The following is a 53,930-nucleotide window of genomic DNA, read 5'->3' as shown; positions in this document are numbered from 1 at the left end:
ATTGACGGAATCAATTTTATTCAGCGTATTAGTTTTGATAATTTTAATGAAGGAACACAGTTTAAAAACACTATTTATAAAGCACAAGGGCTCACAAAAACAAAAGTAAAAACTGTTGGAGCAGATGCCATTTATGCTACAAATAAAAACAGAGTTTTTGCAACATCCAATAAAATACAAACCGATTTTAAACCAAAAGGAAGACCTTCAAAACACAGAAAACAGCAACTACAAATAGCTAGATTGATAACCAAAGAACGAGCCACTAGATTGGAAGGGAGTTTTGGCAAAGAGAAAGAGCACTACCATTTAAAGAAGATAAAAGCTAAAACAAAAAAAACAGAAATACTCTGGATATTCTTTGGAATCCACACTGCAAATTGTTTAGAAATTGGAAGAAGAATGCAGCAACAAATTTTAGAAAAAGTAGCCTAAATTTTTAATAAGAACATTAAAAACATAGGGAATCTATGTCTTATAACTATCAAAAATTTAAAAAAACTCTAAAAACCATAAAAAGGACACAAAAAATGTGATTTTTGTGTCCTTTTTTAATCTTGAAAGTAATTTAATGTACTACTTCTGAAAGTGCCTAAAAATTCAATCAACAAAAAAGTAATTATTGAGTAATCATTTAAGAAAAGCTAAAAACTACTTAAAAACAGTTTTAATTTTCTGAATAAAATCGGCTTTTGTATAAGGTTTAGAAATTACACCAGAAAAACCTAACGCTAAATATCGTTCAACATCTTCTTTAGCTGTATTTGCTGTAACAGCTAAAAATGGTGTATTAGCATTTAATGAACTAAAATCTTGTTTTTGTTGCATCAACTCCTCACCTGTCATATTTGGCATATTAATATCTAAAAGCACAACATCAAAAGTTGCTGCTTTTAATTTAGCAAACGCTTCTAATCCATTATAAATAATAGTGGTGGTTACCTCTTCTTCTTTTAAAATATGAGCAACTATTGTTTGGTTTAGAACATCATCATCAGCAACTAAAATATTTTTACCTTTTAAATTAACTTCTTTTTCTTTAATGACTTTTTGCTTAAAAGAAGTCACTATTTTTGATGTTTTAGCGAAAGAAATTTCTACAAAAAAAGAAGTACCAACATGTAACTTACTCTTTACATACACTTTACCATGCATCGCTTTTACCAAACGATTTACAATTGCCAAACCTAAACCTGCACCTCCATGAATTCTATTATCATTCAATTCGTTTTGCTGATATTCTTCAAATATTTTTAAGCCCTGTTCTTTAGACATTCCTCTACCTGTATCTGCAACTTCAAAAATAAGTTTTATTTCAGTTTCAGTTTCAGAAAGTACTTTAACACTTGTCTTTACACTCCCTTTGTTAGTAAATTTTATAGCATTGCTAATTAAATTTGCTAAAATTTGATGAATTCTAACTGCATCTCCTAAAACAAATTTGGGTATTTTTTTTGAAGTTGAAAAAACAAGAGCTACATCTTCATTTGTTTTTAGGTGTTTAAAATCATTTTTACAATTCTTTACAATTTTTTTAATAGAAATTTGTTCAGAAACCAATGCCAATTTACCAGCTTCAATTCTAGATAAATCTAAAATATCATCTACAATAACTTTTAGGTTTTTTCCTGCAGATGCTAAGGTTTTTGTATACTTAGCTACTTTTGTGTTTAGTTTTTCTGATGAAATCATTTCTGCATATCCTAGAATTGCATTTAGTGGGTTTCTAATTTCATGACTCATCATTGCTAAAAAACGACTCTTTTCTTCATTTGCTTTGTCAGCAATTTTTCGCAGTTTTTCTAATTCAATATTTTTCTCAGCAATTTCTCTTTTTATAAAAAAAATATCGTTTCTATTTTGATTGAGCTTGTCTACAATTTTATAAACATTTGTTCTATTATGTATTAAAACATCTATCGATTTTTCGTGTTTAAAGAGTTCAATATCAACATTAAACTCTTTCTCATCAGAAAAAATAACCATCCCTTCTAAAAGAAAAGTTTCATTTAAAGATAAAGCATCTAAAGTACCTTCTAAAAAAGGGCAAGAATCGTAAATAAGTTCTTGTAATATAAATTCATTTATAGCAAATTTTCCTGCAATAATGTTTGTGATAACTCCTGTATAATCAGTAGTTACTTGTATAAAAACATTTTCTATTTTTGCAGGTATCAATAGATTTTATTTTAAAGTCTGAGCAGTTAATTCCATAAAAGCATCTTCTACATTTTCATCTTCTTTTGCACTTGTAAGTAAATCAATTTGTAAAGAAACTTTATCAACTACAACCTCTAATTCTTCTTTAGAAAGTAAGTCTTTTTTATTACCAACAATTGTAATTTTTTCTAAGCCAGATAATTCTTTTACCATCTTTAAATTATCCTCTAAAGTTACATAAGTTTCTTCTCTACTCACATCAAAAACAAACATGGCTGCACTAGCACCTAAAAAATAAGCTTTGGGTATTTTTTCATCAGCATTTGTACCAGCAACATCCCAAATCATTAATTTAATGGCTTCATTTTTATAAGTAACCACTTTTTTACTGACTCTTACTCCAATTGTACTTATGTAATCTTCTGAAAATTCATTTAAAACAAACCTTCTAATTAATGAAGTTTTACCAACACCAAAATTACCAACAAGCAATACTTTTTTTGCAATCATTAATTCTAATTGATTTTTAAGATTCAATTAACTCTCGAATTATAATTTCATTTAATCGATATTCTTCAGATAAATAAGTACGATCTCTTAAAATAATTTCTGCAAGATTACTAATATCATCCGATAATTTTTCTTTAATCTCTTGAGTTAAAACACCTGTAGTTGCAATTGCAATATAAATTGTTTTAAAATTTCTGATAGACAATTGAAAAGTTTCAAATTTAATGTTTTCTAAATCTTGTCCTTCTTTAGAAAAGGCATCTTCAGCAAAAGATTTAATTGCTGTTAACATACCAGAAACCATATCTTTATCTACATTACTACCCCTAGAATAGCTTCCAGAAAGTAAACCAGACTCTTTTTCAATAACAAATACTTCTTCTATAACAAATTCAAAAACTTCTTCTAAAACAGCTCCTGCATCGTTTCTTTTCCCTTTAAAAAATCTTTTAAGAATTTCTTGAACAGAAAATTTTTCTTTAATGGTTTTATTAATTGAATCTGAAAGTTTGGTTATTTCTGCAACGATAAATTTCTTTACCATCTTTCCCATAATTGGGTATAAAGCTTCTACAACTTCATCTTGAGATTCTCGTATTTGAATTTTAATTGCATCTGTTACTTTATCTCCAAAATATTTTGGGAAGTTTTCTCGAAGGTCCAGTATTTTTTCATCTACAAATGGGCTAACTTTTTCTTGTAGCTTTTCATTAAGAATAAATTCTTTACGAAGCGAATCAAACTTTTCTCTGTCTTCAGTTAATAAAAGATCTCTGAGCAACTCAAAACGTTTGTCCTTATTATCTGTAGTAGATTTTTTCATCTATTCTTGCAACATCAAAGCTATTTTTTCTAAAGCTTTCCCTAATTTTTTACGATCGGCTTTTTCATCATCTAAATCAGCTAATCTTTTGTCTAAATCATCATTTAAATCTTGAATTTTATGCTCCATCAAAGTCTCTAAATCTGCCAATTTATTTTCTAAATCTGTAACAGATTCTGATAAATTTTTAGTTATTTTATCTTCTAGAGATTTAATTTTATCATAAACATCAGCAAACTCAGTACTGTATTGTTGCATGTTCTCACCAAAGATCAAATCTCTTACAGCTGCAATTCTATCATCAACCTTATGGTTTTCTATAACTGGTTGATTGTTTTCTGATTTATTTTCCATTATTACTAAAATAGGTTATTAAGTAGGTAGATTTTTTACTTTTTAATTTCTTAAAAATAAGCACTTAAAACAAATATACACTAAAAAACAGTTTCTAAAAATCTAAACTGTAATTTTTAAACCATCATAAGCTAAATAAACGTTATTGGGTAGTATTTTAGACACTTCGTCATGAAAACCTAACTTATGGCTGATATGTGTAAAATAGGCTTTTTTTGGTTTTATTTCTGCCACAAAATCTAAAGCTTCTTGTAAATTAAAATGTGTTGGGTGTGCTGCTATTCTTAATGCATCTACAATTAAAACATCTAAATTTTTCAATTTTAATTTTTCTTCATCAGCAATCGATTTTATATCTGTTATGTAAGCAACATCTTCAAATCTATAGGCTAATATTGGCAAATTTCCATGGAAGACTTCTATGGGAATCACTTTTAAATCTGCAACTATAAAGGGTGTTTTTTCAATAGTTATTGGCAACACCTTTGGTGCTCCAGGATACCTATTTTCTTCACTAAAAATATATTCAAACCTTTTTTCTAAACTTCTTAAAGTTCTTTCATTTAAATAAATTGGCATTTCTCCTATTTTGTAACAAAAAGCCCTTAAATCGTCTAAACCCCCAATATGATCTGCATGTTCATGTGTAAAAAAAACGCCATTTAAAGATTGTACATTTTCTCTTAACATTTGTTGCCTAAAGTCTAAGCCACAATCTATTGTGTAAGAAACAGCATCCCAAGAAATTAAAAGTGAAGATCTTAGACGCTTATCTTTTAAGTTTTTAGACAAACAAACAGGGTCGTTATTTGCTATCATTGGTACGCCTTGTGAAGTACCTGTGCCTAAAAAAGTAATATTTAACTGTTTTTTATGAGAATTCATAAGAACAAAAATACTATAAAAATTGACTGGTAGCAGTGTATTTTAGTACATTTGTTTTAATTATAAAATAGCAATAAATGGCAGTTTCGTTAAAAGGAGATAAATTAATTAGTAGTGTACCTTCTACTAAAAGTAAAGCTTTAAGAATTAATTTAAATTCTGACATTTATGGAACTTTCTCTGAAATAGGAGCTGGCCAAGAAACTGCTCGTAATTTTTTTAGATCTGGTGCAGCATCTGGTACCATTGCAAAAGCAATGAGTGCTTATGATAAAGATTTTTCTGATGCTATTTATGGCGTTGAAGATGACAATCGTTATGTAACACAACCTCGTTTGCATAAAATGTTAGGTCATGAAATTTCCTTAATGGAAGATCGTTTAAGCAGAGAAAAACATCCCGATAAACTCTTTTTTAGTTATGCAAATACAGTAACAACTATCGATTTTGCAAAACAATTTAAAGGTCATGGTTGGGTTGGTATTCGTTTTCAATTAGACCCTTTAGAAGGCTATAATGAAATTGTTTTACACTTGCGTTTTAAAGAAACAGATGCTCGTTTACAACAAGAAACCTTAGGTGTTTTAGGGGTAAATTTAATATATGGTGCTTTTTATCTAAATGACAATCCTAAAGATTTAGTAAAATCTTTTTATGATAATTTAGGAAATGATCAGTTAGAAATTGATATGATTAATTTCTCTGGACCTCGTTTTATGTATGTAGACAATCGCTTAATGAGTTTGCAATTACTAAAAAACGGCATGACCAATGCTGTGATGTTTGGACCTGATGGAAATAATTTATTGCCTGCACAAGTTTTGTACAAAAAAAACATTTTAGCTTTACGTGGTAGCTTTAGACCAGTAACTAAGGTTAATTTAGATATGTATGAAAAATCTAAACAACTATTTTTAGAAGAGAGCAAAGTAAATAAAAATAAAACGCAGTTTATTTTTGAAATTACGCTAAGTAACCTTACTTCCGAAGGAAAAATTAATGAAAGAGATTTCTTAGACAGAGCAGAATTATTGTGCTCTCTTGGTCATAATGTAATGATCACCAACTTTCAACAATACTTTAAACTCGTAGAATATTTTAGTGAGTTTACCAAAGAAAGAATGGCTTTAGCAATGGGTGCTCAAAACTTAATTCAAATTTTTGATGAAAAATATTACCGAAATTTAAGTGGTGGTATTTTAGAGGCTTTTGGTAAATTATTTAATAGAGATCTTAAGGTTTATATTTATCCATCTCATGATAAAAAAACAGATGAATATATAACTACTGAAAACCTAAAAGTTCACCCTAGAATGAAAGAATTATTTAAATTCTTTAGAGACAATGGTAAATTGGTAAATATTAATGATTTTAATAAAGAAGTATTAGATATTTTTTCTCGTACAGTTTTAAAAATGATTATTGATGGCAAAGAAGGATGGGAAGATATGCTGCCAGAAGGAATTGCTAAAACAATAAAACAGAAAAGACTTTTTGGATACTCTAGATCTAGAATAAAAAAATAAGATTTAAGAATTCGCACTAAAAGCTTATGCCACGAATTGTCTAATAAATAAATTCTCAACACTTAGGTAATTTAAGATAATTTTACTTTAAAAAAATTACTTTTAAGGCTATAAAATTAAAGTATGTAATTTCGGAAGAATCTTGTAGTAGTTCATTTTAATACAAATTATCTAAAACATTAAACCTTTTTATATTTTTTTAGTCTAAAAGTTATAAACTATATCGTTGATAGATGAAACTCTTTTAGTAGAACAATTAAAAAATGTTCAGACCAAAGAAAAAGCGTTTAGAGAGTTAATATCACTCTATAAAGAACGCTTGTATTGGCATATTCGTAAAATTGTAATTTCTCATGATGATGCAGATGATGTTTTGCAAAACACATTTATTAAGGTTTTTAAAAATATTGATAAATTTAACCAAGAAAGTAAATTATTTTCTTGGATATACAGAATTGCAACTAACGAATCTATTACTTTCATCAATAAAAGAGCTAAAAAACGCACGATAGATATTACTGAATATCAGCAAGAATTAGCAGGTACTTTGGCCAATGATGATTTTTTTACAGGAAATGAAATTCAGCTTATTTTACAAAAAGCAATTGCTACTTTACCACAAAAACAGCAACTTGTTTTTAACATGAAGTATTTTGATGAAATTAAATACGATGAAATGTCTGAAATTTTAGAAACCTCTGTTGGAGCCTTAAAAGCATCGTATTTTCATGCAGTAAAAAAAATAGAAAACTATATAAAAAAAGAAACCAATTAAACCTTTTTATAAAAAAAAGGTCTAAAAAGTAGGATGGAAAACAAGATAAAAAATAGCGAAACATATATAAACTCAGTTTTTGGTAAAAAAACTGGTTTTTCTGCTCCTAAAAACTACTTTAATGATTTAGAGGAGCATCTTGAAACAAAATTATCAGAAGATAATTTTGCCAAAGAAAGTGGTTTTTCTGCACCTGACAGGTACTTTAAAAATCTTGAAAAGGATATTTTAACCAAAGTTAAATCAACAAAAAAAGTAACTAAAGTTATCTCTTTTAAAGAAAGGTTTTTAAAAATGATGCCTATTATAGCTGCTGCTTCTGTTATACTATTTATTGCTTTAAATTCTTTTGTATTTAGTAATAAAAATAAGATTACAATAGATGCTCTTTCTGATACAGATATTGAGTATTGGCTAGATTCTAATACTTTTAACACCAATGATATTGCTGCCGTTTTACAAGATGATATTTTAATAGAAAACGATTTTTATTTTACAACTTTAGAAGATGAAAATATTGAAGACTATATCAACTCTATTGACAATACTTTATTATTAAGCGAATTAAATGAAAACTAAGAAAATGAAAAAAACAATAACATGTATATGCCTTTATCTTTTTTGTACACTTACTTTTTTAGCTCAAGAAAAAAAAGAAAGTAGAGAAAAAATAAGAGCTCTTAAAATTGCTTATATCACAGAGCAACTTAACTTAAACTCTAGTGAAGCAGAAAAGTTTTGGCCAATTTATAATGTGTATGATAAAAACCAACATGTTTTAAGAAATGAGTTAAGATCTAATTTAAAAAATGAAATTTCAACTGATGGAATTGATGCCATCTCAGAAAAAAAAGCAGAAGCATTAATTAACTTAAAACTAAAAATTTATAAAAAAATATATCAATCTGATGAAGATTTTTTATCGAAAATAAAAAAAGTAATTTCCTATAAAAAGATTTTAAAACTTCAAATAGCAGAAATGGAATTTGGCAGAAAATTAATGAGACGCTATAAAGGGAAAAGAAAAAAATAAAAGTTAATAAAAAAAGGAAGCTATTTTGCTTCCTTTTTTGTTTATTTAATTAATGCCATACAAGAATGTAATTCTGGTTTATTAGAAGTATACTGCTTTAACCAAATTGTTAGCTCATCTATTTCATAAGGTAACAACCTACTTAATGCCTTTTGTACTTCTTTACAAAACAAATCTGAATTAAAACTCACTTTTTTTAGTACCGTTTTGGTATACTCAAACATTGCTCTAGCCATTTTTTATAATTAAATTATAGGTTTATAACGTTTACTATACTATTTTAGTATACTAAAGCTAAAGTAATAAAAAAGACCATCATTATTTAAAATGATGGTCATAAAATTTCTTTAAAAAATTGTTAAGATTATAACGAATTAATCTTATCAACTAAACCTTTTGCTTTTTCTTCTAACTCTATGTTAATAGCTTTAAAATGAGCTTTCTTATTCTCTACTTTATTTGTATTTACTTTCGCTACTAAAGCATCAAAAATAGAAATTGCCTCATCAATAATTGCATCACCTTTTTCTGGTGCATTTTTTAAGATTGAAACATCTAATGCATATTCAACAACATCTCCTAAAACGTAGTTGATGTCTTTTTTTAAGTTTTTTATACTTGCCATATTCTTATGTATTTAAAAATGCAAAAATAGGGTATTTATTTAAAAGAGCGTTAAAACTTCTTTGATATTTGATATTGTATTATAATCTAATTTTAAAGAAACACCATCTGATATTTTTTCATGTAACCAAGTTGTATGAAAAGGAATATGAATTGCAGATGCTCCTATTTCTAACAATGGTAAAACATCTGACTTTAATGAGTTACCAATCATTAAAAATTGCGATGGATGTATATCTAAATGCCGAATTAACTTCTGATAATCTTTCTCTTTTTTATCACTCATCACTTCTATATGATGAAAATAATGAAGTAAATTAGATTTTTCTAATTTACGTTCTTGGTCTAACAAATCGCCTTTTGTAGCAACAATTAACTTGTATTTACCTTGTAAAGATTGCAACACCTCTTCTACCCCATCTAACAATTCTATGGGCTTTTCTAACATTTCTTTACCAATATTTAAAATGGCTTCAATTGTTTTTTGGTGTATTTGATAATTAGACAAATCTAAAGCACATTCTATCATAGATAAAACAAAACCCTTAACACCATAACCATAACATGCAAGGTTTTTTATTTCAATCTTAAAAAGCTCTTGATCTATTTTATTTTCGGTTTCGTACTTTAATAAAAGTTTTGCAAATTGATGTTCTGCTTCTCTAAAATAAGTTTCATTAATCCATAAAGTATCATCAGCATCAAAAGCAATTACCTTTATGTTTTTACTTATTTTGTGCATATTTTAAGATTTTAAAAACTGAATTGCCTTTTCTAAATCTTCTGGAGTATCAATACCTACAGCCTCTACAGCTGTTTCTACCATTTTTATTTTTTTACCGATTTCTTGGTAACGAATCGCTTCAATTTTTTCTGCGGCTTCTAAAGGTGTCATTGGTGTGTTGTAAAAATCGATCAAAGCTTGTTTTCTAAAAGCATACACACCTTTGTGTTTGTAGTATTTTACTTCTACTTCTTTATCTCTGTAATAAGGAATTACACTTCTAGAAAAATAGATTGCTAAATTATTTACATCAGTAATAACCTTTACATTATTAGGGTTTTCTATATCTTTTTTATCAGTAATTTGTACTTTTAAAGACGCTAAATCAATTTCTTTTTTAGCATCTTTTTTAAAAATATCTATTAATTTAGATAATGAAACGGCATCAATAAAAGGTTCATCTCCTTGTACATTAATTACAATATCTGCATCAATATTTTCTACAGCTTCTGCAATTCTGTCAGAGCCACATTGATGTTCTTTTTTACTCATTATTGCTTTTCCACCAGCATTTTGTATTGTTTTAAAAATAACATCAGCATCTGTTACAATATACACTTCATCAAATAAATTGGTATGTAAAGCTGCTTCATAGGTTCTTAAAATAACAGGTTTCCCTCCTAAATCTTTCATTAATTTTCCTGGAAAACGACTTGCACTATAACGTGCAGGAATCATGGCTATTATTTTCATAAAAAATATTTAGTGGTAAGTATTAACTTTTTATTCTCCAGAATAACGCACAAAATTTCTTCGCGTTTCATACAAAGTTACTTCAATATCTAAATCTACAGGAATATGAGGTCTTAATTTATTATAAATAACAATTGAAATATTTTCTGCTGTAGGATTTAAGTTTTTAAAATCTGCAACTTCAACATTTAGGTTTTTATGGTCAAAAGGTTCTTCAATTTCTTTTTTTATCAATTCTCTTAACAAACCTAAATCATACACAAAACCAGTAATAGGATCTACTTCTCCAAACAAAGCCACAATCATTTCATAATTATGTCCGTGATAATTTGGGTTGCTACATTTCCCAAAAACCTGAAAGTTTTTTTCATCAGTCCAATCTGGATTGAATAACCTGTGTGCTGCATTAAAATGAGCTCTTCTGTAAACTTTTACTTTAGGCATTTTTTAATTTTTCAAAAGATTTATCAAAAATAATTTTAAACCATTCTGTGTAAATTTCTGGCTGCTTTTCAATGTCGTTTTTTACATCAATCAAAGTCATCCATTTAAAATTTTCTACTTCTTCTTTATTGATGTTTGGAGCATCTTCATAAAACCCAATCATTACATGGTCTAGTTCATGCTCTGTTAAACCATTGTCAAAAGGAGCTTTGTAAATAAACGAAAAAACTTCTTTTATTTCGGTAACAAAACCCATCTCTTCCTCTAATCTTCTTTTACCAGCTTCTAAATTTGTTTCTCCATCTCTTTGATGAGAACAGCAGGTATTGGTCCATAATAAAGGCGAATGATATTTACTTGCTGCTCTTTGTTGCAACATTAGCTCTCCTTTTTTATTAAAAATAAAAACAGAAAAAGCTCTGTGTAAAAGGGCTTTTTCATGTGCTTCAATTTTCTCCATCAATCCTATAGGATTGTCATTTTCATCCACTAATACAACTTGTTCTTTCATAATTGCAAAAATAAGAAAATCAAAGAGTAATAAATCATAAAATAATTACAAAACTGGTACACTTTTCTATATTTTTATTCTGATACTATATATTTGTAACTTATTAAATCTAATTTTTTTCATGACAATTTTCAGGATACTTTTTTTATCAACCTCATTGATCCTATTTTATCAATGTAAAGAAGGTACATCAACAAAAAATAAACAAAAAAATATTTTAATACCCAAAAAAAAAGATTCCATAAAAAAAATACTCAAAAAAAAAGTTACAAAACGTTGGGACAGCTTAAACAAACATAATGTTGAAGCTTTTTTTACTGAATATGGTAAAGAAAATAAGGAAAATAAAGTAATTATTAAAACAAAATTTGGGAATATTAAATTGCTGCTTTATGATGATGTACCTATCCACAGAGCTAATTTTATATTTTTAACTAAAATAAAATACTTTAACACAACAGAAATTTATAGAGTTGCCAAAAACTTTGTAATTCAAGGTGGTAATTCTGATGAAAGCTATACTAGAAAACAAAGGAGATTGTATGGCAATTACTTGTTAAAACCAGAATTTAAAAACAATAGAAAACACAAATATGGTGCATTGGCTGCTGCAAGACTGTGGAAAGAAAATCCTGATAAATTATCGAGTCCTTTTGAGTTTTATATGGTGCATAGTAGAAAAGGAGCACATCACTTAAACAACGAACATACAGTTTTTGGAGAGGTTCTTTCTGGTTTTCAAACGCTAGATAAAATATCTAAAGTAAAAGTTGGGGTTGATGAATGGCCTGTTGAAGATATTAGAATGACGATTGAGGTTTTAGATTGATGCTTATTACACAGAGATACATAAAGTTATTTTTGACACAGATTTCACAGATTTTCACAGATAAAAATAAAACATTTTTTTTTACAGAAAAGATCCTTGTAAATCTGTGAAATCCGTGTCTTTTTTTTCTTTTTATCCCTTATAAATCACTATAAAAATTATAGAATAAACCCTATATTTGCAGCTCAAAATTTGTAGATGAGTTTTTTAAAAGAAATAGCACGTAGAAGAACCTTTGGTATTATATCACATCCAGATGCTGGTAAAACAACACTCACAGAAAAACTGTTACTTTTTGGTGGAGCAATACAAGAAGCAGGCGCTGTAAAAAACAATAAGATAAAAAAAGGAGCTACTTCCGATTTTATGGAAATTGAGCGTCAGCGTGGAATTTCTGTAGCTACTTCTGTTTTGGCATTCATCTATCAAGATAAAAAAATAAATATTTTAGATACACCTGGCCATAAAGATTTTGCTGAGGATACTTTTAGAACTTTAACTGCTGTAGATAGTGTTATTGTGGTTATTGATGTTGCAAAAGGTGTAGAACCACAAACAGAAAAGCTTGTTGAAGTTTGTAGAATGAGAAGTATACCAATGTTGGTTTTCATCAACAAGTTGGATAGAGAAGGTAAAGATGCCTTTGATTTATTAGATGAAGTGGAGCAAAAACTAGGTTTAACTGTTACTCCAATGAGTTTCCCAATAGGAATGGGTTATGATTTTAAAGGAATCTATAATATTTGGGAAAAGAAATTAAATCTTTTTTCTGGGGATAATAAAACCTCCATTTCTGAAGGTGTTGAATTTGACGATTTATCAAACCCAGAATTAGAAAAAATTGTTGGCGAAAAAGCAGCTGAAACTTTACGTGAAGAAATTGAGTTGATTAGTGAAGTATATCCAGATTTTAATCATCAAAAATATTTAGAAGGAAAATTACAACCTGTATTTTTTGGTTCTGCCTTAAATAATTTTGGTGTTAAAGAGTTATTGGATGCCTTTATAGAAATTGCTCCTTCTCCTCAACCAAAAAAAGCTGAGGAACGTTTGGTAGATTCTAAAGAAACAAAACTGACTGGTTTTGTGTTTAAAATTCATGCAAACATGGATCCTAAACACAGAGACAGATTGGCTTTTATAAAAATAGTTTCAGGTACTTTTAAAAGAAATGCACCTTATTTACATGTTAGAAATGGTAAAAAAGTAAAGTTTTCGAGTCCGAATGCTTTTTTTGCAGAAAAGAAAGAAATTGTAGATGAGTCTTTTCCTGGCGATATTGTAGGAATTCACGATACTGGAAATTTTAAAATTGGAGATACCTTAACTGAAGGAGAACAATTGAATTTTAAAGGAATTCCGAGTTTTTCTCCAGAACATTTTAGGTATGTGAACAATGCAGATCCAATGAAATCTAAACAATTATACAAAGGTTTAGACCAATTAATGGATGAAGGTGTTGCACAATTGTTTACACTAGATATAAATGGTAGAAAAGTTATTGGTACAGTAGGTGCTTTGCAGTATGAAGTAATTCAATACAGATTAGAACATGAATATGGTGCAAAATGTTCTTATGAAAACTTAGGAGTTCACAAAGCATGTTGGGTAGAACCAGAAGACATTAAAAATGATGAATTTAAAGAATTTAAACGTGTAAAACAACGTTATTTAGCAAAAGACAAACAAGGGCAATTGGTGTTTTTAGCAGATTCTGACTTTACCATACAAATGACACAAAGTAAATACCCTACTGTAAAATTACATTTTACAAGTGAATTTAAAAACTAAACCTTATGAAAAAGTATGCGTTAATTTTTACTCTTATAGCTTCTATAAATTCATTTTCACAAGAATTGAATTTAGACAATTTAAAAACCTTTTCACTGAATAATAATATTCGCTTAAATCATATTTTTATAAATCAACCAGACATTACATACTGTTACAATCCCCCAGAATGCACATCAACTTATACCTTAAAACCAAAAATGGGTTTACTAGGTTTTAACTATAATATCTCTTTGAATGATTGGCTATATACTGGTGCTGGATTTCATGGAGCTAGTATTGGAGATCAAGGAGGCTTGTTCACTTTAGGTGTAAATTTAGGTGTAAAACTCCCTATTTATAAAAACCTGTTTTTTGATGCAAACATTCATTTTGGTGGTGGTGGTGGTTTTAGAAGTTTAGTAAATGGAGGTGCAATTGTATATCCTAGTGCAGGTCTTAAATATAGCACAAAACATTTTGCTTTTGGTGCTCAATATGGAATGGTAGATTTTACCAATGGAATACAAGGAGGCGATAATTTTTCTTTTTTTGTTGAAATACCAACTTCTATAAAAGCTGCTTCTTATGCAAATTCAAATAAAAAATACGAAGTAATAGAGACTGATGACGTCTTTTGGGAGAAACCAGCATCAAAAACTGTACAACTTATTAAATTCGATTTTTTCTTCCCTAGAGGTGAAACAAGAAATGATGGTTTAGGAAACTTTAATAATACAACACCAATTACCCAAACATTACAACTTATTGGTTTTGAATACCAACGCTATGTAGATAGGAATACTTTTTTGTACGCTCATGTTGACACCATGTATAAAGGTTTAAGATCTGGCTTTATGGATGTTTTTGTAGGTATTGGAAATAATTTTATTGAAACTGAATATGTAAACCTTTATGCAAAAATGGGAATTGGCGCTGCTGGAGGAAGAATTTTTCCAGAAAACGGACTAACAATGTATCCTAGTGCAGGTTTAGATATTAAATTTAGTGAACATTTTGGATTGAGTTTACATGGAGGATACCATAGATCTATTGGAGCAACTTTTGAAGCTTTGACTGCTGGAGTTGGTTTTAAATATTTGGGGTTAAACGGAGGACATACAGATCCAAATTCAGGCGAAAAAGCAAAATATATAAAAACACAAGGTATTTCAATTGGTGTTCAAAATCAAACCTACTTTAAAGTTGCTATTTTAGATAGAGCTAAAGATCCTGATTTACAACAAATAGCATTAAAAATAAATTATGATATAAACCGTCGTTTTTATGTCGCAGCAGAAACTTCATTTGCTTATGATGGAGGTGCTGGTGGATATGCACATGGAATTTTTGGACTCGGTGTAAAATCAAACAGATTTGCACAAGGATACTTTTCTTTATTTGCTGAGGCTGCTGCTGGTGTTGCTGGAGGTGGTGGTGTAGATTCAGGAGAAGGACTATTATTAAGACCTACAGCAGGTATTAATTATCATGTTAACGACAATCTTAATTTTAATATTTCTGGTGGACAAATAAAGTCTGTATTTGGAAATGTAAATTCAACCAACATAAACGTAGGATTAACCTATAGCTTATCTATATTAAACTTAAAAAAATAAATATTAAAAAATGAATAACGGAATCTACGCAAAATTCACTACTTCAAAAGGTGATATTTTAGTACAATTAGAACACGAAAAAACACCTGGAACTGTTGGTAACTTTGTTGCTTTGGCAGAAGGAAATTTAGAAAACGCTGTAAAAGATCAAGGAACTCCTTATTATGATGGATTAAAATTCCACAGAGTGATTCCAGATTTTATGATTCAAGGTGGTTGCCCTCAAGGAACAGGAACAGGAAACCCTGGTTATAAATTTGATGATGAATTCCACCCAGATTTAAAACATGATGCACCAGGTAAATTAGCAATGGCTAATTCTGGCCCTGCAACAAATGGTTCTCAATTTTATATTACCCACGTTCCTACTCCATGGTTAGATGGTAAACATACTGTTTTTGGTACTGTTGTAGAAGGTCAAAATATTGTAGATGCAATTACACAAGGTGATGAATTAACAACTTTAGAAATTATAAAAGTGGGTGCAGAAGCAGAAGCCTTTAATGCTGTAGAAGCTTTTAGAACATTTGAAGGAGCAAGAGAACAAAGAGAAGCAGAAGCAAAAGCAGCTCAAAAAGAAATGTTAGACAAAGTTGCTGCTGGTTATGATGAAACTGCAAGTGGTTTGCGTTACCAAATCTTACAAAAAGGAACTGGAAAACAAGCAACAAAAGGTGCTGGAGTTTCTGTACACTATAAAGGTCAACTATTAGATGGTACTGTGTTTGACTCTTCTTACAAAAGAAAACAACCAATCGATTTTAATGTAGGTGTTGGTCAAGTAATTTCTGGTTGGGATGAAGGAATTCAGTTATTAAAAGTGGGAGACAAAGCTCGTTTTGTAATACCATCTAACTTAGCTTATGGATCTGCTGGTGCAGGAGGAGTAATTCCACCAGATGCTACTTTAATTTTTGATGTAGAATTGATGGACGTAAAATAGAAATATTCTTTTTTAAGACAAAAAATCTCAAGTATGTACTTGAGGTTTTTTGTATCATTAAATATGAGTTAAAAAACTCCAGTAATAAACAAGCAAAAAGTTTTTAAAATAAGTTCCCGAACTTTACTCAAACCCTTTCATTTCTTCATCATAAAAAGCACCAGCTTTGTCCATTAAATCGGCTAATTCTGTGGCAATATCTTCTTCACTTTCTCCTGTTAAATCCTCAAACCATTCAATTTCATCATCTTTTAAATTGATTAAAAAACGAGGGAATTCTGTATGTAAAACAAAAATATCTTCAGGAAAATTACTATTGTCTGCTAATAAAAATTTTGGTAATGTCATTTTATTTTATTTTTAACCAAGGGGTTTAAACCCCTTGTAATATTAGTGATACACGTTAATTTAGTTTTTTAATTCGTGATTTCGTGGCTAGTATTTTCTTTCTCTTTTATCAATTTTAAAGTTAATAAATTAAAACGGATAAATAATAAAATGGAAGCAGTTGTTAATCCTGCTAATAAGCCTAACCAGATTCCAAAACTTCCATACATTTCATCTTTTCCTAAATAATAAGAAACCGGAAAACCAATGAGCCAATAAGAAATAAAAGTAAGCAAAGTTGGTATTTTAACATCTTGTAAACCACGTAAAGCACCTAAAACTACAACTTGTATACTATCTGATATTTGAAAAAAAGCGGCTGCTAATAATAAATTTGATGCAATAGAAAGTACCTCTATATTATCTGCATAATTAGTAACATCCTTTAAATCTAAATAAATAGTAGGCAAACTTTTATGAAAAACAAAGAACAAAAGTGCAAAGAAAGTTGCCAGAAAAATGCCTAATAAAAAGATAGAAAAAGTAATTCTACGCAACTCTTTATAATTCCGTAATCCCTTTTGATTCCCTACTCTAATCATAGAAGCAACACTTAATCCCATTGCAACCATAAATGTCATAGAAGATAAGTTTAGTGCAATTTGATTTGCTGCTTGAGGATTTTTACCCAACAAACCACTCAACCAAATAGCTGCTGTAAAAATGGCGACTTCAAAAAACATTTGCATGGCACTTAAAGCCCCTAAATTGATAATTCTTTTAATCATTAAAGTGTCTAAAACAAAGAATTTTATGTCTTTCACAATTCTGGCAGATCGTTTTTTATAACGTAACAATAACCATAAGTAAACAACCATAATAATTCGTGATGCTAAAGTACCATAAGCTGCACCAACAATGCCCATTTCTGGAAATCCAAATTTTCCAAAAATTAAAAGATAGTTTAAAATTATATTGATAATGTTAGCTAATAATGTAGCATACATTGGATATTTTGTCATAGACATTCCGTCACTAAATTGTTTTATTGCCTGAAAAATAACCAACGGAATTAAAGAAAAAGCAACCAAATCTAAATACGGAATTGCCAATTCAACAACCTCTTTGGGTTGTTTCATCAAGTACATAATAGGCTTTAAAAAATAAATTGCTAAAAACAACACAATTCCTAATGTTGTACATAAAAATAGACCACTTTTGTAAGCACCTCTTGCTTGTTTTAAATTATCAGATGAATCTGCTTCAGCAATTAAAGGTGTAATTGCAGTAGAAAAACCAATACCAATAGACATGGCAATAAACATAAAACTGTTACCTAAAGAAACTGCCGCTAATTCTGCAGTACCTATTTGCCCCACCATAATATTGTCTATAAAACTTACAAATGTGTGTCCTAACATACCCAACATTACAGGTGCTGCCAATTTCCAATTGTATTTAAATTCTGATGTATATTGAGAAAGGTTCAATAGTTAAGTTTTCATTTTTTAAGACTGCGAAGATAAGTATTAATGTACAACAACTTTATAATGAACTTATCCATTTTCTAATAAAGTTTTTGAATAAAAATAGTTACTTTTGATAAACTAAAAAACATATCAAAATGGCAAATATCACATTAAAAGGAAACGCAATTAATACGATTGGTAATTTACCAAAAACAGAAACAAAAGCACCTGATTTTAAATTAACTGCTGTAGATTTATCTCATAAAAGTTTATCAGACTTCGCTGGTAAAAAAGTAATTTTAAATATTTTTCCTAGTGTAGACACAGGAACTTGTGCAACTTCTGTTAGAGAATTCAATAAAAAAGCCTCTGGTTTAGAAAATACAGTTGTTTTATGTATCTCTAAAGATTTACCTTTTGCTCAAGCTCGTTTTTGTGGTGCAGAAGGCATTGAAAATGTAGTAATGTTGTCTGATTTTGCTGATGGAAACTTTGGTAAATCATATCAGTTAGATATTGCAGATGGACCTTTGGCAAATTTACACTCTAGAGCAATTGTTATTGTTGATGAAAATGGAAATGTAGCATATACAGAACAAGTTTCAGAAATTGTAGATGAACCTAATTATACAAATGCTTTAAACGCATTGTAATCTATGAAAAACCCTAAAGATGGTTTTATAAGAGGGAGAATTCGTAGTTTAAAATTCGCATTTAAAGGAATGTGGATTCTAATGACCACTGAAGATAGTATTAAAGCACAACTATTTTTTGCTTTAATCGCTATTCTTTTAGGTTTTTATTTTGATATTTCTAATGTAGAATGGATGATTCAGTTTTTAGCAATTGGCTTGGTATTAGTTGCAGAGGCTGCCAATACAGCAATAGAAGAAATTGCCGATTTTATTCATCCAAACTATCATAAAAAAATAGGATTAATTAAAGATATTGCTGCAGGAGCACCAAGTTTTGCCGCTGTTATTTCTTTAATTATTGCAGGTTTTATATACCTGCCTAAAATTGCTTTATTATTTTAAGTAAATACTTATATTTACTACTTAAACAGATCAAAACCATTAATGGCTCTAAGTAAAAAAAGCACAAAAAAAACAATAAAAACTTCGGAAAGTAAACCGAGTATTTTTGCCTATTTAAAAACAAGACAAGCACAAACAATTTTAGGATCTTTCTTAATTCTATTGGCTACTTTTCTTTGTATCGCTTTTATGTCGTTTTTCTTTAATTGGCAAGAAGACCAAAGTACACTGAGCAAATTAACAGATAAAGCTGTTAAAAGCAACAACTTGTTAGGTAAAATTGGTGCAAGTTTAAGTCACTTTTTTATTTATGCAGGGTTTGGTATTAGTGCCTTTATTATTGTTTATCATATATTTTTAACAGGTAGAGCTGTTTTTTTAAAAAGAAAATTAGCTACTACCATTATTGCTTGGAACTGGGGTTTAGTAGCCATGTTATGGCTTTCTGTTGCCTTAGGTTTTCTGCATAGCAACTTTGCTTTATTGTCTGGCACTATCGGCTTTGAAATTAATGAATATCTACAAACCTTTATTGGTAAAACTGGCTTGGCAATTATTTTAGGTTTCTTTTTTATCACTTATATCGTTTTACGTTACAAAGTAACTTTTGATAAGTATTTAGAAGCTTTAAAAAGAAAAAGAGAAGAAAGAAAAGCTCAACAAGAATTAGATCAAAAAAATAATGACAATATTGATATTTCAGATGAAAGTTTAACCAATCAAACTGATGAAGTTTTAGTAAAAGAAAATATCGACAATAATGATATTTCTTTAAAAACTGAGAAAAAAGTAAAATCTGCCGTAGAACTTTCTTTAGAAAACTTACAACCAACCATTTCTAAACATTCTGATGTATCAACAACAAAAGAAGAAATTACTTTAAAAGTTGAAAAAGTAACTGACCCTGTTTTAAAAACTGAAATACCAGTAGAAGAAGAAAAAGAAATTCAGGAAGAAGTTGAAATGGAAGTAGAAATTGATGTTGCTGTAGCAAGAGATGAAGAACATTCTACAGAAAACTTGTCCAATCAATTGGTCAAAGATTTTGGCGAATTTGATCCTACTTTAGAATTGGGTAATTTTAAATTCCCAACGTTTAATCTTTTAAAACAGTACAATGAGTCAATTTCTATTGATCCAGAAGAATTAGAGGCTAATAAAGATAGAATTGTAGAAACTTTAAAAAACTACAAAATTGGTATTGCAGAAATTAAGGCAACTGTAGGACCAACAATTACCTTATATGAAATTGTACCAGAAGCAGGAATTAGAATTTCTAAAATTAAAAACTTAGAAGACGATATTGCACTCTCTTTATCTGCATTAGGAATTAGAATTATCGCACCAATTCCTGGAAAAGGAACGATTGGTATTGAGGTGCCCAATAAAAAATCGACCATTGTTTCTATGCACTCTGTTATTTCTTCTAAGAAGTTTCAAGAATCTACAATGGAATTGCCTATTGCTTTGGGTAAAACAATTTCTAACGAAACCTTTGTGGTAGATTTGGCTAAAATGCCTCACTTATTAATGGCAGGTGCAACAGGACAAGGAAAATCGGTTGGTTTAAATGCTGTTTTAACATCACTTTTATATAAGAAACACCCTGCAGAAGTAAAATTTATTTTAGTAGATCCAAAGAAAGTAGAATTAACCTTATTCAACAAAATAGAGCGTCATTATTTAGCAAAATTACCAGGAGAAGAAGAGGCTATTATTACAGATACCACCAAAGTTGTACAAACATTAAATTCGCTTTGTATAGAAATGGACAATCGTTATGATCTATTAAAAAATGCGATGGTTCGTAATATAAAAGAATATAACTCTAAATTTAAAAAACGGAAATTAAACCCTAATGATGGACATCAATTTTTACCATACATTGTTTTGGTTATTGATGAATTTGCCGATTTAATTATGACTGCTGGTAAAGAAGTAGAAACACCAATTGCACGTTTAGCACAACTTGCCAGAGCTATTGGTATTCATTTAATTGTAGCTACACAAAGACCTTCTGTAAATGTAATTACTGGTATTATAAAGGCAAATTTTCCTGCAAGAATTGCGTTTAGAGTTACCTCTAAAATAGATTCTAGAACTATTTTAGATGCTGGAGGTGCTGATCAACTAATAGGACGAGGAGATTTATTATACACAGCAGGTAATAATTTAAATAGAATACAATGTGCCTTTGTAGATACCCCAGAAGTTGAAAAAATTACCGATTTTATTGGTTCTCAAAAAGCCTATGCAGAAGCACATGTTTTACCTGAATATGTAGATGACGAAAGTGGCACAAGTATTGATGTAGATATTGCAGACAGAGATAAATTATTTAGAGATGCCGCAGAAATTATAGTAACAGCACAACAAGGTTCTGCCTCTCTTTTGCAACGTAAATTAAAATTAGGTTATAATAGAGCTGGTAGATTGATAGACCAATTAGAAGCTGCTGGTATTGTTGGTGGTTTTGAAGGTAGTAAAGCAAGACAAGTTTTAATACCAGATTTTATTGCATTAGATCAGTTGTTAGAAAACGAAAAAAATCAATAGAGTCTTATTATAATTGAAAAAAAAATATAATTATGAAAAAAATAGCAATCTTATTTTTAAGTTTATTAGTAACTTCTATTACTTTTTCACAAAATTCAGAAAAAGCGAAATCACTTTTAAATGAAGTTTCAACTAAAATGGGTGCATATAAAAATATGTCTATCAATTTTAGCCAAACGTTAAGTAACAAAGAAGCAGGAATTAATGAAGGAGATGAACCACCAATTAGAGGTAAAATTACTTTACAAGGCGAAAAATACAGTTTAAATTACTTAGGAAATCAATTTATTTTTGATGGAAAAAAACTGTACGTAATTAATAATGACGAGAAAGAAGTTACTATTACAGATGGAGATATGGGAGGAGATGATGGTTTTATTTATCCTTCAAAATTATTAACTTTTTATAACGAAGGTTACAATTTTGCTATGGGTAATTTAAAAAACTTAAACGGCAGACAAATACAATTAGTTACCTTAAACCCTATAGATAGTAATTCTGATATTGTAAAAGTAGAACTTGCAATTGATGCTAAAACGAAGCATATTTACAAGTTGATTCAAACGGGTTCTAATGGCTCTAAAACCACCTTTACAATTACAGAGTTTAAAAGCAACACATCATTGTCTGACACTTTCTTTACTTTTGATGTAGAAAAATATAAAAAACTAAAATTCTCAATAGACTAATATTAAACAAACTAAATTTAAAATGATTCATGATTATTGTAAATCGTTTTAATGTTTATTTAGTTACAATCCAATTAACAGAAAATTAGTAGCTTCTTTCATCATAAGAAGCTACTTTTGCGAAGATGAAAATTTTAGACAAATACATCCTAAAAACGTTTTTAGTACCTTTTTTAGCTACGTTTCTAATTGTGCTTTTTGTACTGGTAATGCAAATACTATGGCAAGCCTTTGAAAACATTGCTGGTAAAGGGGTTAGCTTACCTTTTATCTTAAAATTTTTGTATTACACAACCTTAATGGTAATACCTCAAGCCTTGCCAATTGGAGTACTTTTATCTTCTATAATGGCATTAGGTAACTTAGGAGAAAACTACGAATTTGCCGCTGCAAAATCTGCAGGAGTTTCTTTACAACGTTTGGTTAGGCCTTTGGTTTTTTTAACGATTCTTTTTAGTGGAATTAATTTTTTGTTTTTAAATAATATTTATCCTTATGCAGTTTTAAAACAAAAAAACTTATATCATAACATTAAAAAGAAACAACCTGCAATGGCATTAGTACCTGGCAGTTTTAATAGCGATTTACCTGGTTTTCAAATTAAATTTGATGAAAAATACGGCGAAGAAGAAAATTTATTAAAAAACGTTTTAATTTATGATTTATCTAGCAATAAAGGAAATCAAAAAGTAATTACAGCAGAAAGAGGAAAAATTGTTTCTGAAGAAGGAAGTCGTTATATTACTTTTATTTTATATGATGGTTATTATTACCAAGAACATATAAAAAAAGGTACAACCGCTCAGAAAAGAAAAAAAATGCCAGCCTCTAGTGCCACATTTAAAGAGTACGAATTTAATATTGACATGTCTTCTGTATCAGATAATGACTTAGACAAGACTGATTATAAGAAAAACTATATGATGTTAAGTGTAAATCAGTTAGGAGATACAATACCTAATTTAAAAGAGAACTATGACGAAACTTTACGTCTAAAATCTAAAAATATTTATGCTTCTGCAATGGCTAAGGATTTGTATAAATATCCTGATTCTATAAAAGCAAAAAATATCAATCCAAATGTTTTAGAAAATTTTGATTTAAATGATAAAATTAACATTTTAAATTCTGCTTCAACAAAAGCAGGAAGAATATTGAGTTCTGTAAAAAATAGTAAAACATCTATAAAATATAAAAGAAAAAACCTTAACTTTTTTGATACAGAATATTATAACAGAATTGCTTTTTCATTATCCTGTTTAATTCTCTTTTTTATTGGAGCACCTTTGGGTTCTATCATTAGAAAAGGTGGTTTTGGTTTGCCAATGATACTTGCAATAGCTATTTATGTTACCTATTTTTTTAGCAATACTTTTGGTAAAAATTTGGCAGAAGAAAGTTCTATATCCGCCTTTTTAGGCTCATGGATTGCAGCAATTATTATGGTTCCTATTGGAATATTACTAACAAGAAGAGCCACAAAAGACAAAGGAATTTTTAATGTAGGTGCAATTACGCAACCAATTATAACATTCTTTAAAAAAATATTTCTAAAAAAAGAAGCACAAACATTATGACAGCTCAAAACACAAAAAACAGCACACAATTAAATACTATTTCTGATGCCATTGAAGACATTAGAAATGGTAAAGTAATTATTGTTGTTGATGATGAAAATAGAGAAAATGAAGGCGATTTTTTAGCAGCTGCAGAAATGGTTACACCAGAAATGATCAATTTTATGGCAACTCATGGTAGAGGCTTAATTTGTGCTCCTTTAACAGAAAATCGTTGTAAAGAATTGGGCTTACATGTAATGGTAAACAACAATACAGATCCTATGGAAACTGCTTTTACAGTTTCTGTAGATTTACGTGGTAAAGGAGTTACAACAGGTATTTCTGCATCAGATAGAGCTTTAACAATAAAAGCTTTAGTAGAAAAAGATACAAAACCTTTTGATTTGGCCAGACCTGGACATATTTTTCCATTGATTGCAAAAGAAGGTGGTGTTTTAAGAAGAACTGGGCATACAGAAGCATCCATTGATTTTGCTCGTTTAGCAGGTTTACAACCTGCAGGTGTTATTGTTGAAATTATGAATGATGATGGAACAATGGCACGTTTACCTCAACTTTTAGAAGTTGCAAAAAAGTTTGATATTAAAATTGTTTCTATTGAAGATTTGGTTGCTTATAGAATGGAACATGACTCTTTAATTGAAAGAAAAGAAGATTTTGATATCAAAACCAGATTTGGCGATTTTAGAATAAGAGCTTATCAACAAACAACCAATAGTCAAGTTCATATTGCTTTAACAAAAGGGTCTTGGTCTAAAGATGATGCCATTTTAACAAGAGTAAATTCTACTTTAGTAAACAATGATATATTAGGGACTTTAACAAATAATGCTGATCAAAAATTAGAAAAAATGTTTAAAGCAATAAATGATGCAGAAAAAGGAGCAATCATTTTTGTAAATCAACAAAATCAATCTCAAAACTTATTAAGTAGATTGTCTATTTTAAAAGAGAGCCAAAAAAATGGAAACATGAAAGCTCCTGAAATTAAAATGGATAACAAAGACTTTGGTATTGGTGCTCAAATATTACACGATTTAAATATTCGTAAATTAAAGCTTATTACAAATTCTCAACAAACTAAACGTGTTGGTATGATTGGTTATGGACTAGAAATTGTGGATTATGTTACTTACTAGCTTTTAGCTTTTAGCTTTTAGCTTTTAGCTTTTAGCAAAATTAATTTTTTAACCTTAAAGCTAATTCTAAATTTAAAATTTTGAAGCTAATTTAAACAACTACCACTACTCCACTTTCTAACTCAATAGCTTCTTTATTTTGCTGAAATAATGTTGCAGTATATTGTCCTTCTAAAATAATTTTATCAGCATTTACAGAAAGCCAACTTCCTTCTCTTAAACCTAAAACAGGTATGTTATTAAAAACATGAAATTCTTTAATACGCGTTTCTCTTGTTTCTCCCATGTGTTTAGAGCTTTTAACTGAATCTATATAATGAGCGTTAATATTAAAAGGAATACATCCTAAAGTTGTAAAACTTGGTGGATATACAATTGGCATATCATTAGTATTCATCATATTAACACCACAAATATTACTTCCTGCACTTGTGCCCAAATAAGGAGTCCCTGCTTCTATTACTTCTTTTAAGGTTGATAAAACATCGTTTTTATATAGTTGATTTACCAATTCAAAGGTATTACCTCCACCTGTAAAAATAGCTTCCGCATTTTCTATGGCTTTTTTAGGATTTTCGAATTCATGGATTCCTTTTACATCAATATTGATCGTAGAAAAAGTTGTTTTTACAATTGATGAATATGCTTCATAAGAAATGCCACTTGGCCTTGCATAAGGAATAAAAAGCAACTGCTTCACTCCTTTAAAATGGACTTTTAATCTTGGTAATAAATAAGATAAATAAGTACCTCCATAAATGGTTGATGTGCTTGCAAGAATCATTTTTTTCATATTTTAAAAATAGGACTTTTGTACTACACATTAAGTTAGAATCATACTTTTAATTTATAGTTTTCTTATCATGAATTTACGAATTAAACTCATAATTTAGAAAATAAAAAATTACATAAACCTTAAAAAAGCATCACTCTTAATAAAGTGATGCTTTTTTTAGTTTAACACAAGTTTATAAGTCCGTTAATACAATTTTAAGAAACATTACTACTTTCTTTGTATTGATGCAAAAACTATTTTTCTATTTCTTACTATTTATAGCCTTTAAATCAACCTCACAAGAAAATAAAATATTTATTTCAGGGAGAATTATAGATTCTTTAGGTATTGTTAAAAATGCGAATATCATCAACCTAAAAACAAAACAAGGTACTTTTTCTTTTGATGATGGTACTTTTGCCACTTTTGTAGCTATAGGAGATTATTTGCAGATAACTTCTGTACAGCACATTACAAAAAAAATTAAAATCACTAAACAAAATATAAAATCTAAATTTTTAACTATAAAACTAAAATTTAACACAATAATTTTAGATGAATTCAATTTAAAAAGACATAATTTATCAGGTAAATTGGACGTTGACGTTAAAAAAATACCAACCAAATTAAGGGATTCTCTATTAAAAAACACACTAGATTTTTCTGAAATCAATTTTAAAGAAATAGACCCTAGAATTGACGAAAACATTAAAGCGAAACCACCAATTGTAAATACTGTTCCTAATTTTTATGAAGGAATTGGAACAAAATTCAAAGTAACTTTTAAAGATAAAGAAGGTATTTTACGCAGAAAATTAGCTCGCAAAAAAGCGTTTCCTGAAAAATTATTGTTTGAATTAGGTACTAAATTTTTCTTTGAAGAATTAAAAATTCCAATAGAAAATTATTTTCATTTTTTAGAATATTGCAACCCTTTAGGAATCGAAAACCTACATAAAGAAAATAAAATTTTAGAACTTATAAAAATCTTTGAAAAAGAGAGTGTTACATATTTAAAAATCATCAAAAAAGAGTAATTTGGCTTCCTATTAATTTTTTACATCAATATGAATATTAAAAAAATATTTTTCCTTTTATTTTTAATACCACTACTCTCCTTCTATACTCACAAATATTATTTAAGTCTCACTCAAATTGAATTTAGAAGCGAAAAACAAGTAGTACAAATAATTATTAATGTTTTTATGAATGATATAGAAACTGCCCTAAATAAAGACTATAATATTGATTTAAGATTGCACACAAAAAAAGAATTAAAAAATAACGATGTGTATTTTATAGAATACTTAAACAAAAACTTGCAGATAAATATTGATAAAACTCTCAGAGAATTTAACTATATAGGCAAAGAATATGAAGGCGATTTGGTGTATTTTTATTTAGAAATTGAAAATATAAGAGAAGTACAAACCATAGAAATTGAAAATAAAATTTTAACAAATTACTTTTCAGAACAAAAAAACTTAATAAAAGCTAAAGTGGGTAAAAAAAACAAAAGCGTTCTGTTAGAAACATCTAATACTAAAGGTTTGCTAAAATTTTAATCTATAAAAACCTTTTAAATTAAGTATTAATAATTTAATCATCAACTAAACCCAAATTTAAAAAAATGAAAAAACACTTTTTATTCCTATTCTCTTTATTATTTGTTGTAGCAGGCTCTTTTGCACAAGAAAAAAAAGAAGAAAATAAAACACAACAAGGACACACTGATCAAAACAAATTTAGACAACTTAAAGATGTTTTGGCAACACCAAATGATCAACACACAGCTTCTGGAGCTCCAGGGCATCAATACAAGCAACAAAAGGTTGATTATATAATGGATATTCGTTTAGAGGAAAGCACTAACACAATTTATGGAAATGAAAAAATTACATATCATAATAATTCTAAAGATCAGTTAGAATATTTATGGGTGCAGTTAGACCAAAACATGAGATCAGATGATTCTAAAACTCCGCTATCAAAATCAGAAGGTGCAATGCCATTTATTACTACAGAAAAGTTCAAAGAAACTTACATGAAAAAAAGTAATGGATTTGGTTTTAATATAGAAAAAGTAGAAAGTGATGGTAAACCTTTATCTCATTTTATAAATATTACAATGATGCGTATTAATTTACCAAAGCCATTGGCTTCTGGAGATACTTTTAAATTTAGCATTCAATGGAATTACAAAATAAACGACATCAATAAAGATGGTGGTAGATCTGGTTTAGAAACTTTTGCTGATGGAAATAACAATTACACCATTGCTCAGTTTTTTCCAAGATTGGCTGTGTATAATAATGTAGAAGGCTGGCAAAACATGCAATTCTGGGGCAGATCAGAATGGGCTTTAGAATTTGGAGATTATGAAGTAAATATTACAGTCCCTGCAGATCATATTGTAGATGCTACTGGAGTTTTACAAAATGAAAAGGATGTTTTATCTAAAGAACAACGTAACCGTTGGAAAAAAGCAAGAAATACGTTTGACAATCCTGTAATGATTGTTACACAAGCAGAAGCAGAAGAAGCTGAAAAAGGAAGAGCTAAGAACACAAAAACATGGAAATTTAAGGCACAAAAAGTACGTGATTTTGCATTTGCATCCTCAAGAAAATACATTTGGGATGCAATGGCTACCAACATAAATGGTAAAAATGTTATGGCTGTTTCGTTGTATCCTAAAGAAGGAAATCCTTTATGGGAAGAACATTCTACAAGAGCCGTTGCAACAACACTAGTAGAATACTCTAAACTAACGTTTGATTATCCGTATCCAAAAGCAATTTCTGTGCATTCTGAAAGACAAGGAATGGAATACCCTATGATTTGTTTCAATTATGGACGTCCAAATGCAGATGGAACATATTCTGATAGAGTTAAAAAGGGAATGTTAGGTGTTATTATCCATGAAATTGGACATAACTTTTTCCCGATGATTGTAAATTCTGATGAAAGACAATGGACTTGGATGGATGAAGGCTTAAACTCTTTTGTACAAATTTTAGCAGAATTAGTCTATGACCCAGTATTATTTGCAACAAACCCAGCAAAAGAAATTACAAAATATATGAGTGGAGACCAAAGTAACATATCTCCTATTATGTCTCAAGGAGATTATGTAAAACAGTTTGGTCCTAATGCATATACAAAACCAGCTGCTGGTTTATATATGCTAAGAAAAACCATTATGGGACCAGAATTATTTGACCATGCTTTTAGAACCTACTCTCAAAGGTGGATGTTTAAACATCCTACTCCTGCTGATTTTTTTAGATCTATGGAAGATGCATCTGCAATGGATTTAGATTGGTTTTGGAGAGGTTGGTTTTATACAACAGATGTTACAGATATTGGTATTAAAGAAGTTAAGCCATTATATTTAACAGACAAACCAAGTGAAAGAGTTACCAAACTAAAACAGCAATACAAACAATATTTTGATAACTTAGGAGATTTAGTATACATTACTGATAAAAAAGAGGATGCAAACCCTAAAGCTATGGATGCTTTTGCAGATGGTAAAGAAGTACCTTCTTATATATATGCTGTAGAGTTTGAAAAACCTGGTGGTTTAGTAATGCCAATTATTGTTGAATTAACGTATGCTGATGGAAGTACAGACAGACAAACTTTTCCTGCTCAAATTTGGATGAAAGATGATACTTCTGTAAAAAGAGTATTTGCTTCTTCACAAGAAATTAAAAGTATTGTGATAGATCCAGACTTTGAAACTGCAGATGTAGATACTTCAAATAATAACTGGCCAAAGAAAACATCTAATAGATTTGATGTATTTAAAGAAAATACAAACAAATAATTAGTTACATATTTATTGCTAATAAAACAAAATCCCTCACATATTTGTGAGGGATTTTATCTTGTATACTTTTATATTTTATCAAGATTAAGAACTCCAGAATTCTCTTTTCTTATTTAGCTCTTCTTCTTCTTTAGTAAGAGCTGCTAATTCTTTAACTGATAAGACTTTTAAAAATGACGGATGTTGCTCTATCGCAAATTCAATCTTGGTAACAATATCTGCAATGCTTTCATTGTTATAATCTATCTCTAATGGCTCTTTAATAACCATAGATTGTAACACATTTCTTTTCTTTATATTCAATCCTTTTTTATCAAAAGAACGCCTAAAGCCATCAATTACTATAGGTACTACAATAGGTTTTATAGTTTTTATAATATGAGCTGTACCTCTTCTAATTGGTCTAAAAGGTGTTGTTGTTCCTTGTGGAAAAGTAATTACCCAACCATCTTTTATAGCTTTTCCAATATTAGAAATATCAGAATTTTTAACTTGTCTGTTTACATCTTTACCAGCACTTCTCCATGTTCTATCAATAGAAACAGAACCTCCATAAGCCATTATTTTTGGTAAAATACCAGAACGCATTGTTTCTCCTGCTGCAACAAAATAAATATTTACTTTAGGATTTAATATGTAACTAACATTTTTAATAGAGTCATTTCTTCCTTTTAAAGAAGCATTAAAAACATGAAACATTGCTGCTACATCTGCAAAATAAGTTTGATGATTAGAAATAAATAATACATTTCTATCTGGTAAATTTCTTAAAATATCTGAACCCTCTATTTGTAAGCTATTAAATTTACGATATCTTCTGTGAGACACTAGTCCAAAAAGTATAATAACCAATTTCTTAAGAAATAGAAATTGACCAAATATATTCCTTTTAAATAAAGGCATTTTAATTATTTTTATAAATTGATAACAAATCTACAAAAACAAATATTAAGTTACTACTCTAAGAGTTCTTTAATTTCAGAAAGCATCATTGCTGTTGCACCCCAAACAATATAATCCTCAAATTTAAAGCAAGGTACTTCAACGTTATTCATATAGGAAGTATTTACCTTTACAGTTGTAATACTTTTATCATTTATCAAATCGCTTAATAGAACGTCAATAATTTTGTCTACTTCATAATTCAAGATAAAATTAGGACGTTTGTTTACAATTCCTAAAAAAGGAGTTACTAAAAAGTTACTTGGTTCAATAAATACTTCTGTTAATTCTCTTAGTATTCTTATAGATTTTTCTGGAACACCCACTTCTTCAAAAGTTTCTCTTAATGCTGTTTTTTGAAGATTTAAATCTATTTGATCTTTTTTACCTCCAGGAAAACTTATTTGTGCTGAGTGAACACCTTTATAACTAGCTCTTTGTGTTAATAAAAAACAGGTTTCATTTTTATCATTAGGATAAAACAATGCTAATACTGCTGCTTTTTTGGGATTGTTTGCTTTTATCTTAGTTAAATTATATTTAACACGCATTTTAGGTGCTAATTTAAATTGAGCCTTTAAACCACCTAACTCAACTATTTTTAGTTGGTCAATTTTATGTATGAAATCATTAAAATTCACTTAAAACATTTACTTTTAACAAACTTATAGTTTTCACTTTTGAATACATACTATTTGGCAATAATTTTAATTCAAACAATAAAAATTAAATATGAAAAACAAATATAAAAAATTAGGTTTAAGTATTATTCTAGATGCTGTTGGACTTATTCCTATTCCTTTTTTTGATGCAGTTTGGGCTCCATTATCTGCTTATTTTATGACAAAAATGTACAAGGGTAAAGAAGGAAAATTAGCTGCTATAATTAGTTTTATTGAAGAGGCTTTTGCAGTATCTGATGTGCTACCAACTTTTACAATAATGTGGATTTATACTTATATTATAAAAAAGGAAAAACAAGAAGAAATTATTGAAATCTAATCTTGTTTGTTAAACAAAAAACCAAGACCAAGCCTACTTAAAAACTTTTTTTCAAAGTCCCAAAAGAATTTAAACTGACCAAATACCCAACCTACAATAGGAAGCGTAGTTTGATAAATTGGAAAAATTAATAAAATTCTTAATGGCCAATATATCCATAGGTTTGTAGTTTCTTTAGAGATTCCTATAAAACTAGTAATGGGTTTAGCAATCCAAGTTGCAAAAGAACCATTAATTGCAAATACAATTAATATTGCAATAATAGACCAGTTGTTATCTATACCCCAACGTTGTTTCAATTTTTCCATATAAATGCAAAATTACAATTAGGAAACCAATAACAAAAATTTAGTTGATAATAATTTTTTGTGTAATATTTCCTTTTGTACTTTTTGCTTTTACAATATAAATACCTTTCTTAAAATTAGTGGTATTTACTTTTACTTCTGGCTCTTTTAAAGAATTATTATTTATTGTTGCAACATTCTGACCTAATATATTATAAATAGAAACCTGCTCTAACAAATCGTTAGAAGATACCAAAAGTGCCCCCTTAGTATTTAAAATGGTCACTTTTGCAATTGTATTTTCTTGTACACTTAAAGCAACGTCGCTAAATGTTATAAAAAAACGATCATCATAATTACCAGCAATAAGGTTAATTATTACGTCTTGATTTTTAATATTATAATGAACATCTGTAATAGAGTCGTACAAGTAAATATTTGTATTTAAATTTAAGTTTTCTACAATTTTAAAAGTAACGTCTCTGTTTATATCACTTTGAACTGTTAATGGAATTTTAAGAGATGTATCAAAATCTTCTACACCTGTAATTGCATAAGGAAGATCTGTTCCATCTATTTTTAAAGCCATATCTGTAGATTTATAATCCCACATTTCTGCTTCAAATCCATTTTCGTATTCATTTGTAAGACCTCTAAAACCAACTGCTACTTGTCTATGATAAGTATTTCCTTCTAAAGAAAACTCAAAACCAATTCTTAAAACTGGAAAATCGGTAGTCTTTTTTGCAGTTGCTGTTTTACTGAAAAACTCTAGTGAAGTATCAAAATTTCTAATAGCATTGTTAAAAGTAACAGTACCTCCTGTTCCAGAAGCTTCCACAAAAAAAGCTTGACCAATACCAATATATTGATTTGGTGTTTTTGCTCCTATTCCTCCTAATTCTGGTGCAGGAGTACCAAGACCAACAGTTCTTGTTGCATAACCACCTGTATATTCTGATGTTACATGTGAAAAATCAATACCTGATTGATAAAAATGCAAAGTACCTAAAATTGCAGTAGCATTGGCTGTTATAAAAGCATCAGCATCTATAGGAGAAGCATAAGGGTTTCCATAAAGACTATAATTACCGGTACTAATTGTATGCAGGTACTCTCCATCACTTGGCCTACCTACAAATGTATAATTTTGTCCATCTCCATCTCCTGTACTTTTTTTATTAAAACCTTCTCCTGGGTTTAACAAACTTGTGCTTTCATCTAACCTTGTCCAATTATCACTGTTTACAAATTTATTTAACCACCTTGTACTTATTGTTATTGGTGAAGAAGTATCACCATCAAAACCTGAAGTAAAATTAATATCTGGTGGTGTACCTGTAGCTGCTAAAGGAATAGTACCATCTTTTAAAACCCCTTTAATATTATAAGTTACCCCATCTGTTGTTACTGGTGAAGACCAATAACCAGACTGAAAGATATTAGATAAAGAGCCTAATACATCTTTGTATAAATTACCAGAACCAGAAGCATTTTTTACTCCTGTATGAGTTTGTATTAATTGTGCATCGCCTAATAAACGAATATCACCTTCTAACTCTAAAGAATTTGCAACTGTTAACTCAACTCCATCTGCTAAAACAAGCGTTTGTTCACTTTCAACATGCAAACAATCACAATTTGTGTTTGCTGTAATGGTAACATCTCCTTCTACTCTAATTGCTTTTGTTAAATCAATACCTCCATTATCTGGAACACCTGCATTATTTCCTCCTGTCCAAGAAGTTCCATCATATACAATTTGATTATCAGCACATTCTATATAATCAAAACCTAATACGTTTGTATGTGCAACTGCAAAACTTACTGAAGCTGCTGTAGAACTAGTAAAAGCTGCATCTGTAAATGTAAATATTAAATTTACGGCAGCTTCATCTGTATTTAAGTGACTATTTGCTTTACCTGTAAAAGTTAATTGTGCCTCTGTACTAGAATTAAGAGTTAATACAGCTGTTAAACCTTCTGGAACGCCTCCAATAATAACTTCAGTATCAGAAAATACGCCTGAACTTGCAAAAAAAGTATCTCCTGTTAAAGTTATAATTAAAGGCGTAGTTACATCATCAATAGTACCATCATTTGGTGTTTCTGGTAAAATCAATTTTGTAAAATACTGATTCATATCATCTCCACCAGTTCCAGTTATAAAAAACCTAGAACCACTAGGGTTAAAAAGAACATCTGAAATTGTAATTTCTTCAGTATTAATGGAGTATGTATCTGTATTGGTTATGGTACCAGTTGTAACATCAAAACTATTACTTAGAGTAAACTCAGTAATATCATTTCCATTATTTCCTGCTATGTACATTTTATCTCCGGCAACACTAAATGCAATTCCTTGAGGGTCAGATTCAAAGGTAGCTAATGAGTAAAACCCATCAAAATCAGTAGCTAAGTTAGTTAAATCGTAATTGGTAGATAATGAAAATTGATGAATTCTTTCTATTGCTCCTCCTGTTTTATTCCCTAAAACAAATAATTTAGAGCCATCAGCGTTGAAATATAAATCTGTTGGATTATTTTCAGAATTTGTTTCCGTTATACTTATTGAAAAAGGTCCTGATTTGGTAATTGTCGAAGATAAATCAAACGCTGAAGATAATGCATATTTATTAATTTCATCATTTTGAGAACCAATAACGAATAAACTTGTTCCAGTGCTGTTAAATGCTAGTCCTTTTGGTGATGATTCTTCTGTACCTATACTTAAAGTGCTTACTAAAATACCTGTACTAATATCATAAGGCGTAGAAAGGCTTATTTCTGAAACTCTATCCACCGTAGAACCTACTACAAAAAACTTTGTCCCATCTGTATTAAAAACCATTCCATGAGGATTTGGAGCTATTGTTTCAAATATACTTGAAGTAACTAAAGTAATTGTAGATGAAAAATCATAAGCAGTAGATAACGTATAATGTTTAATTTCATCATCTGAATAACCTGCTATATAAAATTTTGTTCCATCATTGTTTATTAAAAGAGCTTCTGGCCTGGCTTCTGATAGAGATGAAGAAACTGTTTTAGTTGTTAAACTTGTTAAATCGTAACCTGTTGCTAAATTATATGTATTTATATCATCACCAGACCTACCTAATACGTATAATTTTGTACCATCACTATTAAACTCAATGGCTCTTGGTTGTGTTTCTTCTCCACTAATATCTAAATCTGCGTCTACTACACCACCAGATGTACTAACATCATAAGCTGTACTCAAACTAAACTCAAAAACTTGATCTGCACTATAATCTACAATAAATAATTTTGTACCATCTGTATTAAATCTAAAACCAGAAAGATCATCACCATGTGTTGTTGTTGGTGCTAAATATGCGTCTATTGCAGCTTTAGCATTAAATACAACAGGAGTATTTGTTGCTGTATCTATACTATTAACATTCCAAGGTATATCTAACACATACTCTGTAATATTATCTCCTACTCCACCTAAAATATACATCTTTGTTCCAATAGCATTAAACATAATGTCCTGAACGTTAGTTTCTTCTGAATAAGCATTAAAGAAACCAACTAATGGACCTTTTGTAGAAATATCATAAGGAATACTTAAATCATATTGAACAACGTGATCATAATTTCCAGAAGTACCTGAACCTACTAAATAAAGTTTAGTACCACTATCACCGAAAATCATACCAGTAGGCTGTGTTTCTTGAGTTGGAACTCCATAATTTCCAATATGAGTTGGAGAAGTTAGGTTATAACTATTAGGATAAGAAAGACTTTGAGCATTTATAGACACATATAAACATGCAAAGACAAATAATAATTTATGTTTAAGTTTCATAGCAAATTAGACTTATTAGAGGTTAACAATAATGTTTGATTCACAAATATACATAAATTATATATTAGAATAATTTATAATAAAAGGATATTAATTCACTAACATCTATTTAAACTTTATATAGCACAGAAAAAATAGAAATAACATCACAATTAGTTAAAAAACTATTTACTTAATAGTAAAGAAAATATATAAACACTTTTAAACTAAACCAACTCTTAAAAAAATTCCATAAAAAAAGCAATATCTATAGTCTTTGTAATGACTGATAAATATTGCTTTTATATTTGAACTAAACTTTTAATTACTAATATAATATAATTAAAAAATTAGTGAATAAAGTTTAATCAATTATAACTTTTTGTGTAAAGTTACCTTTAGAATTTTTAGCTTTTACTATATAAATTCCACTTTTTAAATTAGTTGTATTTACTTTTATTTCTGGTTCTTTTAAAGAATTATTTATTGTTGCAACATTCTGACCTAATATATTGTAAATTGAAACCTGCTCTAACAAATCTTTAGAAGATACTAAAAGTGCTCCATTAGTATTTGAAATGGTTACTTTAGCAATAGTATTTTCTTGCACACTTAAAGCAACATCGCTAAATGTTATAAAAAAACGATCATCATAATTACCTTCAGTAAGACTAATTGTTGCATCTTGAGAAGTAATATCATAATAAGTGTCTGCAGTAGAATCAAACAAGTAAATATTTGTATCTAAACTTAGGTTTTCATCAATTTTAAAAGTTACATCTCTATCAGAATCAGCTTGAACTGCTAATGGAATTTTAAGAGATGTATCAAAATTTCCTATCCCTGTTATGGCATAAGGCAGATCTGTTCCATCTATTTTTAAAGCCATATCTGTAGATTTATAATCCCACATTTCTGCTTCAAATCCATTTTCATAATTATTTGTAAGCCCTCTAAGACCAACAGCTACTTGTCTATGATAAGTATTTCCTTCTAAAGGAAACTCAAAACCAATTCTTAAAACTGGAAAATCAGTAGTCTTTTTTGCAGTTGCTGATTTACTAAAAAATAGTGTTGAAGTATCAAAAACTCTTTGGTCATTGTTAAATGTAACGGTTCCTCCTGAAACAGAAGCTTCTACAAAAAAAGCTTGACCAATACCAATGTTTTGTCCTGGAATTTTACCTCCTCCTCCTAAACCACTTAATTCTGGAGCAATAGCTCCCATACCAATTACTCTTGTTGCATAACCACCTGTATATTCTGATGTTACATGAGAAAAATCAATACCAGCTTGGTAAAAGTATAGCGTTCCTTTGATACTCCCTGCTGTTGTAGCATTGTCAAATAAAAATGTATCTGCATCTATTGGAGACGCATAAGGATTACCATAAAGACTGTAAATACCTGCTCCAAAAGGACTAATATCATACTGGTATTCTCCATCATTTGGTCTACCTACAAAAGTGTAATTTTGTCCTGATCCATTTCCTGTACTTTTTTTATTAAAACCTTCTCCTGGGTTTAATAAACCTGTACTTTCATTTAAACTTTCAAAAGCACTACTATTTACTAATTTAGCAAGCCATCTTGTACTTATTTTTATCGGTGTAGAAGTTTCTCCATCAAAACCAGCTATAAAATTAATATCAGTAATTAAACTGGTAGCTGATAATGGAGTTGTTCCATCTTTTAAAACTCCACTAATAGTATAAGTTACCCCATCTGTTGTTACTGGTGATGACCAATAACCACTTTGAAAAACATTTGTTAAAGAGCCTAATACATCTTTGTATAAATTACCAGAACCAGAAGCATTTTTAACTCCTGAATGGGTTTGTATTAATTGGGCATCTCCCAATAGGCGAATATCTCCTTCTAACTCTAAAGCATTTGCTATTGTTAACTCTACTCCATCTGCAACAACAAGTGTTTGACCACTTTCTATATGTAAACAATCACAATTTGTGTTTGCTGTAATAGTAACATCTCCTTGAACTCTTATTGCTTTTCCTAGGTCTGTAACTCCATTGTCTGGCACTCCTGCATTGTTACCTCCTGCCCAAGAACTTCCATCATATACAATTTGATTGTCTGCACATTCAATGTAGTCAAAATCTAAAAAATTAGTATACCCAATAGCTTGTGAAACATCAGCTGCGTTTAACGATGCAAAAGCTGCATCTGTAAATGTAACAGACAAATTAACTAAGGCTTCATCACTATTTAAATGGCTATTTGCCTTACCTGTAAATGTTAACTGTGCTTGAGTAGCAGAATTAAGGCTTAAAACTGGGGTTAATCCTTCTGGAACGCCTCCAAATGTAACTTCAGTATCAGAAAATAGGCCTGAACTAGCAAAAAAGGATGCTCCTCCTGTCAAAGTAATTATAAAAGGGGTAGTTACATCATCTATTGTACCATCATTAGCTATCGTTTCTGGTAAAACTGTTTTTGTAAAGTACTGGTTCATCTCATCATCTCCAGTACCACAAATAGCAAAACGAGATCCATCATTACTAAAAATAATATCTGTAATGGTGTCTTCTTCATTAAGAATTGAGAAAGTATTTGAATTTGTTATTGTACCAGTTGTTAGGTCAAAATTGTTAGTTAAAGTAAATTCATTAATATCATTACCAGAATCACCAGCTATATACATTTTATTACCTGTTACACTAAAAGCAATTCCTTGAGGAGATGTTTCTCCACTTATACTATAATCTCCATCAAAAGTTACACTACCTGTTGCAGCAGTTAAATCATAGGCTGGTGCTAATGAAAATTGATAAACCTTATCATTACCAGTACCTAAAACAAATAATTTTGTTCCTGTTTCATTGAAATACATATCAGTTGGACTGTTTTCACTTCCTGTAGCAGGAATATTTACAGAAAAATCATCCTCATGCGTAATTGTAGATGATAAATCAAAAGGACCTGTTAAATTATATTGGTTAATCCAATCATTATCATTACCAATTATAAAAAGCTTATCACCTAGACTATTAAATGCTAAACCTCTTGGATTTTTTTGTTTATCAGCAATAGAAAAAGAGGCGATTAAAGTACCTGAACTAATATCATAAGGTGTTGAAAGACTAATTTCTAAAACTCTATCTGAAGTTGAACCAACAACAAACAACTTTGTACCATCAGTATTGAAAACCATTCCTTGAGGGTTTAATTCTAGTGTTGCAAATATTGTTGTAGCATCTGGTGTAGCAGATATAGAACTAAAATCGTAACCTGGAGATAAACTGTATTCTTTTATATCCTGATCTATCAACCCTGCAACATAAACCTTTGTACCTGTATTGTTTATTAGTAATGCTTCTGGGTCATCTTCTGCTGTTAGACTTATTGAAACTGTTTTAGTTGTAAAAGTTGATAAAGAATAACCTGTCATTAAATTGTAAGTATTTACTTCATCATCTTCATGTCCTATAATATATAACTGTGTTCCATCATTATTAAACTCAATAGCTCTTGCTTGGTTTTCTTCTCCACTAATATTCATACTAGCAACTACAAAACCTGCCATAGAAATATCAAAGGCATTTGCTAAAGTTAAATTAAACTGATAAACTCTGTCTGAACTATAATCTACAACAAACAGTCTTGTTCCATCATCATTAAATCTAAAACCAGATAAGTCATCACCTTGGTTTGTTGTTGCTAAGTGTGTATCTACTTTATCTTTTACATCAAAAACAACAGGAATATTAGTTGCTGTATCTATACTACTAATATCCCAAGCTGTGGATACAACGTATTCAGTTATATCATCTCCTGCTCCACCAAGAATATACATTTTTGTTCCTGCAGCGTTAAAAATAACATCTTGAGGATTTGATTCTTCGCCAGAAACATCAAAATAATTTACAATACCACTAATAGTAGATACATCATAAGCTGTACTTAAAGTGTATTGTAATACAAAATCTCCTTCAGAACCTACTGTGTAAAATTTTGTACCACTATCTCCAAAAATCATACCTGTGGGTTTAATTTCTTGTCTAGGGACACCATAATCTCCAATATGAGTTGGTGCATTTAAATTATAACTATTAGGATACGTTAAACTTTGTGCGTTTAATGAGGTTTGTAACAACGTAAACACAAAAGTTACTAGAATATAGTTCTTTTTCATAGGTATTTAAATTTACAAGGGGGAAATGAATAATAATATAAAGTATACAAATATAAGAAAATTATAGTTATATTTTTTTTATATTCAGTAACAAAGTTAAAATATATAGAATAATTATTTTAAAATTATTTTTTTAGTTAAGCTTCCTTTGTTACTATGAATCTTTACAATATAAATACCTTTTTTAAGGTCAGCTGTATTTACTTTTATCTCTGTTTCTTTTGAAGAGTTAGTTACAGTCGCAATATTCTGACCTAGCATATTGTAAATTACAACTTGGTTTAAAATATCTTTTGATGATATTAAAAGTGTTTCTTTTTTATTGAGAATATTAACCTTAGCTAATTCTGGTTTTTGAGTACTTAATACAGGGGCTTTAAAAGTGATGAAAAATCGATCATTATAACTACCAGTAGAAAGGTTAATGATAGCATCTTGAGTAGTAATATTGTAATAATTATCTGTAAGGCTATCGTATAAATAAATATTGCTATTTAAGCTTAAATTTTCATCTATCATAAATGATACATCTCTGTCTGCATCAGTATTAACCTGTAAAGGTATTGTTAAAGAATTATTAAAATCTTCGATACCAACTATAGCATAAGGAAGGTCTCTATTCTTTATTTTTAAAGCCATATCTGTAGCTTTATAGTCTAACATTTGCCCTTCAAAACCATTTTCATAGGCGTCTGTTAACCCTCTAAAAGCTACTGCAACTTGTCTATGATAGGTTGTATTTGCAAAAGGAAACTCAAAGCCAATTCTTAACACAGGAAAACTTGTGGCTTGTTTCTTTGCAACCCTATTTGTTTTACCAAAAAACTGTGTAGAGGCATCAAAACTTCTTTGGTTATTATTAAAAGTAACTGTACCACCACTAGCAGAAGCCTCTACAAAAAAAGCTTGACCAACAGCAATATTTTGACCTGGAGTTCTACCTCCTGGGCCAACACCAATTAATTCTGGAGCAGGAGTTCCTATACCTGAAGTTCTTGTTGCATAACCACCTGTATATTCTGATGTTACGTGAGAAAAATCAATACCTGCCTCATAAAAATGTAAAGCTCCTAAAATACTACCTGCTGTTGTAGCATTGTCAAAAATAAAGGCATCTGCATCTATTGGTGAGGCATAAGGGTTACCATAAAGACTATAAATACCAGAACCAAAAGGACTAATTGTATATTGATATTGGCCTCCATTTGGTTTACCTACAAAAGTATAATTTTGGCCTGCTGGATTTCCTGTGCTTTTTTTATTAAAACCCTCTCCAGGGTTTAACTCTGTATCTTCATCTATTCTTGTCCAATTATCGCTATTTACAAGTTTATTTAACCATCTAGTACTTAATTTAATTGGTGTAGAAGTTTCTCCGTCAAAACCTGTAATAAAATCAATATCAGCAGGGTTTCCTGTTGCAGTTAAGGGAGTAGTACCATCTTTTAAAACACTTGCAATTGTATACGTTAAACCATCTGTTGTTACTGGTGAGGTCCAATAACCAGATTGATACACATTTGAAAGGGATCCTTTAACATCTTTATACAAATTACCAGATCCAGATATGTTTTTTTCCCCTGTATGAGTTTGTATTAACTGTGCATTTCCCAACAAACGAATGTCTCCTTCTAACTCTAAAGAGTTTGCTACTGTTAACTCAACACCATCTGAAATAGTTAAGGTTTGCCCATCTTCTACCTGCAAACAATCGCAATTTGTGTTTGCTGTTATAGTAATATTATCTTCTACTCTAATTCCTTTGGCTAAATCTATAATACTATCATCTGGTACACCAGAATTATTACCACCAGACCAACTTCCATCATACACAATTTCATTGTCTGCACATTCTACATAATCAAAATCTAAAACATCTCCATAACCTACTGCTCCTAAAACCTCTGCAGCATTAGAGCTTGTAAATGCAGCATCTGTAAATGTAAACACTAAATTTGCTGCCAACTCATCACTATTAAGATGACTGTTTGCTTTACCTGTAAATGTTAATTCTGCTTCTGTATTTGAATTCAAGGTAAGAACCGCTGTTAAACCTTCTGGTACATTATCAATAATAACTTCTGAATCTGTAAAAACTCCTGAACTTGCAAAAAAAGTATCTCCTGTTAAAGTAATTATTAATGGGCTTGTATTATCTATTGATCCGTTATTTGAGGCTGAAACTTCATTATATTTTAGTGTGAAATATTCGTTGATATCATTACCCCTATTCCCTGAGATAAAAAACTTAGATCCTGAGGCATTAAATGCTATACCAGAAGGCAAATCATCTTGAGCTGCAATTGAAATATTTTGAACAAAAGTTGGTGTTACCGTTAATAAATCATAAGCAGTATTTAAACTGTATTCATTAATATCATTTCCTCCATTACCAATTACAAAAAGGCTTGTTCCATCATTATTAAAAGACATCCCTAAAGGTGAAGAGTCTTGTGCATTTACTGAAAACCTACCTGTTGGGCCTGAAGAAATATCTGATAAATCATATCCTGGTGTTAATGTATACACAATCACATCATTTACACTAGACATTGTTTGATTTCCTAAAATGAACAACAAGGTCCCATCATCATTAAAAGCAATACTTGTAGGATTATCATCATCTGAAGATATATCATAAACTCCTAAATTTGTGACTGTTGATGTAAGATCATACGCTATTGATAATGAATATTCACTAACTTCATCCTGTGAGGCATCTACTATATAAAATTTTAAACCATCGTTATTAAAAGTCATTCCTCTTGGTTGAGACTCTAATACATTGTAAGCAATATCTAACGTAGCTGTACTTACATCATAAGGAACTGATAGAGAGCTTTGAACAACCCTATTTTGTGAATCTCCTACAACATACATTTTAGTTCCATCATTATTAAATAAAATATCTTGAGGAGCAATTTCAAAAGACTGAATTGGATAGCTGTCTAAATGAGTAACTGTAGATGTAAAATCAAAATTAGTAGATAATGTATACTCATTTACATCATCTCCATTGGATCCAATTATATAAAATTTTGTTCCTAAATTATTAAACAGCATACCTTGAGGTGCTGTTTCTTGGGCTGAGACAGAATAAGTTGATGAAAAAGTTGCGTTAGACAAATCGTATTCATTTCCTGGCGAAAAAGTATAAATATTTACATCATCACCTGATGTACCTAATACGTACATTTCACTACCATCATTATTAAAAATAACTGCCCTTGCATTTAATTCTTGTCCACTAATATCTAATACATTAATAACGCTACTTGTTGTAGAAATATCATAAGCTGTTGTTAAATCAAACTCATATACATTATCTTTATTCCTATCAACAATAAACATTTTTAAGCCATCATTATTAAAAGACATTCCAGTTGGCCTTTGAGCATTGTTTGGATCAGGTAATGCATCAAAGGCAAAAACAGCTGCCTCAAAATTAAAAGTACCATTTAATGAAGCTGAACTAACATCCCAGTTTGTAGACAAACTGTATTCTGTAATATCATTACCTGTATCTCCAGCAATATACATTTTAGAACCACTAGAATTAAATACAATATCTTGTGGTGCTGTTTCTTGACCAGAAACATCAAAAAAAGCATCTATATCATCTATAGTAGATAAATCATATGCTACTGTTAAATTGTGTTGAATTATTACATCTCCACCAGTTCCAGTTGTATAAAACTTAGTTCCAGAATCTCCAAAAGCCATTCCTGAAGGAGCATTTTCAAAAGAAAAAATAGTGGTAGCATCAACAAAATTGGCATTTGCAATTTTAAAAGCATCTGTACCTGAATAAGTTAAACTTTGTGCATAAAGGTTTGTTTGAAGCAGTATGATAAAGCACAGGAAAATCTGAATTTTATTTTTCATAACTAATTGCAGTATTTAGGGGTAAATTAATTATGCAGCAAATATACAAAAAGCTAATTAAATAGTAAAGAGACTACTTAGTTACCTTTCTAAACATAAGCCATATACCTATTAAAACCAAAGGAATACTTAATACTTGCCCTGTGTTTAAAGGGCTAAAAAACCATTCTTGTCCTCTTTGCTGTACTTGTGGTTCTTTAACAAATTCAATTACAAAACGTAAAGACCATAAAACTACTGTAAACAAACCAAATAAATAACCTGTTTGTTTTTTCTTATCTGTTTTCCAGTATAAAAACCACAAAACAAAGAATAATGCTAAATAACTAAAAGCTTCATACAATTGTGTTGGGTGTTTTGCAACAACTTCTCCTTTAGCTTTAAAGATAACGCCAAAATTAGAGCCTGTTTCCTTTCCATAAATTTCTGAATTAAAAAAATTACCAAAACGTATAAAAAACCCAGCCAAAGCAACCATAATTCCCAATCTATCTAAAATAAATAACCAAGGTTTACTTAAATGTTTTTTGGCATAAAAATACATGGCAATAGGAATACCAATTGCAGCTCCATGACTTGCAAAACCAGTAAAACCTGTAAATTTCCATGTACCATTAACTTGTTTAAATGGTAAAAATATTTCTAACAAATGGTTTTGATAATAGTCCCAACTGTAAAAAAACACATCTCCTAAACGCATTCCTATTAGCATAGAAATAAAAACGTACATAAAAATAGTATCTAATTTTTCTACAGGAATTTTATCTTCAATATATATTTTTTTCATGAGATGTAAACCCAACAAAAAAGCTGCTACAAACATTAAACTGTACCAACGAATTACAAAAAAACCTAAATCTATTCCTATGGAAGGATTCCACTCTATTGCTAAAAAACTCATAATCTATTATTCAAGGTTTAAAATTTTGATTTAAAGTCGAAATTGTAAGTTAAAAAAGTCTTACATCTATTCTTTATTCTCTGTTCCCTAATTCTTCAGGTACTGGATCATAACCACTTCCACCCCAAGGATGACAACTAAATATCCTTTTTAAGGCTAACCATCCACCAGAAAATAGACCATGTTTTTGCAAAGCTTCAATTGTATAGTTTGAGCAAGTTGGACTATACCTACAAGTTGCTGGTGTAAATGGCGAAATTGCTGTTTGATAAAAACGAACCAATATTATTAAAGGATATGAAAGTATTTTCTTCATCAATTGAAAAATTAAGAATAAGTTCTCGATACAATTCCGATGAAAAAATCGGAATCACCTAAACTGACATACTCGTAATTCATAATTTTAAATTCGTAATTATTTTTTTAATTGATTAAAAAAGTTGTGCCCTCTTTACCATCTTTCAACTGAATCCCTAAAGCAATCAATTCATCTCTAATTTGGTCTGATAATGCCCAATCTTTATTTTCTCTTGCTTCTTTTCTTAACTTTATTAGTAGCTCTACTACTCCATTAATTTTTTCTGAATTGTCTTGAGAATTTTCATTCATCAGTCCTAAAACATCAAAAACAAATGCATTCATTGTTGATTTTAAAGCTGATAAATCATCCGAAGTTAAACTTGCTTTATTTTCTTTTATTTGATTGATGACTTTGACAGCTTCAAACAAATGTGATATTAAAATAGGCGTATTAAAATCATCATTCATCGCTGTATAACAAGCATCTTTCCATTCTTGCACATTAAAAGTAGATGTTTTGCTTGGTTCTATCTTCTCTAAATAATTAACAGCCTCCATTAATTTAGAATGCCCTTTTTCTGAAGCTTCTAAAGCATCTCCAGAAAAATCTAAAATACTTCTATAATTGGCTTGCATATTAAAGAAACGAACTACAGATGCAGAAAAAGGTTTGGGCAAAATGTTATTTTCTCCTGATAAAATTTCATTAGGTAAAATATAATTTCCAGAAGATTTTGCCATTCTTTGTCCGTTTAAAGACAACATATTTGTGTGCATCCAATAATTTACAGGTGTTACACCAGAACATGTTTTAGATTGTGCAATTTCACATTCGTGATGAGGAAATTTTAAATCCATTCCACCTCCATGAATATCAAAACTTTCGCCTAAATATTTTGTACTCATTACAGAACATTCTAAGTGCCAACCAGGAAAACCATCACTCCAAGGAGAAGGCCAACGCATAATATGCTTTTCATCAGCTTTTTTCCAAAGTGCAAAATCTTGCGGATTTTTCTTATCTGATTGTCCGTCTAAAGTTCTGGTATTGTTTAGTAAATCCTCTACTTTTCTGCCAGAAAGGATTCCGTAATTTTCTTTTTTATTGTATTCATGTACATCAAAATAAACAGACCCATTCACTTCATAAGCAAAACCTTTTTCTATGATTTCTTTAATCATTTCTATTTGCTCTACAATATGCCCTGTTGCAGTTGGCTCTATACTTGGAGGTAAAAAGTTGTAATTTTTTAAAACATCATGAAAATCTACAGTATAACGCTGTACAACTTCCATAGGTTCTATTTGTTCTAAACGTGCTTTTCTGGCAATTTTATCTTCTCCTTCATCAGCATCGTTTTCTAAGTGCCCTGCATCTGTAATATTACGTACATAACGTACTTTATACCCCAAATGCAATAAATAACGATACACCACATCAAAAAACATAAATGTTCTTACGTTTCCTAAATGTGCGTTGCTATATACTGTTGGTCCACAAACGTACATACCTACATAACCATCTGTTATCGTTTTAAAATTCTCTTTCTTTTTGGTTAAAGAGTTATATACTTTTAATTGATTTTCTTTGTACAATTCCATTAAATAAGTGACTATTAACAACCGATAAAGATAGGTACTTTTATAAGAATAGAGAAATTGAATTTGCTAGAAATTTACCAAAGCCAAAAGTTGTTTATAAAACAAATAATTGTTCTTTTTTTTTCAGACAAATGTCTTTGTTAGTATATGTTATAACAAAAAAAACTAACTAATATTACTCCATATTTTAGAATTCTTAGACACCTCTAAATATGTTTTTTTAATATTTAAATTCTCTGGTTTTGATAAATCACTATCTTCTTGTAAAACAGCAATGGCAGTATTTCTTGCAGCTACTAAAATTTTAGAATCTTTAACAACATCAGCAATTTTTAGGTTTAAAACCCCACTTTGTTGCGTTCCCATTAAGTTTCCTGGTCCACGTAATTTTAAATCAACCTCAGCAATTTTAAAACCATCGGTAGTTTCTACCATTGTTTTAAGTCTTGTTTTTCCTTCTTCAGATAATTTATAGCTAGACAATAAAATACAGTAACTTTGGTCTGCTCCCCTACCAACTCGCCCTCTTAATTGGTGTAATTGCGAAAGTCCAAAACGTTCTGCACTTTCAATAATCATAACACTTGCATTGGGCACATTTACACCAACTTCTATTACAGTGGTTGCTACCATAATTTGCGTTTCTCCTTTTACAAAACGCTGCATTTCATGTTCTTTATCTGCAGGTTTCATTTGACCATGCACAATACTTATTTGATATTTTGGACTAGGAAAATCGCGTGCAATACTTTCATATCCATCCATTAAATCTTTATAATCCATCGCTTCAGATTCTTGAATTAATGGATATACAATGTACACTTGTCTGCCTTTATCTATTTCATCTCTCATAAACTTAAAAACAGACAAACGATTGCTATCAAATCGATGCACTGTTTTTACTTCCTTTCTTCCTGGTGGTAATTCATCAATTACAGAAACATCCAAATCACCATAAACAGACATTGCCAAAGTTCTTGGTATTGGAGTGGCTGTCATTACCAAAATATGAGGAGGCAAAGAGTTTTTAGACCATAATTTAGCTCTTTGAGCAACACCAAATCGATGCTGTTCATCAATAATGGCTACACCAAGGTTTTTAAACTTCACTTTATCCTCTAAAAGGGCATGTGTACCTATTAGTATATGTAATGTACCGTCTTCTAAATTTTGATGAATTTCTCTTCTTTTTTTTGTTCTAACTGACCCTGTTAATAAATCTACATTTACCTCCATATCTACCAACAATTCAGATATTGCATGATAATGTTGTGTTGCTAAAATTTCTGTTGGTGCCATTATTGTAGCCTGAAAACCGTTATCAATAGCCAAAAGCATGGTTAATAAAGCTACAATTGTTTTGCCAGAACCAACATCACCTTGTAACAGACGATTCATGTGTGCATTAGAAGCCACATCTTTTCTAATTTCTTTCAACACTCTTTTTTGAGCATTTGTTAGCTCGAATGGAAGTTTTTCTGAATAAAACTGATTAAAAACAGCACCTACATTTTCAAAAACAAATCCTTTTATTTTTGTTTTATTGATAAGCTTCTTTCGTAATAATTGCAACTGAATAAAAAACAACTCTTCAAACTTTAAACGATTCTGAGCTTTTGCTAAGTTTTCTTGACTTTTTGGAAAATGAGCATTTAACAAAGCTTCTCGTTTTCCCATCAATTTAAAATCATTAATAATTTCTTGAGATAAACTTTCTTCAATAACTTCAAAAAATTGTTGTAATAAATTCTGAATATAGGTTCGCATCATTTTATTAGAAACCCCAGAATTTGTGAGTTTTTCTGTTGATGGATACACAGGCTGCATCTTCGTTTGTAACTTTTTCTTGTATTCTGTAACCAATTCTAATTCTGGGTGAGGAATACTAAAATTACCATTATAATGATTTAGTTTACCATAAACTACATAAGGTTCATTTATTTTCAATGAATCTTTGATCCATTTTTGACCTTTAAACCAAACCAATTCCATAGAACCTGTAGCATCTTGAAAAGTTGCTACTAACCTACTCCCTCTTTTTTGTGCAACCGATTTTACACGAGTAATTTTACCTACAATTTGTACTTCTGATGTATTTGGCTGTAAATCTTTTATGGCATAAAAAGCGGTTTTATCAATATATCTAAAAGGAAAAAAATTTAATAAATCATTACATGTTTTTATACCTAATTCTGTATACAAAAGCGTTGCTCTTTGTACACTAATTCCTTTTATATATGTAATTGGATAGCTTAAATTCAAATGATAAATTTATGAATAACGAAAATACAAAATACCTTTTATTTAATGTACCTTTGCCCATTATTATTAGAAAAAAATGAGATTACACAGAAACTTAACTTTTGCTGTTATAGATAGTATTAGAGATATATTTAACGAAGGTGTTTATGCCGATAAAGCTGTAGAAAAAGCCCTTAAAAGAGACAAACGTTGGGGTGCAAGAGACCGTAAATTTGTTGCAGAGACCATCTATGAAATTGTACGTTGGAATAGATTATACGCAGAAATAGCTGAGGTTAAAGTACCTTTTGATAGAGATAATATTTGGAGACTATTTTCTGTTTGGTGTATTTTAAGAGGGATTCCTTTACCAGATTGGAACCAAATTGGCAATGTACCAGAAAGAAAAATTAAAGGGCGTTTTGCTGAATTGTCTAAAACAAGAAAATACAGAGAATCGATACCAGATTGGATGGATGAAATGTGTATTGCAGAATTAGGCGAAGAAATTTGGACAAAAGAAATTGCTGCTTTAAACGAGCAAGCAAAAGTAATTTTAAGAACCAATACCTTAAATATTACAAGAGGTGTTCTTCAAAAGAAATTAAAAGCAGAAGATGTGATTACAGAACCTGTACCAAATCATCCAGATGCTTTAATTTTGCCAGAAAGAGCCAATGTTTTTAAAACAGAAGCTTTTCATAATGGTTATTTTGAGGTGCAAGATGCGTCTTCTCAATTGGTTGCTGCTTATTTAGATGTAAAACCAGGTATGAAAGTAGTAGATACTTGTGCAGGAGCTGGAGGAAAAACATTGCATTTAGCTTCTTTAATGGAAAATAAAGGGCAAATTATTGCCATGGATATTTACGAAAGCAAACTCCGTAAATTAAAAGTAAGAGCCAAAAGAAACAAAGTACATAATATAGATATGCGTGTGATTGATTCTACCAAACCTATTAAAAAATTGCATGGTAAGGCAGATCGTGTTTTAATAGATGCCCCTTGTTCTGGTTTGGGCGTTATTCGTAGAAATCCAGATTCTAAATGGAAATTGCAACCAGAATTTATAGATAACATCAAAAAAGTACAACAAGATGTGTTGCAACAATATTCTAAAATGGTAAAACCAGGAGGAAAAATGGTGTATGCAACTTGTTCTGTTTTACCTTCAGAAAATCAAGATCAAGTTCATACGTTTTTAGCTTCAGAAGCTGGTAAAGACTTTACCTTTGTTTCTGATAAAAAAGTATTGGCTCATATTTCTGGTTTCGATGGTTTTTACATGGCGTTGTTAGAAAAAAAATAAACACCCTAATCTATTAATTATGATATTTTAATGTTATAAAAATGTTTTATTTTTACTAAAAAGAACTCCCCCTATGAAGCTTATTTTTAATTTATTCTTTTTTATAACAACTCTTTTAACTTACAGTCAAGAGTCTTATTACAACGATGTTGATAAAACATTAACTGGCTTAGCTCTAAAAGAAGCCTTGGCTACAAAAATAATAGCAACTCATACCAATATTTTAGAATACACAAGTAGCAATGCTGATGTTTGGGATGCTTGCATTGCAACAGATATAAACCCTGAGAATAGTAATGAAATAATTTTATATTATGGTTGGGAAAATGTTACAGACACAGACATTACCAATGATAGAACTAGGGACATCAACCTGCAAGATGCTGGAGGAGGGAGTGCTTTTGTTTGGAATAGAGAGCATGTTTTTCCTAAATCTTTAGCAAACCCAGTTTTAAACACAGACGTTCCTGGTCCTGCAACAGATGCTCACCATTTAAGAGCAGCAGACAGAACTCGTAACTCCACAAGAAACAATAGAAAATACGGAAGTGGAATTGGGAACTCTAACTTTTCTTCTGATACTTTTGCAGGTTTAAGTGGTGCAAATACAAATGCTTGGTATCCTGGAGATGAATGGAAAGGCGATGCAGCTCGAATGATAATGTATATGTACTTGCGTTATGGAGATGTTTGTTTACCAACCGCTGTTGGAGTTGGTAGTACTGAGTTTACTCCTGATGATATGATTGATTTATTTTTAAATTGGAATGCAGAAGACCCCGTTTCTCAAATTGAAAAAGATAGAAATACATATCATGAAAACACCTCAAATTTTGCTGCTCAAGGCAATAGAAATCCTTTCATAGACAACCCTTATTTAGCAACAAGAATTTGGGGCGGAATTTCTGCAGAAGATAGATGGGGAATTTATACAAGCAGTGATACTGAAGCTCCTTCTACTCCAACAAACGTTACTTTAAGCAATATAAAACTTACTTCTATTGATATTTCTTGGACAGCAGCTACTGATAATATTGAAGTTTCTGGCTATAACATTTATGTAAATGATATTTTAACAGCACAAACATCTAATAAAACAAATACTACAATAACTAATCTAAAAACAAATACTAATTATACTTTTAGAGTTGTTGCAAAAGATATCATCAATAATTTATCCGCTCCAAGTATTGCTATAAATGGAAAAACATTACAAGATACAGAAGCTCCAACAATACCAACTAATCTTTTAATTAGTAACATTTCCGACTCTTCTTTTAAAGTGAGTTGGTCTGTTTCTACTGATAATAATGCAATTGCAGGCTATGAAATTTTTATTGACGATAATTTAATTGCTACTACTACAAATATTTTTTACACAGTTACAGGTTTAGAAACCTCAACCAATTATGCTGTGCAAGTTTTAGCAAAAGATGTAGACAATAACAAATCTGCTAAAAGTACAACTATAAACGTAACAACTACAGATGGTACTTCTAACGGAGTTATAGAACTATTTATTTCTGAATATACTGAGCCAGATGGAGGAAATAATAAAGCCATAGAAATTGTAAATTTATCTAGCACTACCATTAACTTATCAGGCTATTCTATTCAAAAATTTACCTCTAGTGGTTGGTTTTGGACAGATGATTTACCTCTTGATAAATCAGATTTTTTAGTAGATCCTTCTAAAAACAGTATTGTTCCAAATGATGTATTTGTAATTATTCATGCAGGTTCTGCTGAACAAGAATTAATAGACAATGCGGATTTAAAAGTACCTAGTAGAGCAAATGCTCCTTATAAATTTGCTTCGCCAATGAATTTTAATGGTGATGACCCAATAGGATTGTTTAAAAATGGTGTATTGATAGATGTTATTGGTGATGTTACAAATACATCAAAACACATTGCTAATAAAACATATCGAAGAAAAAGTAACATTTCTGTACCAAATTCAACATTTACTTTAAATGAATGGGATGTTTTACCTAAAAATACTTTTGACGGAATTGGTAATCACACATCAACCTTAAGTACAAAGACTAATGTTTTTGAATCTTTTAAAATGTTTCCAAACCCCACAAATAGAAATAGACTTTTTTTTAGTACAACAGAAAATGCAAATATTACTATTTATACTATTTTAGGGAAGTTGATTCAAACATCAAAAATTACAAAAAGTAAAAATAATATTGATATTTCTAAACTACCTAAAGGAGTTTATTTATTAAAAACAGCTAGTAACAAGCAAATGATTACCAAAAAATTAATCAAAATATAAAGATGATTTTTTTTAAAAATTGACAAAAAAAGGCGAATATTTATTTATTCGTCTTTTTAGTTTATAAATAAGTGAATAACTCTAAAATTTCAATTCAATTAATAGAAACTATTAAATTGAAAAAAAGTAAATTTGCATTTTTACAATAACAAGTAAACACAACACAAAAATGATTCATTTCTTTGGAAACAAAAACAGTAAAGTATTTGCTGTTCAAACTACAAAAGAATTAAACGCAACAACAATTTCTAAACTGACTTGGTTATTTGCAGATCAACCTAAAATAGAAGAATCATCAATCGATGCTTTTTTTATTGGCCCAAGAGCAGCAATGATTACTCCTTGGAGTACAAATGCCGTAGAAATTACTCAGAATATGGGAATCAAGGACATCATCAGAATTGAAGAATTTGTTGCTTCAACAGAAGATTTTACTGATTTTGACCCAATGATCTCTGAGAAATATAACAGTTTGCATCAAGAATCATTTACAATAAATATAAAACCCGAAGCAATTTTAGATATTGAAGATATTGCTGCATTCAATAATCAAGAAGGTTTGTCTTTAAGTGATGAAGAAGTTGATTATTTAGAAGGTGTTGCTGATAAAATTGGAAGAAAGTTAACAGATTCTGAAGTTTTTGGTTTTAGCCAAGTAAACTCAGAACACTGTCGTCATAAAATATTTGGAGGAACCTTTGTAATTGATGGAAAAGAGCAACCTACCTCTCTTTTTAACATGATTAAAGAAACCTCTAAACAATTCCCTAATGATATTGTTTCTGCATATAAAGATAATGTTGCGTTTGTAAAAGGTCCAAAAGTGGAACAATTTGCTCCTAAAACAGCAGACAAACCAGACTATTACACCACAGAAAACTATGAATCTGTAATTTCTTTAAAAGCAGAAACGCATAATTTCCCTACAACAGTTGAGCCTTTTAACGGTGCTGCAACAGGTTCTGGAGGAGAAATTAGAGATAGACTTGCTGGAGGAAAAGGTTCTTTGCCTTTAGCAGGAACAGCAGTGTATATGACTTCTTATTCAAGATTAGAAGCCGATTCTAATTCAGCTAAAGACCAGAGATACTGGGAACATAAATTTGAAGCAAGAGATTGGTTATACCAAACGCCAATGGATATTTTAATAAAAGCATCTAATGGTGCATCAGACTTTGGTAACAAATTTGGGCAACCCTTAATTACAGGTTCTGTATTAACTTTTGAGCATAAAGAAAACTCTTCTGTAAGTGATTCTCCTGCAAGGAAACTTGGTTTCGATAAAGTAATTATGCAAGCTGGAGGAATTGGTTATGGAAAAGCAGACCAAGCATTAAAAGACACCCCAAAAAAAGGCGATAAAATTGTAATTTTGGGTGGAGAAAATTATAGAATTGGAATGGGTGGAGCTGCTGTTTCATCTGCAGATACTGGTGCATTAGATTCAGGAATTGAATTAAACGCAGTACAACGTTCTAATCCAGAAATGCAAAAACGTGCTGCAAATGCAGTTCGTG

General features: G+C 29.9%; 46 protein-coding genes (1 of these 46 only partly in view). 22 read left to right on the top strand and 24 right to left on the bottom strand.

All coding sequences use genetic code 11. From position 1 onward, the window contains the following. On the top strand, positions 1 to 435 hold a 435-nt coding region (locus tag Q0731_RS09755), incomplete at its 5' end, for a transposase (protein WP_299063329.1). A 216-nt stretch (positions 436 to 651) separates the two neighbouring features. Here the strand turns inward: Q0731_RS09755 and Q0731_RS09750 are convergent. The 5 genes from Q0731_RS09750 to Q0731_RS09730 form a co-directional block, all read right to left on the bottom strand. Then, entirely contained in the window at positions 652 to 2,178 is a 1,527-nt protein-coding gene (locus Q0731_RS09750) for an ATP-binding protein (RefSeq protein ID WP_299063326.1), read from the bottom strand. A 6-nt stretch (positions 2,179 to 2,184) separates the two neighbouring features. Then, positions 2,185 to 2,670 carry a Rab family GTPase gene (locus Q0731_RS09745; protein WP_299063323.1) on the bottom strand — a complete coding sequence of 162 codons (486 nt, stop codon included), beginning with the start codon at positions 2,668 to 2,670 and terminating at the stop codon, positions 2,185 to 2,187. Between the two features lie 16 nt (positions 2,671 to 2,686). Continuing rightward, positions 2,687 to 3,493, bottom strand: coding sequence for a cell envelope biogenesis protein OmpA (locus Q0731_RS09740; RefSeq protein ID WP_299063320.1), 807 nt, complete (start codon positions 3,491 to 3,493; stop codon positions 2,687 to 2,689). Next, on the bottom strand, positions 3,494 to 3,847 hold the full coding sequence (locus tag Q0731_RS09735; protein ID WP_299063318.1) for a hypothetical protein: 354 nt from the start codon (positions 3,845 to 3,847) through the stop codon (positions 3,494 to 3,496). Positions 3,848 to 3,949: 102 nt separating this feature from the next. Then, positions 3,950 to 4,732, bottom strand: a complete 783-nt coding sequence (locus Q0731_RS09730; RefSeq protein WP_299063315.1) for an MBL fold metallo-hydrolase — start codon at positions 4,730 to 4,732, stop codon at positions 3,950 to 3,952. 77 nt (positions 4,733 to 4,809) lie between these two features. On the opposite strand from Q0731_RS09730, the gene Q0731_RS09725 reads away from it, so the two are divergent. From Q0731_RS09725 to Q0731_RS09710, 4 genes are all read left to right on the top strand, one after another. Further along, positions 4,810 to 6,258: a TonB-dependent receptor gene (locus tag Q0731_RS09725; RefSeq protein WP_299063312.1), complete on the top strand. Its 1,449-nt coding sequence runs from the start codon at positions 4,810 to 4,812 to the stop codon at positions 6,256 to 6,258. 226 nt (positions 6,259 to 6,484) lie between these two features. Continuing rightward, a complete protein-coding gene (locus tag Q0731_RS09720) occupies positions 6,485 to 7,033 on the top strand; it encodes an RNA polymerase sigma factor (RefSeq protein ID WP_299063310.1) in 549 nt (182 codons plus the stop codon). 33 nt (positions 7,034 to 7,066) lie between these two features. Further along, positions 7,067 to 7,612, top strand: coding sequence for a hypothetical protein (locus Q0731_RS09715; RefSeq protein WP_299063308.1), 546 nt, complete (start codon positions 7,067 to 7,069; stop codon positions 7,610 to 7,612). A 4-nt stretch (positions 7,613 to 7,616) separates the two neighbouring features. Continuing rightward, a complete protein-coding gene (locus tag Q0731_RS09710) occupies positions 7,617 to 8,066 on the top strand; it encodes a sensor of ECF-type sigma factor (protein WP_299063305.1) in 450 nt (149 codons plus the stop codon). A 41-nt stretch (positions 8,067 to 8,107) separates the two neighbouring features. Here Q0731_RS09710 and Q0731_RS09705 read toward each other — a convergent pair whose 3' ends face one another. The 6 genes from Q0731_RS09705 to idi form a co-directional block, all read right to left on the bottom strand. After that, positions 8,108 to 8,302 (bottom strand): hypothetical protein, encoded by a 195-nt coding sequence (locus tag Q0731_RS09705; RefSeq protein WP_299063303.1) that lies wholly within the window; start codon positions 8,300 to 8,302, stop codon positions 8,108 to 8,110. Between the two features lie 128 nt (positions 8,303 to 8,430). Further along, entirely contained in the window at positions 8,431 to 8,691 is a 261-nt protein-coding gene (locus tag Q0731_RS09700) for a hypothetical protein (RefSeq protein WP_299063299.1), read from the bottom strand. Positions 8,692 to 8,730: 39 nt separating this feature from the next. After that, positions 8,731 to 9,432, bottom strand: coding sequence for an HAD family hydrolase (locus Q0731_RS09695; RefSeq protein ID WP_299063296.1), 702 nt, complete (start codon positions 9,430 to 9,432; stop codon positions 8,731 to 8,733). Positions 9,433 to 9,435: 3 nt separating this feature from the next. Next, the gene (kdsB, locus tag Q0731_RS09690; protein WP_299063293.1) at positions 9,436 to 10,167 is read right to left on the bottom strand and encodes a 3-deoxy-manno-octulosonate cytidylyltransferase; all 732 of its coding nucleotides are present in this window, start codon (positions 10,165 to 10,167) and stop codon (positions 9,436 to 9,438) included. Positions 10,168 to 10,197: 30 nt separating this feature from the next. Beyond that, positions 10,198 to 10,611 (bottom strand): 6-carboxytetrahydropterin synthase, encoded by a 414-nt coding sequence (locus tag Q0731_RS09685; protein ID WP_299063291.1) that lies wholly within the window; start codon positions 10,609 to 10,611, stop codon positions 10,198 to 10,200. After that, positions 10,604 to 11,122 (bottom strand): isopentenyl-diphosphate Delta-isomerase, encoded by a 519-nt coding sequence (idi, locus tag Q0731_RS09680; RefSeq protein WP_299063289.1) that lies wholly within the window; start codon positions 11,120 to 11,122, stop codon positions 10,604 to 10,606. Before idi ends, Q0731_RS09685 begins: the two co-directional genes overlap by 8 nt. 121 nt (positions 11,123 to 11,243) lie before the next feature. Here idi and Q0731_RS09675 point away from each other — a divergent pair, with 121 nt between their 5' ends. The 4 genes from Q0731_RS09675 (at position 11,244) to Q0731_RS09660 (ending at position 16,283) form a co-directional block, all read left to right on the top strand. Continuing rightward, positions 11,244 to 11,951, top strand: coding sequence for a peptidylprolyl isomerase (locus tag Q0731_RS09675; RefSeq protein ID WP_299063287.1), 708 nt, complete (start codon positions 11,244 to 11,246; stop codon positions 11,949 to 11,951). 198 nt (positions 11,952 to 12,149) lie between these two features. After that, positions 12,150 to 13,742 (top strand): peptide chain release factor 3, encoded by a 1,593-nt coding sequence (locus Q0731_RS09670; protein ID WP_299063284.1) that lies wholly within the window; start codon positions 12,150 to 12,152, stop codon positions 13,740 to 13,742. A 5-nt stretch (positions 13,743 to 13,747) separates the two neighbouring features. Continuing rightward, the gene (locus Q0731_RS09665; RefSeq protein WP_299063279.1) at positions 13,748 to 15,340 is read left to right on the top strand and encodes a hypothetical protein; all 1,593 of its coding nucleotides are present in this window, start codon (positions 13,748 to 13,750) and stop codon (positions 15,338 to 15,340) included. 10 nt (positions 15,341 to 15,350) lie between these two features. Beyond that, positions 15,351 to 16,283, top strand: coding sequence for a peptidylprolyl isomerase (locus Q0731_RS09660; protein ID WP_299063276.1), 933 nt, complete (start codon positions 15,351 to 15,353; stop codon positions 16,281 to 16,283). A 123-nt stretch (positions 16,284 to 16,406) separates the two neighbouring features. Here Q0731_RS09660 and Q0731_RS09655 read toward each other — a convergent pair whose 3' ends face one another. Both Q0731_RS09655 and Q0731_RS09650 read right to left on the bottom strand, forming a co-directional pair. After that, positions 16,407 to 16,631: a hypothetical protein gene (locus tag Q0731_RS09655; RefSeq protein ID WP_299063273.1), complete on the bottom strand. Its 225-nt coding sequence runs from the start codon at positions 16,629 to 16,631 to the stop codon at positions 16,407 to 16,409. 68 nt (positions 16,632 to 16,699) lie between these two features. Continuing rightward, positions 16,700 to 18,100 carry an MATE family efflux transporter gene (locus tag Q0731_RS09650; RefSeq protein ID WP_299063270.1) on the bottom strand — a complete coding sequence of 467 codons (1,401 nt, stop codon included), beginning with the start codon at positions 18,098 to 18,100 and terminating at the stop codon, positions 16,700 to 16,702. A 134-nt stretch (positions 18,101 to 18,234) separates the two neighbouring features. Here Q0731_RS09650 and tpx point away from each other — a divergent pair, with 134 nt between their 5' ends. The 6 genes from tpx (at position 18,235) to ribB (ending at position 25,080) form a co-directional block, all read left to right on the top strand. Beyond that, positions 18,235 to 18,732, top strand: coding sequence for a thiol peroxidase (gene tpx / locus Q0731_RS09645; protein WP_299063267.1), 498 nt, complete (start codon positions 18,235 to 18,237; stop codon positions 18,730 to 18,732). 3 nt (positions 18,733 to 18,735) lie between these two features. Beyond that, the gene (locus Q0731_RS09640; RefSeq protein WP_299063263.1) at positions 18,736 to 19,116 is read left to right on the top strand and encodes a diacylglycerol kinase family protein; all 381 of its coding nucleotides are present in this window, start codon (positions 18,736 to 18,738) and stop codon (positions 19,114 to 19,116) included. A 42-nt stretch (positions 19,117 to 19,158) separates the two neighbouring features. Continuing rightward, complete coding sequence (locus Q0731_RS09635) at positions 19,159 to 21,672, top strand: DNA translocase FtsK (RefSeq protein WP_299063259.1); 2,514 nt, start codon at positions 19,159 to 19,161, stop codon at positions 21,670 to 21,672. A gap of 32 nt (positions 21,673 to 21,704) precedes the next feature. After that, positions 21,705 to 22,361, top strand: coding sequence for an outer membrane lipoprotein carrier protein LolA (locus Q0731_RS09630; RefSeq protein ID WP_299063256.1), 657 nt, complete (start codon positions 21,705 to 21,707; stop codon positions 22,359 to 22,361). A gap of 125 nt (positions 22,362 to 22,486) precedes the next feature. Beyond that, positions 22,487 to 23,938: an LptF/LptG family permease gene (locus tag Q0731_RS09625; protein WP_299063253.1), complete on the top strand. Its 1,452-nt coding sequence runs from the start codon at positions 22,487 to 22,489 to the stop codon at positions 23,936 to 23,938. Further along, complete coding sequence (gene ribB, locus Q0731_RS09620) at positions 23,935 to 25,080, top strand: 3,4-dihydroxy-2-butanone-4-phosphate synthase (RefSeq protein ID WP_299063250.1); 1,146 nt, start codon at positions 23,935 to 23,937, stop codon at positions 25,078 to 25,080. The genes Q0731_RS09625 and ribB overlap by 4 nt, the downstream gene beginning before the upstream one ends. Before the next feature lie 91 nt (positions 25,081 to 25,171). Here the strand turns inward: ribB and pepE are convergent, their stop codons facing one another. Further along, a complete protein-coding gene (gene pepE, locus Q0731_RS09615) occupies positions 25,172 to 25,873 on the bottom strand; it encodes a dipeptidase PepE (RefSeq protein WP_299063247.1) in 702 nt (233 codons plus the stop codon). 227 nt (positions 25,874 to 26,100) lie between these two features. Between pepE and Q0731_RS09610 the strand changes: the two genes are divergently transcribed. The 3 genes from Q0731_RS09610 to Q0731_RS09600 all read left to right on the top strand — a co-directional run bounded on the left by Q0731_RS09610 (position 26,101) and on the right by Q0731_RS09600 (position 29,687). After that, positions 26,101 to 26,892, top strand: a complete 792-nt coding sequence (locus Q0731_RS09610) for a hypothetical protein (RefSeq protein ID WP_299063244.1) — start codon at positions 26,101 to 26,103, stop codon at positions 26,890 to 26,892. A gap of 30 nt (positions 26,893 to 26,922) precedes the next feature. Continuing rightward, entirely contained in the window at positions 26,923 to 27,420 is a 498-nt protein-coding gene (locus Q0731_RS09605; protein WP_299063241.1) for a DUF6702 family protein, read from the top strand. A gap of 65 nt (positions 27,421 to 27,485) precedes the next feature. After that, positions 27,486 to 29,687, top strand: coding sequence for a M1 family metallopeptidase (locus Q0731_RS09600; RefSeq protein ID WP_299063238.1), 2,202 nt, complete (start codon positions 27,486 to 27,488; stop codon positions 29,685 to 29,687). Positions 29,688 to 29,774: 87 nt separating this feature from the next. Here the strand turns inward: Q0731_RS09600 and Q0731_RS09595 are convergent, their stop codons facing one another. Together Q0731_RS09595 and Q0731_RS09590 are read right to left on the bottom strand one after the other, a co-directional pair. Next, the gene (locus Q0731_RS09595; RefSeq protein ID WP_299063235.1) at positions 29,775 to 30,593 is read right to left on the bottom strand and encodes a lysophospholipid acyltransferase family protein; all 819 of its coding nucleotides are present in this window, start codon (positions 30,591 to 30,593) and stop codon (positions 29,775 to 29,777) included. Between the two features lie 53 nt (positions 30,594 to 30,646). Further along, complete coding sequence (locus tag Q0731_RS09590) at positions 30,647 to 31,273, bottom strand: CoA pyrophosphatase (protein ID WP_299063232.1); 627 nt, start codon at positions 31,271 to 31,273, stop codon at positions 30,647 to 30,649. A gap of 91 nt (positions 31,274 to 31,364) precedes the next feature. Between Q0731_RS09590 and Q0731_RS09585 the strand changes: the two genes are divergently transcribed. Continuing rightward, the gene (locus Q0731_RS09585; RefSeq protein ID WP_299063229.1) at positions 31,365 to 31,634 is read left to right on the top strand and encodes a hypothetical protein; all 270 of its coding nucleotides are present in this window, start codon (positions 31,365 to 31,367) and stop codon (positions 31,632 to 31,634) included. On the opposite strand, the gene Q0731_RS09580 is transcribed toward Q0731_RS09585, so the two are convergent. The 8 genes from Q0731_RS09580 to recG all read right to left on the bottom strand — a co-directional run bounded on the left by Q0731_RS09580 (position 31,631) and on the right by recG (position 48,838). After that, complete coding sequence (locus tag Q0731_RS09580; protein ID WP_299063226.1) at positions 31,631 to 31,942, bottom strand: DUF6787 family protein; 312 nt, start codon at positions 31,940 to 31,942, stop codon at positions 31,631 to 31,633. The genes Q0731_RS09585 and Q0731_RS09580 overlap by 4 nt on opposite strands. 40 nt (positions 31,943 to 31,982) lie before the next feature. Further along, positions 31,983 to 35,756 (bottom strand): beta-propeller fold lactonase family protein, encoded by a 3,774-nt coding sequence (locus Q0731_RS09575; protein WP_299063224.1) that lies wholly within the window; start codon positions 35,754 to 35,756, stop codon positions 31,983 to 31,985. A gap of 343 nt (positions 35,757 to 36,099) precedes the next feature. Then, positions 36,100 to 39,888, bottom strand: a complete 3,789-nt coding sequence (locus Q0731_RS09570; protein ID WP_299063221.1) for a beta-propeller fold lactonase family protein — start codon at positions 39,886 to 39,888, stop codon at positions 36,100 to 36,102. Positions 39,889 to 40,002: 114 nt separating this feature from the next. Next, positions 40,003 to 43,773 (bottom strand): T9SS type A sorting domain-containing protein, encoded by a 3,771-nt coding sequence (locus Q0731_RS09565; protein WP_299063219.1) that lies wholly within the window; start codon positions 43,771 to 43,773, stop codon positions 40,003 to 40,005. A gap of 73 nt (positions 43,774 to 43,846) precedes the next feature. Continuing rightward, positions 43,847 to 44,674 carry a prolipoprotein diacylglyceryl transferase gene (lgt, locus tag Q0731_RS09560; protein WP_299063216.1) on the bottom strand — a complete coding sequence of 276 codons (828 nt, stop codon included), beginning with the start codon at positions 44,672 to 44,674 and terminating at the stop codon, positions 43,847 to 43,849. 73 nt (positions 44,675 to 44,747) lie between these two features. Further along, on the bottom strand, positions 44,748 to 44,990 hold the full coding sequence (gene yidD, locus Q0731_RS09555) for a membrane protein insertion efficiency factor YidD (protein ID WP_299063213.1): 243 nt from the start codon (positions 44,988 to 44,990) through the stop codon (positions 44,748 to 44,750). 107 nt (positions 44,991 to 45,097) lie between these two features. Beyond that, the gene (cysS, locus tag Q0731_RS09550) at positions 45,098 to 46,576 is read right to left on the bottom strand and encodes a cysteine--tRNA ligase (RefSeq protein WP_299063210.1); all 1,479 of its coding nucleotides are present in this window, start codon (positions 46,574 to 46,576) and stop codon (positions 45,098 to 45,100) included. A 165-nt stretch (positions 46,577 to 46,741) separates the two neighbouring features. Then, positions 46,742 to 48,838, bottom strand: a complete 2,097-nt coding sequence (recG, locus tag Q0731_RS09545) for an ATP-dependent DNA helicase RecG (RefSeq protein ID WP_299063208.1) — start codon at positions 48,836 to 48,838, stop codon at positions 46,742 to 46,744. A gap of 76 nt (positions 48,839 to 48,914) precedes the next feature. Between recG and Q0731_RS09540 the strand changes: the two genes are divergently transcribed. From Q0731_RS09540 to purL, 3 genes are all read left to right on the top strand, one after another. Further along, the gene (locus Q0731_RS09540; protein ID WP_299063207.1) at positions 48,915 to 50,126 is read left to right on the top strand and encodes a methyltransferase domain-containing protein; all 1,212 of its coding nucleotides are present in this window, start codon (positions 48,915 to 48,917) and stop codon (positions 50,124 to 50,126) included. Positions 50,127 to 50,199: 73 nt separating this feature from the next. After that, positions 50,200 to 52,413, top strand: a complete 2,214-nt coding sequence (locus Q0731_RS09535) for an endonuclease (protein ID WP_299063206.1) — start codon at positions 50,200 to 50,202, stop codon at positions 52,411 to 52,413. A gap of 169 nt (positions 52,414 to 52,582) precedes the next feature. After that, positions 52,583 to 53,930, top strand: the 5' end (the start) of a protein-coding gene (purL, locus tag Q0731_RS09530; protein WP_299063203.1) for a phosphoribosylformylglycinamidine synthase. It continues 2,351 nt past the right edge of the window; the window shows 1,348 of its 3,699 coding nt (coding positions 1–1,348); its start codon is at positions 52,583 to 52,585; its stop codon lies beyond the right edge, outside the window.

It is taken from the genome of uncultured Polaribacter sp., assembly GCF_947497695.1.
Lineage (GTDB): Bacteria > Bacteroidota > Bacteroidia > Flavobacteriales > Flavobacteriaceae > Polaribacter.
Note: the sequence above shows the minus strand (reverse complement) of the source record. Positions and strands in the feature narration are given on the sequence as shown.

Bases quoted from the DNA above. Each gene is read 5' to 3' on its own strand.
- Q0731_RS09565 (WP_299063219.1), bottom strand. From the start codon at position 43,773: ATGAAAAATAAAATTCAGATTTTCCTGTGCTTTATCATACTGCTTCAA.
- Q0731_RS09715 (WP_299063308.1), top strand. From the start codon at position 7,067: ATGGAAAACAAGATAAAAAATAGCGAAACATATATAAACTCAGTTTTT.
- Q0731_RS09745 (WP_299063323.1), bottom strand. From the start codon at position 2,670: ATGATTGCAAAAAAAGTATTGCTTGTTGGTAATTTTGGTGTTGGTAAA.
- Q0731_RS09540 (WP_299063207.1), top strand. From the start codon at position 48,915: ATGAGATTACACAGAAACTTAACTTTTGCTGTTATAGATAGTATTAGA.
- Q0731_RS09655 (WP_299063273.1), bottom strand. From the start codon at position 16,631: ATGACATTACCAAAATTTTTATTAGCAGACAATAGTAATTTTCCTGAA.
- kdsB (WP_299063293.1), bottom strand. From the start codon at position 10,167: ATGAAAATAATAGCCATGATTCCTGCACGTTATAGTGCAAGTCGTTTT.
- Q0731_RS09675 (WP_299063287.1), top strand. From the start codon at position 11,244: ATGACAATTTTCAGGATACTTTTTTTATCAACCTCATTGATCCTATTT.
- Q0731_RS09660 (WP_299063276.1), top strand. From the start codon at position 15,351: ATGAATAACGGAATCTACGCAAAATTCACTACTTCAAAAGGTGATATT.
- idi (WP_299063289.1), bottom strand. From the start codon at position 11,122: ATGAAAGAACAAGTTGTATTAGTGGATGAAAATGACAATCCTATAGGA.
- Q0731_RS09670 (WP_299063284.1), top strand. From the start codon at position 12,150: ATGAGTTTTTTAAAAGAAATAGCACGTAGAAGAACCTTTGGTATTATA.
- Q0731_RS09735 (WP_299063318.1), bottom strand. From the start codon at position 3,847: ATGGAAAATAAATCAGAAAACAATCAACCAGTTATAGAAAACCATAAG.
- Q0731_RS09710 (WP_299063305.1), top strand. From the start codon at position 7,617: ATGAAAAAAACAATAACATGTATATGCCTTTATCTTTTTTGTACACTT.
- Q0731_RS09595 (WP_299063235.1), bottom strand. From the start codon at position 30,593: ATGCCTTTATTTAAAAGGAATATATTTGGTCAATTTCTATTTCTTAAG.
- Q0731_RS09535 (WP_299063206.1), top strand. From the start codon at position 50,200: ATGAAGCTTATTTTTAATTTATTCTTTTTTATAACAACTCTTTTAACT.
- Q0731_RS09610 (WP_299063244.1), top strand. From the start codon at position 26,101: ATGCAAAAACTATTTTTCTATTTCTTACTATTTATAGCCTTTAAATCA.
- ribB (WP_299063250.1), top strand. From the start codon at position 23,935: ATGACAGCTCAAAACACAAAAAACAGCACACAATTAAATACTATTTCT.
- Q0731_RS09585 (WP_299063229.1), top strand. From the start codon at position 31,365: ATGAAAAACAAATATAAAAAATTAGGTTTAAGTATTATTCTAGATGCT.
- Q0731_RS09640 (WP_299063263.1), top strand. From the start codon at position 18,736: ATGAAAAACCCTAAAGATGGTTTTATAAGAGGGAGAATTCGTAGTTTA.
- yidD (WP_299063213.1), bottom strand. From the start codon at position 44,990: ATGAAGAAAATACTTTCATATCCTTTAATAATATTGGTTCGTTTTTAT.
- Q0731_RS09625 (WP_299063253.1), top strand. From the start codon at position 22,487: ATGAAAATTTTAGACAAATACATCCTAAAAACGTTTTTAGTACCTTTT.
- Q0731_RS09635 (WP_299063259.1), top strand. From the start codon at position 19,159: ATGGCTCTAAGTAAAAAAAGCACAAAAAAAACAATAAAAACTTCGGAA.
- tpx (WP_299063267.1), top strand. From the start codon at position 18,235: ATGGCAAATATCACATTAAAAGGAAACGCAATTAATACGATTGGTAAT.
- Q0731_RS09705 (WP_299063303.1), bottom strand. From the start codon at position 8,302: ATGGCTAGAGCAATGTTTGAGTATACCAAAACGGTACTAAAAAAAGTG.
- lgt (WP_299063216.1), bottom strand. From the start codon at position 44,674: ATGAGTTTTTTAGCAATAGAGTGGAATCCTTCCATAGGAATAGATTTA.
- Q0731_RS09685 (WP_299063291.1), bottom strand. From the start codon at position 10,611: ATGCCTAAAGTAAAAGTTTACAGAAGAGCTCATTTTAATGCAGCACAC.
- pepE (WP_299063247.1), bottom strand. From the start codon at position 25,873: ATGAAAAAAATGATTCTTGCAAGCACATCAACCATTTATGGAGGTACT.
- Q0731_RS09630 (WP_299063256.1), top strand. From the start codon at position 21,705: ATGAAAAAAATAGCAATCTTATTTTTAAGTTTATTAGTAACTTCTATT.
- Q0731_RS09570 (WP_299063221.1), bottom strand. From the start codon at position 39,888: ATGAAAAAGAACTATATTCTAGTAACTTTTGTGTTTACGTTGTTACAA.
- Q0731_RS09575 (WP_299063224.1), bottom strand. From the start codon at position 35,756: ATGAAACTTAAACATAAATTATTATTTGTCTTTGCATGTTTATATGTG.
- Q0731_RS09700 (WP_299063299.1), bottom strand. From the start codon at position 8,691: ATGGCAAGTATAAAAAACTTAAAAAAAGACATCAACTACGTTTTAGGA.
- Q0731_RS09580 (WP_299063226.1), bottom strand. From the start codon at position 31,942: ATGGAAAAATTGAAACAACGTTGGGGTATAGATAACAACTGGTCTATT.
- Q0731_RS09725 (WP_299063312.1), top strand. From the start codon at position 4,810: ATGGCAGTTTCGTTAAAAGGAGATAAATTAATTAGTAGTGTACCTTCT.
- Q0731_RS09665 (WP_299063279.1), top strand. From the start codon at position 13,748: ATGAAAAAGTATGCGTTAATTTTTACTCTTATAGCTTCTATAAATTCA.
- Q0731_RS09600 (WP_299063238.1), top strand. From the start codon at position 27,486: ATGAAAAAACACTTTTTATTCCTATTCTCTTTATTATTTGTTGTAGCA.
- Q0731_RS09730 (WP_299063315.1), bottom strand. From the start codon at position 4,732: ATGAATTCTCATAAAAAACAGTTAAATATTACTTTTTTAGGCACAGGT.
- Q0731_RS09695 (WP_299063296.1), bottom strand. From the start codon at position 9,432: ATGCACAAAATAAGTAAAAACATAAAGGTAATTGCTTTTGATGCTGAT.
- cysS (WP_299063210.1), bottom strand. From the start codon at position 46,576: ATGGAATTGTACAAAGAAAATCAATTAAAAGTATATAACTCTTTAACC.
- Q0731_RS09740 (WP_299063320.1), bottom strand. From the start codon at position 3,493: ATGAAAAAATCTACTACAGATAATAAGGACAAACGTTTTGAGTTGCTC.
- Q0731_RS09605 (WP_299063241.1), top strand. From the start codon at position 26,923: ATGAATATTAAAAAAATATTTTTCCTTTTATTTTTAATACCACTACTC.